Below are 57268 nucleotides of genomic sequence, written 5' to 3'. Positions count from 1 at the left end.
AGTCGGGCGCGTCGGTCAAATATCAGATCGTCGGTGACGACGAAGCGGACATCGACCACGGCCTGATCTCGATCAGCTCGCCGATCGCGCGTGCGCTGATCGGCAAATCGGAAGGCGACGTCGCGTCGGTGCAGGCACCGGGCGGCATTCGTGAATACGAAATCATCGCGGTCAGCTACATCTGAGGATGGCGCCGGTGTCTCTGATGCCGCATCGTTTATTCCGCCTGTTGACGGTGGTGTGGGTCGGTAGCCTGTTGACCATCGGCTACGCGGTTGCGCCCGTGCTGTTCAAGTCGCTCGACCGCATGACGGCGGGTGCCATTGCCGCGCAGCTGTTTCGGATTCAGGGAGTGATTGGCGTCGTGTGCGGTATTTTGCTGCTCGGTCTTGCCAATCTGCTCGTGCGGCGCGGTAGTGGCGTGTATCGCCGCCTGCGCTGGCTGCTCGCCGGTATGCTCGTATGCGTGCTGGTTGGCTATTTCGCGTTGCAGCCGTTCATGAATGCGATGCGCGTCGCGGCGCTCGAGGCGGGCGCAGACGTCGGACATTCCGTTTATGCGACGCGCTTCGGCATCCTGCATGGCGTGTCGAGTCTGTTCTATCTGATCGAGAGCCTGCTAGGTGCTGCACTCGTGTGGCTGCTGCCGGTGCATGTCGGTACCGCGGCCGACGAAGAGGGCGCGCGCGGAGTCGCGGGAAAGGTGGCGGGCTGAGGCTCGCGGGTGGCTGGTGGTGGGACGCGGCGCTATGTCCGCCGGTCGATGCCGAACCGATGCCCGCGATGAACTTCATATTGCGACGAATCGTCGCTATTCCGGCGGCCAGCTACGGTTCATTGGCGCCGTTTCGGGCCTTGCGCCCAAGCCCGCCAACGCGCGATGCGGACCCGGTCCGCACCTTCGCCGCGTGTGCTCTTACTTCGACTGATGCGAACGCTTCGCGCTGGTTTGACGCTTCTTCGCGCGCTTGATGTTGCCGCCCTGCGTCACGCGTTCATTGCCGCGCACCAGCACCGCTTTCGCTCGCGGCTTGCGCATCGGCACGTCGGTCGGCTTCACCACTTTGACGATGCGCGGTGCGCGGCCCTTGGTCGGCCGGGCTTCTTCCGCTGCCGCTTCACGGGCGCTCGGCAACGCGCCGCGCTTCGCTTTTGCCGCCGGCTGTGCCGATTCTGGCTTCCAGATCACGAGCAACTTGCCGATATGCTGAATCGGTGCCGCGTTCAGCGTGTCGCAGATCTCTTCGTAGATGGCGATGCGCTCCTCGCGCTCATCACCGAACACGCGGATTTTGATCAGTTGATGCGCTGCGAGGTGCACCCTGATTTCGGCGAGTACAGCGTCGGTCAAGCCTTCGGCCCCGACGAGCACGACCGGTTTGAGCGCATGTGCCTGGGAGCGCAACTCGGCGCGTTGGTCGGAAGAGACTTTGAGGGCTGGCATGGAAAGTGGAAGACTCGACTAAAATGGCGGTTCCTGCGCTTTCGTCCGATCGCCGAGCGATTCGGGCGGGTTGATTCAGCAGGGTGCGCGTCAGAACAACAGAATCGCGGATGGCCGCCAGTCTGGCGGTGGCCGCGCGAATTAACCGCGTATTATCCCCTAAAGCGCGACTTGACGCAGCAATAGTTCAATCTTTAATGGCAAAAAACAAGTTCAATACCGCGTGGCTGCACGACCACATCAACGATCCGTACGTCAAAATGGCGCAGCGGGAAGGTTATCGTGCCCGCGCGGCCTACAAGCTCAAGGAAATCGACGAACAGGACAAGCTGATCCGCCCCGGACAGGTGATCGTCGATCTCGGTTCCTCGCCGGGCAGCTGGAGCCAGTACGCGCGTAACAAGCTCGCCGGCGGCTCGCAGCGCAACGCGGAACGCGAAGGTGGCATCGACGGCACGATCATCGCTTTGGACATTCTGCCGATGGAGCCGGTAGCCGACGTGCACTTCATCCAGGGGGATTTCCGCGAAGACTCGGTGCTGGTCCAGCTCGAAGAGTTGGTCGGCGCGCGCCAGGTAGACCTTGTAATTTCGGATATGGCACCCAACCTGTCCGGTGTGGCGATCGCGGACGCGGCGCGGATCGAGCATTTATGCGATCTGGCGCTCGAATTCGCACAAAATCACCTGAAGCCCGATGGTGCCCTTTTAGTCAAATGCTTTCACGGCAGCGGATATAGTCAGATTGTCGAAAAGTTCAAGCGCCAATTCAAGGTGGTGGCGGCCCGCAAGCCGAAGGCGTCGCGGGATAAATCGTCAGAAACATTTATTTTGGGTAAGCATTTGAAGCGTCTCGCGTAGGGATGCGGCGAGCCGGTTCCATTTCTGCCAATAACTAGCCCGATGCGTCGGAGACTGGCGTCAAGCTGGCCCGCTACCCTATTTCCGTGGTAGTGAAACGCTATGGCAGGGGTCTGCGGACTGGATTAGAATGCTTTCGTGGTGCCGCAAGGCAAATGTAGGCGCCCGTCTAAGTGAAGGAGTGGTGCTTTGAACAACAATATGTTTTCGAAAGCAGCAGTGTGGCTGGTAATCGCACTGGTGCTGTTTACGGTGTTCAAGCAGTTCGACAAGCCCCGTGTCCAGGAAGGCGTTTCCTATTCGCAGTTCATGGACGACGCGAAGAACGGCAAAGTCAAGAACGTCATTGTCCAGGGGCGGAACCTCACGGTCACTCCAGCAGACGGCCAGAAGTACCAGATCGTGTCGCCCGGCGACATCTGGATGGTCGGCGATCTGATGAAGTATGGCGTACAGGTGAGCGGCAAGGCTGACGACGAACCCAATGCACTGATGTCCGTGCTGTATTACCTCGGGCCGACGATCCTGATCATCGGTTTCTGGTTCTACATGATGCGACAGATGCAGGGGGGCGGCAAAGGCGGGGCCTTCTCGTTTGGCAAGTCGCGCGCGCGGCTGATCGACGAGAACAACAACGCAATCAATTTCACCGACGTTGCCGGTTGCGACGAAGCCAAGGAAGAAGTGTCGGAGCTCGTCGACTTTTTGCGCGATCCGCAGAAATTCCAGAAGCTCGGTGGTCGTATTCCGCGCGGCGTGCTGCTCGTTGGCCCGCCGGGAACCGGTAAGACGCTGCTCGCACGCGCGATCGCCGGCGAGGCGAAGGTGCCGTTCTTCAGCATTTCGGGTTCGGATTTCGTGGAAATGTTCGTCGGCGTCGGCGCGGCTCGCGTGCGCGACATGTTTGAGCAGGCCAAGAAGCACGCGCCGTGTATCGTGTTCATCGACGAAATCGACGCGGTCGGCCGTCATCGCGGCGCCGGCATGGGCGGCGGTAACGACGAGCGCGAACAGACGCTGAACCAGATGCTCGTCGAAATGGACGGCTTCGAGGCGAACTCGGGTGTCATCGTGATCGCCGCGACGAACCGTTCGGACGTACTCGACAAGGCGCTGTTGCGTCCGGGCCGTTTCGACCGCCAGGTGTACGTCGGTCTGCCCGATATCCGCGGCCGCGAGCACATCATGAAGGTGCACCTGCGCAAGGTACCGATTTCGAACGACGTCGATGCGGCAGTGATCGCGCGCGGCACGCCGGGTTTCTCGGGCGCCGATCTCGCGAACCTCGTCAACGAAGCAGCACTGTTCGCGGCGCGCCGCGGCAAGCGCATCGTCGAAATGACCGATTTCGAGGACGCGAAGGACAAGATCTTCATGGGTCCGGAGCGCAAGTCGGCCGTGATCCGCGAAGAATCGAAGCGTGCGACCGCGTATCACGAATCGGGTCACGCGGTGATCGCGAAGCTGTTGCCGAAGGCCGATCCGGTGCACAAGGTCACGATCATTCCGCGCGGCCGTGCGCTGGGCGTCACGTGGCAGTTGCCGGAGCATGATAACGAAACGTACTCGAAGGACTATCTGCTCGACCGTCTTGCCATTCTGTTCGGTGGTCGCGTCGCGGAAGAGCTGTTCCTGAACCTAATCAGCACCGGTGCGTCGGACGACTTCAACAAGGCGACCCAGACGGCTCGCGCGATGGTTGCCCGCTTCGGTATGACGGATGCGCTCGGACCGATGGTCTATGTCGACGACGAAAACGACGCTTCGCCGTTCGGCCGCGGCTTCACGCGGACCATTTCGGAAGCGACGCAGCAGAAGGTCGATGCGGAAATCCGTCGTGTGCTGGACGAGCAGTACAATCTCGCGCGGCGCCTGCTGGAAGAAAACCGCGACAAGGTCGAAGCGATGACCGCCGCATTGATGGAGTGGGAGACGATCGACGCCGATCAGATCAACGACATCATGGCCGGCCGTCCGCCGCGTTCGCCGAAGAGTTCGCCGCCGTCGGCAAGCGACGCCTCGTCGGGCGGCAGCGCGGGCACCGAAGTCAAGCCGGGCAGCGCAACCGCGCCGGCCTGATAGGTAGCCAGTAGAAAGTGCGGGCCGGTGTGCTACACACCGGCCCGTTTTGCATTGATCCGTTCAAAGTGAAGCATTGTTACGTGTCGAAAGTCGATTGTTCTTCCGTACCCCTTCCAGAGCCGCTGCAGTGCGGCCGCTTCAAGCTGACGTTTGAACGCCCGTTGGTCATGGGCATTCTGAACGTCACTCCCGATTCCTTCTCCGATGGCGGCTTGTACGCGATGCGCGGCGATGCGCTGCGCCATGCCGAGCGCATGATGCTCGAGGGCGCGGACATTATCGATATCGGCGGGGAGTCGACGCGTCCTGGCGCGCCGCCGGTGCCGCTCGACGAAGAACTGGAGCGCGTGATACCGCTCGTCGAGCAACTGCGTGGCGCGAATGTGCCGTTGTCGGTCGATACGTACAAGCCGGAAGTGATGCGCGATGCGTTGAACGCGGGCGCCGACCTGATCAACGACGTCTGGGGCTTCCGCATGCCCGGCGCGATCGACGCGGTGCGCGACAGCGACTGCGGCCTTTGTGTAATGCATATGTTAGGTGAGCCGCAGACCATGCAGCGCGGCGAGCCGCACTATGCCGACGTTGTCAGCGAAGTGCGCCAGTTCCTAGAGGAGCGTGTCGCGACTTTGCAGCAGGCGGGGATTGCGCGCGAGCGAATCAGCGTCGATCCGGGCTTCGGCTTCGGCAAGATCGTCGTCGAGCACAACTACGCGTTGCTTGCGCATCTGCGCGACACGGCGCCGCGCGCCGCGTCGCCATATCCGATCCTTGCGGGCATGTCGCGCAAATCGATGGTTGGCGCGGTGACAGGGCGGCCGGCGCCGGAGCGCGTGGCCGGCAGCATCGCCGCAGCGGTGTGCGCGGCCGAGCGGGGCGCCGCGATTCTGCGCGTACACGACGTCGCGCAAACAGTCGATGCATTGAAAGTATGGGCAACCCTGCGCGACGCTGCCAAGCAGAGCCGCGCGCACGGTTGAGCCCGCAGCCAGATACAGGGAGAACAAATATGGCACGTCGTTACTTCGGAACGGACGGCATTCGGGGCAAGGTCGGCGAAGGCCCGATCACGCCGGAATTCGTGTTGCGGCTCGGCTACGCGGCCGGCAAAGTGCTCGCGGGCGCCGATCAGTGGGCGAAGACAGGCGCTCGCCCGACAGTGCTGATCGGCAAGGACACGCGCGTCTCGGGCTACATGCTCGAAGCCGCGCTCGAATCGGGCTTTTCGGCGGCCGGCGTCGACGTGATGCTGGCCGGCCCGATGCCGACTCCCGGCATCGCCTATCTGACGCGCGCGCTGCGGCTTGCCGCGGGCGTCGTGATCAGCGCGTCGCACAACCCGTACTACGACAACGGTATCAAGTTCTTCTCGGCCGACGGCAACAAGCTGCCGGACGACGTCGAGGCGCAGATCGAGGAGCAGCTCGAGCTGCCGCTCGCTTGCGCGGCATCCGAGCAGTTGGGCAAGGCGCGTCGTCTCGACGACGCGGCCGGCCGCTACATCGAGTTCTGCAAGAGCACCTTCCCGGCCGCGTACGACCTGCGCGGCATGAAGCTCGTCGTCGATTGCGCGCATGGCGCCGCGTACGACGTCGCGCCGCACGTGTTTCATGAGCTCGGCGCGGAAGTGATCCCGATCGGCGTCTCGCCGAACGGCTTCAATATCAACGACGGTGTTGGTGCGACCGCGCCGGATGCGCTGGTGCGCGCGGTGCGCGCGAACCACGCGGACCTCGGGATAGCGCTCGATGGCGACGCCGACCGTTTGCAGGTCGTCGACGAGTCCGGCCGGCTGTTCAACGGCGACGAGCTGCTGTACGTGCTGGTCAAGGACCGTATCGCGACCGCCGGCCACGTGGAAGGCGCGGTCGGCACGCTGATGACCAACATGGCCGTGGAGGTCGCGCTGCAGAGAGCCGGCGTCAAGTTCGTGCGCGCCGCGGTCGGCGACCGCTATGTGCTCGAACAGCTTCGCGAACACGGCTGGCAGCTCGGCGCCGAAGGTTCGGGCCACATTCTGTCGCTCGATCGCCATTCGACCGGCGACGGCATCGTGTCCGCTCTGCTCGTGCTGGCGGCGATGCAGCGCAGCGGCAAATCGCTCGCGGATCTGCTCGACGGCGTCACGCTGTTCCCGCAGAAGCTGATCAACGTGCGCATGAAGCCAGGCGCGGACTGGAAGGGCAGCGATACGATTCGTAGCGCGATCAAGGTGGCCGAAGGCGCGCTCGACGGGCGCGGTCGCGTCCTGATCCGCGCGTCGGGCACCGAGCCGGTACTGCGCGTGATGGTAGAGGCGCAGAACGTCGCGGACGCGCTCGAGCATTCGGAAGCGATTGCGCAAGCCGTGCGGGTAGCAACGGCCTGACCTGTTCCCCGACAGGCGGCGGGCGGTGGCGACCGCTTGCTGCCTGACGGTCGCTCCGAGAGCTTCGGCGACCCGCGTGCCATGACCTTCGTCGCCGGCTTCGCGCCAATAAATCCCCACGCTCCAGCCGCCAAAAGGTCGGTGCATCCCGCACCAAAACCTCTCTCCGCATCGAGCGCAAACGTTCGCGCCCCGTCTTTTTCGTCTAACTTGAAGAATGCAATGCAACGAGCATCGCAATCGCGGCAATTTGCCGGCTCCCGAACCTTTCATCGGGTAATGTGACTGTCACATCTGATTCACGATCAGTCACGTTTTTGTCATAAAGAGACCCTAAGCTTCGCGGTGTTCGAGTTTCCCCGCTCACACCACACGCTCACACTCCATTGGAGGTCTCATGAAATTGATGCAAACCGTGTTCGCTGGCGTCGCTGGCGCGCTTTTCGCAATCGCAGCGCAAGCCGCAGACATCACCGGCGCGGGCAGCACGTTCGCGGCACCGATTTACACGAAGTGGGCCGACGCTTATCAGAAGACCGGCGGCGGCAAGGTTAACTACCAAGGCATCGGGTCGTCGGGCGGCATCAAGCAGATCGAGGCGAAGACCGTCGATTTCGCTGGTTCGGACGCTCCGCTGAAGGACGACGAACTCGCAAAGCAAGGCCTGTTCCAATTCCCGACGGTGGTCGGCGGCGTGGTGCCGGCAGTCAACGTGCCGGGCGTGAAGCCGGGCGAACTGGTGCTGTCGGGTGAAGTGCTCGGCGACATCTATCTCGGCAAGATCAAGAAGTGGAATGACCCGGCAATCGTCGCGCTGAACTCGAAAGTCAAGCTGCCGGATCTGGACATCGCCGTGGTGCGCCGCGCCGACGGTTCGGGCACCAGCTTCATCTGGACGAACTACCTGTCGAAGGTCAACCCGGAATGGAAGACGAAGGTCGGTGAAGGTGCGACGGTCAACTGGCCGACCGGCACGGGCGGCAAGGGTAACGACGGCGTCGCGGCATTCGTGCAGCGTCTGCCGGGTTCGATCGGCTACGTCGAATGGGCGTACGCCAAGCAGAACCACATGAACTATGTCGCGATGAAGAACGAAGCTGGCGCAGTGGTTCAGCCGCAGACGGACACGTTCAAGGCAGCGGCTGCTGGCGCTGACTGGTCGAAGTCGTTCTACCAGATCCTGACGAACGAGCCGGGCAAGAACGCATGGCCGATCGTCGGCGCGACGTTCGTGCTGCTGCACACGACGCAGGAAAAGGCACCGCAAGGCGCGGAAACGCTGAAGTTCTTCGACTGGGCGTTCAAGAACGGCGGTCAGGCTGCGAACGATCTGGACTACATCTCGTTGCCGGAATCGGTCGTGTCGGAAATCCGCACGCAGTGGAAGCAGAAGGTCAAGGATTCGGCAGGCAAGACGCTCGCCGAGTAACAGGCGTAAGCTGGCGCGGTATGTCTGAATCGCGCCTGGTAGCACCCCGGCCGTCCTCGTACGAGGACGGCCTGTGACTTTCACGCGGCACGCGCCGCATGCATCACCGCCCGCCCGACAAGTGTCGTCCGGCAATTGGAAACAGGTCCCTCAGGCTCTCATGTCCGATATTCATTTAGCGTCCGGCACGAGCCGGGCCACTCCGCCTGGCAGCGCGTCGCAGCAAAAAGCGCCTGGCCGCTCCGGCGATGTGATCTTCGGCGGCCTCGCACGCCTTTCCGCGATCGTCACGCTGCTGCTGCTCGGCGGCATCATCGTGTCGCTGATCATCGCCTCGATGCCGTCGATTCGCGAGTTCGGTCTCGCGTTCCTGTGGACGGCGGTGTGGGATCCACCCAGCAAGCAATTCGGCGCGCTCGTGCCGATCTACGGCACTCTCGCGACGTCGATCATCGCTCTCATCATCGCGGTGCCCGTCAGCTTCGGCATCGCGCTGTTTCTGACCGAACTGTCGCCCGCGTGGCTGCGTCGGCCGCTCGGCATCGCGATCGAACTGCTCGCCGCGATTCCGTCGATCGTGTACGGCATGTGGGGCCTGCTCGTGTTCGCGCCGATCTTCGCGGTGTGGTTCCAGAAGCCTCTCGGCGCGGTGCTCGGCGGCATTCCGATCGTCGGTGCGCTGTTCTCGGGTCCGCCGATCGGCATCGGCATTCTGTGCGCGGGCGTGATCCTTGCGATCATGATCATCCCGTACATCGCCGCGGTCATGCGCGACGTGTTCGAAGTGACGCCGGTGCTGCTGAAGGAATCGGCCTACGGTATCGGCTGCACGACCTGGGAAGTGATGTGGAAGATCGTACTGCCGTACACCAAGTCCGGTGTGATCGGCGGCATCATGCTCGGCCTCGGCCGCGCGCTGGGTGAGACGATGGCGGTCACCTTCGTGATCGGCAACACCAATCTGCTCGACAATATTTCGCTGTTTTCGCCGGGCAACAGCATCACGTCGGCGCTCGCCAACGAGTTCGCGGAAGCGGACCCGGGCCTGCACACGTCGGCGCTGATGGAGCTCGGCCTGATCCTGTTCGTGATTACATTCATCGTGCTGGCGATTTCGAAAATCATGCTGCTGCGTCTCGAGAAAGGGGAGGGCGCGAAATGAGCGGGCCGTCCCTGAATATGCCGGGTCTGAAGGACCCCGCGACGCTCGAAGCGATGCGCGTGCGTCTGCAAGGGCGCCGTCGGATGACCAACGCGATCGCGCTGACGCTGTCGCTCGCGGCGATGGCGTTCGGCCTGCTGTGGCTCGTGTGGATTCTCTACACGACGCTGCATCTCGGGATCGGCGGTTTGTCGGTCGAGCTCTTCACGCAGTCGACGCCGCCGCCGAACACCGATGGCGGCGGTCTTGCGAATGCGATCGTCGGCAGCCTGTTGCTGGTCGCGCTCGCGACCTTCGTCGGCACGCCGATCGGCATCATGGCGGGCGTCTATCTCGCCGAATACGGCCAGAAGGGCTGGCTTGCGAACCTCACGCGCTTCATCAACGACATCCTGCTGTCGGCGCCGTCGATCGTCATCGGTCTGTTCGTCTACGCGCTCGTCGTCGCGAAGATGGGCCACTTCAGCGGCTGGGCCGGCGTGCTCGCGCTGGCGCTGCTGCAGATTCCGATCGTGATCCGCACGACCGAAAACATGCTGAAGCTCGTGCCGAATGCGATGCGGGAAGCCGCGTTCGCGCTCGGCACGCCGAAGTGGAAGATGGTGCTGTCGATCACGCTGAAGGCGTCGATCGCGGGCATCGTCACCGGTGTGCTGCTCGCGGTCGCGCGGATTGCCGGCGAAACCGCGCCGCTGCTTTTTACCGCGCTGTCGAACCAGTTCTTCTCGGTCGATATGGGCCAGCCGGTCGCGAACCTGCCGGTCACCATCTACAAGTTTGCGATGAGCCCGTTCGCGCAATGGCAATCGCTCGCGTGGGCCGGCGTCTTCCTGATCACGCTCGCGGTGCTGGGACTGAATATCCTCGCGCGCACGATCTTCTCGAACAAGTAAGGGCGGAGTTAATCCGATGAACATGGCAGAAACCCAACTCAATCCGGTCGGGCACGCAACCGCGCCCGCGGGCTCCGACCCCGAACACAGCGCTCACGCGCAAACGCCGTCGCGTCCGAAGATCGAGGTCAAGGATCTCAACTTCTTCTACGGCAAGTACCACGCGCTGAAGAACATCAATCTGCAGATTCCCGAAGGCAAGGTGACCGCGTTCATCGGCCCGTCGGGCTGCGGCAAGTCCACGCTGTTGCGAACCTTCAACAAGATGTACGCGCTGTATCCGGAGCAACGCGCGGAAGGCGAGATCGTGATGGACGGCGAAAACCTGCTGACCACCCGCCAGGACATTTCGCTGCTGCGCGCGCGCATCGGCATGGTGTTCCAGAAGCCGACGCCGTTCCCGATGTCGATCTACGACAACATCGCTTTCGGCGTGAAGATGTTCGAGAAGCTGTCGCGCTCGGAAATGGACGACCGCGTCGAATGGGCGCTGACCAAGGCGGCGCTGTGGAACGAAGTGAAGGACAAGCTCGGCCAGAGCGGCTACGGTCTGTCGGGCGGCCAGCAGCAGCGTCTGTGTATCGCGCGCGGTATCGCGATTCGACCCGAAGTGCTGCTGCTCGACGAGCCGTGCTCGGCGCTCGACCCGATTTCGACGGGCCGTATCGAGGAGCTGATCGCTGAGCTGAAGAGCGACTACACGGTCGTGATCGTCACTCACAACATGCAGCAGGCGGCCCGCTGTTCGGACTACACTGCCTATATGTACCTCGGTGAACTGATCGAATTCGGCGACACAGAAAAAATCTTCATCAAACCGGTCCGCAAGGAAACCGAGGACTACATCACCGGCCGCTTCGGCTGATCCGCCGGGCAATACAACGGAGTACGACATGTCCGATAAACATCTGTCCAGCCAGTTCGACGCCGACCTGAACCTCGTTTCGTCGAAAGTGCTCGAAATGGGCGGCCTCGTCGAATCGCAGATCATCAACGCGATGCAGGCGCTCAACGAATTCGACCTCGGTATGTGCGAGCAGGTCATCGCCGCCGAAGACCGTCTGAACAAGATGGAAGTCGACATCGACGAGGAGTGCAGCAACATCATCGCGCGCCGTCAGCCGGCGGCGCGCGATCTGCGTCTGCTAATCGCGATCTCGAAGACCATCACGAACCTCGAGCGCGCCGGCGACGAAGCCGAAAAGATCGCGAAGCGCACCAGGCGTCTGATGGAAGACGGCGCCTCGCGCACCATCAACATCGCCGAGATCAAGCTGTCCGGCGAGATGGCCGTGTCGATCCTGCGCCGCGCGCTCGACGCGTTCGCGCGTCTGGACACGGTCGCCGCCGCGCAGATCGTGCGCGACGACAAGGCGATCGACGAAGAATTCCGCGCGTTCGTGCGCAAGCTGATTTCGTATATGACCGAAGATCCGCGTTCGATCTCGGTGGGCCTCGACTTCCTGTTCATCGCCAAGGCGATCGAGCGGATCGGCGACCACGCGAAGAACATCGCCGAATTCATCATCTACATCGTCAAGGGTACCGACGTGCGGCACCAGTCGCGCGACGCGCTCGAACGCGAAGCGCTCAGCTAATCCAGAGATAAGGAACAGAGGTGCCGATGCCCAGCAGCATTCTCGTCATTGAAGATGAGCCCGCCATTTCCGAATTGATTTCGGTCAATCTTCAACACGCCGGACACTGCCCGATTCGCGCGTACAACGCGGAGCAGGCGCACAACCTGATCAGCGACGTGCTGCCCGATCTCGTGCTGCTCGACTGGATGTTGCCGGGCAAATCGGGCATTTCGTTCGCGCGCGATCTGCGCAACAACGAGCGCACGAAGCATATCCCGATCATCATGCTGACCGCGCGCGGCGACGAGCAGGACAAGGTGCTCGGTCTCGAGATCGGCGCCGACGACTACGTGACGAAGCCGTTCTCGCCGAAGGAACTGATGGCGCGCATCAAGGCGGTGCTACGCCGCCGCGCGCCGCAGCTGACCGAAGACGTGGTCGCGATCAACGGCCTGAAGCTCGATCCGGCCACGCACCGTGTCGCCGCGCATGCGGAAGGCAGCGAGATCAAGCTCGATCTCGGCCCGACTGAATTCCGTCTGCTGCATTTCTTCATGACTCACCCGGAGCGCGTGCACAGCCGCACGCAACTGCTCGACCAGGTGTGGGGCGATCACGTGTTCGTCGAAGAGCGTACCGTCGACGTGCATATCAAGCGTCTGCGTGCGGCACTCAAGCCGGCCGGGTGCGATGCTATGATTGAAACGGTACGCGGCAGCGGCTACCGGCTGGCGAAGAGCGCCTGATAGCCGTCGTCGGCGGCGCACTGCACTGCGTAGCTGTTGAGCCGCCGCACCTCCTTCCTGCGCTGTATTTTCTCTTCGATCGCTAGACCATGAACATCATCTGGGCGCGCTCCATCGTGTCGGTCGTGCTGCTTGCTGTTCTGTGCGCGGTGGTCGGCGCACTGGTGAACGTCAAGGCAGGGCTCGCTCTCGCCATCGTCATGCTGCTCGCACAGAGCGTCTTCAGTACCTTCCATAAGCAGCGTCTGTGGCGTCTGCTCGATGCGCCGGTGTACGGCGAAGTGCCGAGCGCCCCCGGCATCTGGGGCGAAATCTACTACCGTCTGCACAAGCTCGCGAAGCGCTGGCACGCCCAGGTGCGCCAGGTCGAGCAGCAGCATTCGCGTTTCATCCAGGCGATCCAGGCGTCGCCGAACGGCGTCGCGATGCTCGACGATCACGATCAGATCGAGTGGTGCAACGCGATTTCCGAAAGCCACTTCGGGCTCGATGCGAAACGCGATCTGCGCCAGCACATCACGCATCTGGTGCGCCATCCGGATTTCGTGCGCTATCTGAATTCTCATCGGTACGAGGAAATGCTGATCATGCGCGGCATGGGCGACAAGCGCCAGAACGTGCTGTCGGTGCAGGTGTTTCCGTATGGCGACAATCGCAAACTGGTGCTGTCGCAGGACATCACCGAACTCGAGCGCACCGATGCGATGCGGCGTGACTTCGTCGCCAACGTGTCGCACGAACTGAAAACGCCGCTTACCGTGCTGTCCGGTTTTCTCGAGACGATGCGCGAGCTGCCGTTGGGCGAGGCCGAGCGCGCGCGCTATCTCGACCTGATGGAGCAGCAGGCGTCGCGCATGCGTCATATCGTCAGCGATCTGCTGGTGCTCGCGACGCTCGAAGGTGACAACAAGCCGCCGAGCGATCAGATGATCGACATGCAGGCGGTATTGCGGCATCTGCACGACGACGCGCAGAGCCTGTCCGGCGATCATCACAAGATCGTCTTCGAAGCCGACGAGGCGTTGACGGTAACCGGCGTCGAAACCGAGATTCTCAGCGCGTTCGGCAACCTGGTGACCAACGCGATCCGCTATACGCCCGACGGCGGCTCGATCAAGGTCAACTGGCGTGCGCAGGGTGGCCATGCGGTGTTCTCGGTCACCGATAGCGGCCTCGGCATTCCGGCCGCCGATATTCCACGGCTCACCGAGCGCTTCTATCGCGTCGATCGCAGCCGTTCGCGCGACACGGGCGGCACCGGGCTCGGTCTCGCGATCGTCAAGCACGTATTGCAACGGCACGATGCGCAACTCGAAGTTAAGAGCGAAGAAGGGCGCGGCAGCACGTTCACGGTGCGTTTTCCGGTGTATCGGACCGCGCGCTGCCAAACCGCGCAGGTTTGAGTGCGGCAGTCGTCCGACGGGTCGATCAAGCAAAAAGCCGCCTGAAACAGGCGGTTTTTTTATGCGCGCGGATTATCAGGCGCCCGCCGTCGCGGCGAGCACCCGCGACGCGGGCGACTACGAACAGAACTTGCCGAGCAGGCTCATTTGCGCATTGCGCGACGCCTTGCCCGGCCGGCGCCGGCGATAGTGACCGTCGCTTTGCATCAACCAGGCCGACTGGTTGTCGCCGAGAAACGCCGATAGCCCTTCCGCGATCACGCGCCGTTTCAGCCGCCGGTTGTTGACCGGGAATGCGACTTCGACGCGCCGGAACAGATTGCGATCCATCCAGTCGGCGCTCGACAGATAGACCTGCTCCTTGCCGCCGTCGTAGAAGTAGTAGATGCGATGATGTTCGAGAAAGCGCCCGACGATCGAGCGCACCGTGATGTTCTCGGAGAGTCCTTGCACGCCCGGCTGCAGCGAGCACACGCCGCGCACGATCAGATCGATCTTCACGCCGGCCTGCGCGGCTTCATACAGCTCGGCGATCACCGTCGGCTCGAGCAGCGCGTTCATCTTCGCGACGATGCGGGCCTTCCTGCCCGCCCGTGCGTGCTCGGCTTCCTTGCGGATCGCTTCGACGAGCTTCGGGTGCAGCGTGAACGGCGACTGCCACAATTCGTGCAGCTTCAGCTCGCCGCCGATGCCGGTCAGCTGCTGGAATACATGGTGCACGTCCTCGCAGATCTTCTGATCGGCGGTCATCAGACCGAAGTCGGTATAGAGGCGCGCGGTGCGCGGGTGATAGTTGCCGGTGCCGAGGTGCGCGTAGCGCTTCAGGGTCGACTTGCCGCCCGCCAATACGCGTCGCACGATCAGCATCATTTTCGCGTGGCACTTGTGGCCGACCACGCCGTAGACCACATGCGCGCCGACCGCTTCGAGCTGCGAGGCCCAGTTGATGTTGGTTTCTTCGTCGAAGCGCGCGAGCAGCTCCACGACCACCGTGACTTCCTTGCCGTTGCGCGCGGCCTGCATCAGCGCGTCCATCAGCGGCGAGTCGGTGCCGGTGCGATAGATGGTCTGCTTGATCGCGACCACGTTCGGGTCCTTGGCCGCCTGCAGCAGCAGCTCGAGCACCGGCTGGAAGCTCTCGTACGGGTGATGCAGCAGCACGTCGCCCTGATCGATCACGTCGAACATGCTCGCGCTGTTGGCGATCTGCGTCGGCGTCGACGGAATATGCGGCACGAACTTCAGATCCGGCCGGTCGACCATCTCGGGCAGTTGCATCAGCCGCACCAGATTGACGGGGCCGTTCACGTAGTAGCAGTCCTTGTTCGACAGACCGCTTTCGTCGAGCAGGCGCCGCACCACGTGCGCGGGCGTGTCCGCCGACACTTCGAGCCGCACCGCATTGCCCAGATGCCGCGCCGGCAGTTCGCCCTGCAACGCGACGCGCAGATTGGTGATTTCGTCTTCGTCGACGAACAGTTCGCTATTGCGGGTGATGCGAAACTGATTGCAGCTGCGCACGACGAGGTTCGGAAACAGTTCGCCGACGAAGCGTTGCAACAGCGAGCTCAGCAGCACGAAGCCATGCGGATAGCCCGACAGTTCCTGCGGCATGCGCACGAGCCGCGGCAGCGCGCGCGGCGCCTGCACGATGCCCATCATCGCCTGGCGGCCGAATGCATCCTTGCCTTCGAGTTCGACGACGAAGTTCAAGCTCTTGTTCAGCACGCGCGGAAACGGATGGGCGGGATCGAGACCGATTGGCGTCAGCACCGGCAGCAGTTCGTCGAAGAAGTAGTTGCGCGCCCATTCGGTCTGCGCGTCGCTCCATGCTTCGGTGCCGTGGAAATAAATACCTTCCTCCTCGAGCGCGGTGAGCACCGTGTCGTGCAGCATCGTGTACTGGCGATGCACGAGCTTCTGCGCACGCTCGACGACGAGGTCGTACACGTGCTGCAGCGACATGCCGTCCGGCGACAATGCGCCGGGGTTGTCGCGCATCTGTTCCTGAAGCCCGGCCATGCGGACTTCGAAGAATTCGTCGAGATTGCTACTGGTGATGCAGATAAAGCGGAGACGTTCGAGCAGAGGGACGGCGGGATCGGCGGCTTGCGCCAACACGCGCTCGTTGAAACCCAGAATGCCCAGCTCGCGATTCAATAAGGGATAGCGGACGGACATCGGTGGCGAGATTGGAATGTCTGAAATGGCGACGGAAAGACGCTCGGAAATTCTCACGATTTGATGACGTCCTGATGACATCGGCGGTGTTTTAAACATTTTATGCCGCAATCGTCGGCTGTCGTCAATATGACGCGCTACCTATGCGACGATACCGAACTCCCTGCGCCGCGAGGTGACACCGTGAAGGCTGCTACGCTTAGAATGGCGTCTTTGAACAGTGCGGCCGGCCGCGACACGCATCATGCGTCGAAGGCGCCGGGCAGGCGCGTGGCGCTGCCGGCGTCCGCCGCCACGCCCGCGGCCGCCGCCGCCGCGCTCGCGCGCATGGAGTACGCTTACCCGATGGTCACTATCCCTCATCTCCTCGCCGCCGTGGATCTCGGTTCGAACAGCTTCCGGCTCATCGTGGGCCGGGTCGAGGAAACCGACGCGGGCAGCCAGATCTATCAGGTCGACGCCTTGCGCGAGCCGGTGCGGCTCGCGGCCGGGCTATCGAGCGACAAAATGCTCGATCGCGCCTCGCAGGTGCGTGGCTGGGATGCGCTGAAGCGCTTCGGCGAGCGTCTGCGCGATTTTCACCCCGACCACGTGCGCGCGGTCGCGACCAATACGCTGCGCATCGCGAAGAATGCGGGCGAGTTTCTCGGCGAAGCGCAGGCGGCGCTCGGTTTTCCGATCGAAGTGATCGCGGGGCGCGAGGAAGCGCGCCTGATTTATGCAGGCGCCGCGCACTCGGTGCCGGCGAGCGCGGGCAAGCGGCTCGTCGTCGATATCGGCGGCGGTTCGACGGAATTCATCATCGGCTCGCACTACACGCCGATCAAGATGGAGAGCCTGTATATCGGCTGCGTGAGCCATAGCCGTACGTTTTTTCCGGCCGGCAACGTCGACGAATACACGATGCGCCAGGCCGAGCTCGCCGCGCGCCGCGAAATCCAGATCATTTCCGCCGAATACAAGAAGACCGGCTGGGAGCAGGCGATCGGCTCGTCGGGCACCGCCCGCGCGCTCGCCGAGCTGGTCGAGGCGAACAATTTCAACGATGCCGGCGTCACGCACGGCATTTCGCGCGGCGGCCTCGAGCGGCTCAAGCGCGCGCTGATCAAGGCCGAAAACGTCAACCGGCTGAAACTGATCGCGCTGAAGAGCGACCGCGTGCCGGTGCTCGCGGGCGGCCTGTCGATCATGATCGCGGTGTTCGACGAACTGGGCGTCGACTATGTCGACACCACCGACGGCGCGCTGCGTCTCGGCGTCATGTACGACCTGCTCGGCCGTTCGCAGCACGAGGACATGCGTACGGTGACGGTCGGGGGCTTCATGCGCCGCTATGGCGTCGATCGTGCGCAGGCCGGGCGTATCAGCGATCTGTCGACGAGCCTCTACGACCAGTTCATCGAACCGGACGAAGAACGCCGCGCGGAAAACCGCATGTTCATCAGCTGGGCGGCGTCGCTGCACGAAATCGGGCTGTCGATCTCGCATAGCGCTTATCACAAGCATTCGGCGTATATCGCAAGCAACGCCGACATGCCGGGCTTTTCGCGCACCGATCAGGCGCGCCTCGCCGCGCTCGTGCTCGGCCACGCGGGCAAGCTCGGCAAGCTGTCGCAGACGCGCGACGTCGAATGGCCGCTGCTGTTCTGCCTGCGGCTCGCGGCGTTGCTGTGCCGTCGACGCGCGGACGTCGGCCTGCCGGGTATCACGGTTGCTCAGGCGAACGGCGGTTACGAGGTGCGTTTGCCGAACGAGTGGGTCGCCAACAATCCGTTGACGGACTACAGCCTGATCCAGGAAGCAGCGGAGTGGGAGAAAGTCGGGATTCCGTATCGCGTGGTTTATACGGACGATTGACGCGGCGCCGATCGGCGCACGCTTCGATCCGCGGCGTGTGCGTGCACAAAAAAGCCCTGCAAATGCAGGGCTTTTTCGCTTCCGAGGTGATGCAGCTTAGCGCGGCAACGCATCGCCGAGGAAGTGTCGCGCGTAGCGGGCGTTGATATCGGACAGGCGGAACAGCGTCAGGAAGTCCGCGGTATTGAAGTCGGGGTCCCAGGCCGGTGCGCCGCAAATCTTCGCGCCGAGTCGCAAGTAGCCCTTCACGAGCGGCGGCGGCGCGACGGCGGCGCCGGTCTGCAGGTCGTCGACCGGCAGCGGCGTATGCGGGAACGCGCGATATTCGGGCGCGGTCAGCGCGTTGTCGCGCAGCGAGCAATACAGGTTCGCCGCATAGTGGCCGCCGTCGGCCATCGCGACGCTCGCGCAGCCGAGCATCGTCTCGTAGCCGTTGTGCTTCATGTACGCGCCGAGCCCTGCCCACAGCGACATGATCACCGAGCCGCTGCGGTAGTCGGGATGCACGCACGAGCGGCCGACCTCGACCATCTTTGCGCGCAGATGCGTGAGACGCGACACGTCGAACTCGCTTTCCGCATACAGACGGCCGATGCGCGCGGCCTGATGCGGCGGCAATGCGCGATACGTGCCGACTACTTTCAACGTGTCGAGATCGCGTACCAGCAAATGATCGCAGTACGAATCGAAGGCATCGACGTCGAGGCCGGCGGGGCCGCTCAAGCGCGCGCCCATTTCGTCGGCGAAGACGCGATAGCGTAGACGCTGCGCTTCACGCAGCTCTTCGTCGGTACGCGCCCACGACACTTGCAGGCGATGCTGCGCGGTAACCGTTTCCTCGGCGCGCGGCAGACGGCGCGGTTCGAAAAGCGAGGCGAAGGGCAGGGTGGGCGTCGGCAGTTCTCGCATTGGCTGTCCTGGTCGAAAAGAGGGAGGATTTCTTTTTTCGCCAATGTAGTAACGCGCGGTGACGCTCGCATGGCAAAGCTGTGACGATTGGATGACTGCCCGTAAGCCCTCGCGTGTGTGCCTGTCAAGTCGGACGCGTCGCGCGACGCGTGCGCTCAGATCAGATCGGGACTGATGGCGGCGCGCAACACTGCCTCCTCTTCGCCGTGGCGCTCGCGGCTCTCGATCCACCAGATGCCCGCTTTTTTCAGCGGCCAGCTCGCGCGGCTGTCGCCGAGCAGTTGCGCGGCGACGTGGCCGAGCGTCGGTTGATGGCCGACGATCACCACGGTCTGCGCGATGCCGCCGGGCCAGCCGGCCGCTTCGAGGACATCGTTCGCGCTCGCGTTCGGCGCGAGTTCGCGCACGACGCGATACTGGTCGCTCAACGTCTCGGCGGTCTGGATCGTGCGCACGGCGGGGCTCGCGAGGACGACCGCGTCCTCGGGTAGGCGGGCGCGCAGCCATTTCGCGGCGTTCTGCGCCTGCTTGCGGCCGCGCGTGGTGAGCGCGCGCGAGAGATCGCTCGCGGCGACATCTTCTGCTTCGGCATGACGCCAGAGGATCAGGTCCATGGGAGTCTCCTTTTGAGCGGCTTGAGATGGCGTTGCGGCGGGTTTGCGCGGCTTCGCAACGAGGTACGCGCGCAAGCACTGTCGCATGCACGGATGATGGTTTGCAAGGCGAGTGCCTGATGGATCGGCTGTCGGTGACCCGCACGAACAGGACGCCCGGCAAAGCGCCGCCGCCGGCGCGAAGCGCGAGGCGGTACCTGAGCGAAGGTTCTAAAAGGCACTTTCCAAGACCGAAACGAGCCTGAGCGAACTCGCTCTGTTTCGTCCAACTTGATGATCATCCGGTTATGATCCGTCACCCTCAGGCATTCGCTGTTAAGCGGCGTACGATTCAGATCGTATCGGGTTCAATATCGGGCGGAAACGCGTCCTTCGACACTCCGTTCAGGCTCATGTGCCGGTGGACAACGCTTTTTTCTGTCTCATCGAAAGCTGAAGAGATTTTGGGCGGTCGCCCATGTACGGACTGCCTGTCGCACGGTAATTATCTGAATGCTGCCAACCCCGGCAGCGACTTCAGATAGACCAACGACACACCTATGTCCCTGTCCGTATTTGAGATGCACTCCGTGGAACTGTTCTGCCAGCGGCCACCGGGTGCCTGTTATGTCATCTGCGACGAATGGCGCTATAAGGCGTCCCTCGGCAAGGCCGCAGACCTTCCGAAGGCCAGGGCGGAGACCCGGGAATTTCTTGAGATTGCCGAACTAAATCACAGGAAGTGGGAGCAGGACCGGAAGCTTGTCAGGAATCTCCTTGACAGTCACTGGCTGTTTTTTCATAACGTGCGGGACCGTAACCCCGACACCGAAGGCTGGTGGGTCATCCTTGCTCTTTTCGAAGAGGTTCGCCGGGGTAACCTGCTTGCCATTAAAGGTCCGCGCAATGGCCTGTTTCCGTCAGCCTACAGCAGTACGCCGTTAAGGGCTCCCATAGCGAGGACCGGCAGTCACCCGGACGGCGAACCCATTCTGTCCGTCCAGTATGATCCGGCCACCTGGCAAGCCCGGCTGAACGCTGCGCGCGCAGCCAGAGCGGGCAATAGAGTCGCATCAACGCTGCTTGACGATGCGCGGCCGTTCGACTATCAGCCAGAGGCCCTCAGCGACGATACAGAAGAACTCGCGGCGAGCACGAACAATCCGAACTACGCGGCGAAAATGCTGGGATATGACCGCGACACGTTTGGCGACATGATTCATGCGATGAAATATGATCTCAAGCTGCGAGGCGATGACAATGTCATTTGGCACGATAGTGGGGACGTTGAATCTGGAAAAAACATCATCGGCAATATGCACGACTATGCAAACTGATCTTCATACGATGAACGTACATCAACTCGCACATGCATCATTTTCGATAGCCGGGGATGATTTGGATCCCGATGTTTGGACCAGATATTTCGGCGTTTCGCCGGACACGGCGATAGTCAAGGGGAAGCGGTTTTTGACTCCGTCGGGGCGATTGAGTAGCGTGCCGGGGCGTACCGGCGTATGGGGGGTGAGAAGCAAAGCCGCCGTTCATAGCGACTCGCTGGAACCGCACCTCCTCTACCTTATTGATCGCCTGAATTTGCCGCGAGATGACCTGCGCCAGCTACTCGCAGACAAGGGCGCACAGATGCGCTTCTTCTGTTATTGGGACAACGAGAGGGGCGACCGCGTGCCTGATGTGCCCGACGATATTCGCACCATGATGGAAGCCATGGGCGGCACCGTTGAGATTGATGAATATCGATAGAGCCTCGCTCGAATGCACAAGCCGATCCTCGTATGCAGCAAGGCCGCGCCTTAACGCTGCCCGCGCCGAAAACAACGCGGCTGGCGAAAATGATAGCTTTTGATAGCAGATTTTAGGCGAGGGATCGCGAGAAGGCCGATTCGCGTTGGTCGAATTTGCCTACACAGCGCCTGGACGGACCCAGAAAGCAAAAAGCCCAGCCGGTTAAGGCTGGGCTAAGTGCTTGATTCCAATGGTCGGAGCGAAAGGATTCGAACCTTCGACCCTCTGATCCCAAATCAGATGCGCTACCAGGCTGCGCTACGCTCCGACGAATCCGAGAGTATAGGGGGTACGGACAGGAGCGTCAATGCCTTGGCTTGCGCTGGCTCGGCGGTGAGCTATATACGCCCCATCAACAGCAGAATGATCACGACGATCAGCACGACGCCGACGAGCCCAGTCGGTCGGTAGCCCCAGCCACTGCTATACGGCCAGCTTGGCAATGCGCCGATCAACAGCAGGATGAGCACGATTAGCAGGATGGTTCCGACGGTCATGGCGTTCTCCTTTTCGAAGGGCAGCGAAATCGCTGGCCGCATCGTCACGCTGGTTTGGCGCATGCGCGCCGCGACAATCGACGCGCGTATCGCGCGCCTGTTGTTGGATCGGAACCCGCAAGGCATGTGCCAATCACCGATGAAGATCGATGCGGCGAGGCCTTGGACGAAGGTGCAAAAAGGAGGGAGCGGCGCGCGTAGCGTCACCGTTTGATGTAGGTATGTCCAAGGAACTGACAAGGGATTGCGCACGTGCAGCGGACGACGACGCGCGCGGCGCATGCATGCGCCGCAACGCCGGTCAGCGCATCACCGAGCGGACGCGCAACTGAGGCACTGCGATGTGCCGGTGCCCCGGTTAGAGGGACTCGATCCGAGTTCGAAGATCACCCGCGTCAATGCCGTGGACGCCTCCAATGCGGCATATGCAGATGCTGATGCGTCCAGTGATGCAGCATGCCCTCGCCGTCGTGTTCTCGCCGGTAGGCCCGCGATTCGAAAATCGACAACGCCACCAGCACGATCAGGCCTATGGCGAGCCCGACCAGGCCCGCGATCGATTCACCGTCCATGGCAGTCTCCCGGTAGGTTCAGCCATGAACCCATAGTAGCGCAGGTCTGGCGAAATCTCACGAAATGGAACGACCGCGGCACGAGCCGGCGTGATGGCGTCGCGGAACGCGCTTTGCGGGTAGACTCTCGGCGCGCCGGCGGACGTCCGCCATCCTATTTGTCCCGGAGAAGATTGCAAAATGACCCGCGTTCTGACTGTTGCCTTGCTGTTGTGCGCCGGCGTCGCCGGCTGTGCGGACAATCCGTCCGCGCATCGCGGCAGCCCGCCACATGATCCCGCCGACTACCACGGCGTGCCCACCGACGATCGGCCGCCCGCGATGGTGCCCGCGCCCGTCGCAAAGTGAGCGCTCGTCGAAGCGAAAAAGATCGGGAAAGGGCGGGGTGGGAAAAGCGAAGCGCCGGCGCGGGCACGCCGGCACTTCTGACCCGTGCCGACTGTTCGCGCGGAGAGCACGGGCTGAAAATATTCTAGGACGCGCGCTCGTTATGCGATATGTATGCGCTTGTTTCAAGCCGTAACGTTCCGTCGTCCGCCGAACAGCCAACGGAGCGCGGCCCACCGCGCTACTACGCCGCCGCAATCCCTCGCGACACGCCCGGCAGGTAACGCGCGAGCGTCGCGCCGCGCGTGGCCATGAAGATCAGCAGCGCGATCCACAGCCCGTGATTGCCGTGCCACGCGAGCAGTGCCCACGATGCCGCCACGAACACCACGAGCGACACCACCATCGCCATCATCAGTTCGCGCGTGCGCGTCGCGCCGATGAACACGCCGTCGAGCAGGAAGCCCCACACCGAAATGACCGGCGACAGCGCCGCCCACGGCAGATAGGTTTCGGCTGCGGCGCGCACGGCGGCCTGATCGGTGAGCCGCTCGATGATCCATGCGCCCGCGCCCCAGTACACGAACGAAAAGCCGATCGCGCCGAGCGCCGACCATAGCGCGGTGACCTCGACCGCCTGCGCGAACGCGTGACGATCGCGCGCGCCGATCGCCGCGCCTACCAGCGCCTCGGCCGCATGCGCGAAACCGTCGAGCCCGTACGCCATGAAGGTCTGGAAATTGAGCAGCAATGCGTTCGCGGCGAGCGTCGCGTCGCCTTGCCGCGCGCCGAGATGCGCAAACCAGCCGAACGACGACAGCAGGCACAGCGTGCGCACGAAAATGTCGCGATTCAGCACGACGAGCCGCTTCAGCGCGGCGGCGTCGAACAAGGCGGCGCGATTCAGCGCGGGCAGGCCGCGCGGCCTGCCGTGCCATAGCAGCGCGAGGCCGAGCACGAAGCCGAGCGCGTCGGCAGTCGCGGTAGCCGCGCCGATGCCAGCCACGCCCCAATGAAACGCGTACACGTACAGCAGCACCGCGACGATGTTCACGCTGTTGATGAACACCTGCGACAGCAACGCGAGCCGCACCCGCTGCGTGCCGAGAAGCCAGCCCAGCACCACGTAGTTGCCGAGCGCGAGCGGCGCGGCCCAGATCCGCGCGTGGCAATAAACCTGCGCGTGCCGCTGCACGGCGTCGCTGCCGCCGATCGCTCGCAGCGCGTAGTCGATCAGCGGTTGCTGCACGAGCAGCACCAGCGCGCCGATCGCAGCCGCCATCAGCAGCGCGCGCACGACGCTGTTGCGCAGCTCGTCGCCATGGCCCGCGCCGTGCGCCTGCGCGACGAGGCCGGTGGTGCCCATGCGCAGGAAGCCGAAGCCCCAGAACACGAAGTTAAAGAAGAGGCCGCCGAGCGCGACGCCGCCGAGGTACGAGGCGCTGTCCAGATGACCAGCGACGGCGGTATCGACCGCGCCGAGGATCGGCTGCGTCAGATTCGCGAGGACGATCGGGAACGCGAGCGCGAGCACCCGGCGATGCCAGCGCACCGGCAGGGCAGGCGCGCTGGCCGAATGCCCGGCGGTTTCGGAAGGCTCGGCGGGGGGCATGCCGGCGTCGGGGCTCCCGGCGTCGGGCGTCCCGGGATCGGACGTCCCGGCATCGGACGTCCTCGCGTCGCTCAAGAGCGCTCCTGCACGCACACCCACGGCGAGACGACGACCGCCCACAGCTCGGGGTCGCGCGCGGCGAAATCGGCGGCCGTCTCCGACTGCACGCGCTCGACGAGGCCGGAAGACAACCATTGGGCGACCTGGGTGGTGTCGTCGTTGGCGATCGCTTCGGCGACGCTCACGAGATCAAGGTCGCGCGCGACGTGCAGCAGCATGCCGCGCGCAAAGAAACGTTCGAGTTCGCTCCAGCCGATCTTGGCGGTTTCGCCGAGCAGCTTCGCGTACAGGGGGCTTTGGGGGGCGTCGTTGGAAGTCATCGTAGGCGGGGTCGGACGGGGCCGTCACTATAAACCATTGGCGCAGACCGTCGGGCCTCGTGGCGAGCTTCCACAACGCGCCGAGCGGTCTTTTAATGCATCGCCGGACTGAGTCGGATTCTGAACCTGGATGCCGGCGGATTCAACGACGACGGCGCACGAGCCTTGCCGCCAATCAGCGTCCGATTAATCGTCCGAATATTCAAACTTGAAACGCGAGTTTGAATGCGGTTTCACGATTGTCGGTGGACTTGTTGATGTTAAATCTTTCGCTATTCGCGAATTTGTTGTGAGGAAATATCGGGGATTATTCGAAAGTGTTGGCGCGACCAATCGATGCGTTACGTGCGTTTCCGCACCAAGTTTATATTCGCAAGCGAAAACGGTTTATTGGCGAACGAGTTAGTGTTATTCGGACAGATGTCTTTCCTCTGCTGTTTTGCAGGGATTTTCTTCGATCGGCCAGGAACATTGATTGGTGCGAGCCTCGGGGAATCCAGTTTGAATGACCTGGCGGGTTGCGTATCCCGGCTGCGGCGCATTTAGCCGGTTTCATTCCGACATTTCCGATTCACGGATTGCGTAATCCGTACGCCGTGTAACATTGACCGCAAAATTATTGGATTGCGCTTGTAAATGCAGATTGTTAGATTTCGTTCTGGCGCATGGTGAACCGGTCCTTTGCCGATATGCGCCGAACCCCCGTTAGCCCGGCTTCGTGCCGGGCTTTTTTTTGACCGGATTTACGCGAGTGTTTAACCACTGCGGCGATCTTCACCGCGAATTCACACACATGGCCGATGATGGCCGATTATTTTTTTCGGCGCGGCGCTCATGACCGGGGTGATCACCTTTGTCGGCGCATGGATGATCGCGCTCGCGTTGCTGCTGCGTTTCGCCGCTCGCATCGATCCGCGCTCGGGACGCCGGCGACGCCCCTAAGCGGTGACGCTATCTCGCTGGGCGGCCGCGCGCACCGCACGGTGTGCCTCCTTTACTGCTTGCAGCGAATGACCATCGAACGGTTTTTCACATTCGCGCCGAAAATCCCGCCGATCGTGCCGCCGGACGTCGCGCCGTTGTCGACGTCTTTCGACACCACGTCGTATCCGTAGTTGCCGCAGGTTTCGCCCGCGCGCTTGTAGCACTCGGCCCAGCTCGTGCTCGCGTCGCTGCCGCTGCAGTTGATCGCGAAACCCGTGTCGCCGCTCGGCAGATAGGTCATCGTGGTCGTGGTCGCGCAGCCGCCGAGGCCGCCGAGCGTCAGGAGGCCGAGACTGATCGTTGCGGCCGTCGCGACGCGCGCCAATGGGCTTTTCATTTCAGATTCCTTGCAAATAACGGAAGGGCGTGCCGCGCAGCCACGCCGCTTCGAATTGAGCGTTCAAAGCACGGTGGGTTCCCGCTCTCGTCGCCGCCTAGCGCGGCGGCAGTTCCTTCGACGGATCGATCGAGCGGCCCCGGTAGCGCAGCTCGAAATGCAGCATCACGCGATCGGTATCGGTGTCACCCATTTCGGCGATTTTCTGGCCGCGTTTGACCGATTCGCCTTCCTTCACGAACAGCGCGCGGTTATGCGCGTAAGCGGTCAGATAGTCGGCGTTGTGCTTGAGGATCAAAAGATTGCCGTAGCCGCGCAGACCGTTGCCTGCGTAGACCACGGTGCCGGGCGCCGCCGCGACGATCGGTGTGCCGGCCGCCGCGGAAATATCGATCCCCTTCGAGTTGCCGCCGTCGAAACGGCGGAATACGGTGCCGTCGGCCGGCCAGACCAGCGAAATCGGCGCGGGTGCGGTGGCCGGCGCAGTGTCCGCCGGCGCGGGCCGCGGCGCGGCCGACGCGCTCGCGCTGCCGCTGCTGCTGCCACCACCACCGCCGCCGCCGCTACGGATTGCGCCGCTCGTCGACGCCGTTCCGCTCGGTGGCGCGACACGCAGCACCTGGCCGACCTCGATGTTGTCCGGATTGGTCAGGTTGTTCCAGCGCGCGATGTTTTGCACCGACTGCCGGTTGCCGCGCGCGATTTTCGACAGCGTGTCGCCCCGTTCGACCCGGTAGTAGCCCGGCGCCACTGGCGCCGACCCGCACGCGGCGAGCAGCGCGAACAACGCCGCGCAACCGAGTCGTTTGATTCTTGTCGTTTCCAGCATTGGACCTCGCAAAGCGCTGCCGCGCGCCGATCCCGATCACGCGGCACAGACAGACAAAGCGTTCGATTCTAACGGTTTTGTGTTGCGCCCCCCGGCGAGGGGGCGAGGGGGCGGGCGGCCGCTTCGAGCGGCTCGCCGCCGCCGTCGGCGTATCAGCTGGTCTTCTCGACGCTAATGCGCAGGGTCGCCGTCTCGGTTTGTCCCGGCTCGAGCCAGCGCAAACCGCGGCCGTTATGGATCGCATCCGGCAGCCCGAGCCACGGCTCCACGCAGTAGAAGTCCGACTGCGGCGTTTCAGTCCACGTCGTGACCGAGTACCAGGGCACCGAGCCGGGCCGCTGCAGATCGATGGTAATCACGCGATTGATGCTCGGCGCCTCGACCCGCACCGGTCGATCGGGCGTGCCGCTCAGGCAATGGAAGCGGTCGTAGATGCGGTCTTCGTCGAGCGTGTAGCTCGCTTCGCCAGGCTCGGCGGGGCTGATCGAGCCATCCCCGAGCTGGCGGCAGCGCTCGGTGCGCGGCAGCTCGAGCGTCGTCTGCGCGCGCTGCGTGTGCGGCACCGTGAAGTAGAAGTGATGGCCGGCGTAGTAGGGCAGGCGCGTGTGGCCTGTATTGGTGGTGGTCAGCGTCACGTCGAGCGTGCGCGGATCGATCAGTTCGTAAGCGGCCTCGAAGCGAAAGCCGAACGGATAGACGGCGCGGGTCGCTTTGCTGTCGGTCAGAACCATGCGCAGGCCGGCGCCGTGCACGTCGGCGTGGGGCTCGAACGGCAGGTCGCGCGCGAAACCGTGCATCGGCATCTCGCGCACGGTGCCATGCGCGTCACGCCAATAGCCGATCTTGCCGTCGACGAAGTGACGGCCGAGAAACGGAAACAGCAGCGGATTGCCGCCGCGAATCCGCGCGGGCACCCTCCAGTCGGCGTGCTCGGGCCAGTGGATCACCTCTTCGCCGTCGATCGTCCACGACAGCAGGCGGCCGCCGGCTTGCGGCGAAAAGCGGAGCACGGAGGCGTCTTGGGCGATCTCGAGAATGTCCTGTTCCGGGGAGAGGGGCATGGTCAGTAGTTAGCCAGATAGAGGTTGAGGGTCGTCCAAAGCGGTCGGCTGCGTCGGCCGACGCGATCCGCATTGAAGCGGCGTTTTGCGCCACTCGCCGCGACTGCGTCACCCGTGGTGAAACCGCGATTTTGCGCTGCTTTGCGCTACGGGGAAACCCTTCCCGGGAAATTGCGGGTGTCGGAAAAGGGCGAATCCTATTGATAATCCGTCTGAGCGTCCGGTCTATCCGACTCCCGGGCGAATCGGCTCAGGAGGCATCATGGATCTCGCAATGGCAATGGCCGTTTCTTTGTTCGGCATATTCACGGCTAGCACGTACTACTTCTTCCACTCGCTCAAGCGCTGATCCCGCTCCGTTCATTCCTCTGCGTTCGCAGTACGCGCGCGACGAATCCGCTGCTCGCTACCTTGCCCTCGCGTAACAACCGTGTCGAGTTGTGACGCGGCGCGTCAATATCTATCCGAATGTGGCCTAACCGCTTGGCGCTGACTGTGCAGCCAGGCATAATCGGTGCGCCTTTTGACGCGCCGGCTTTCCTTTTGTGCGGCGCAGTTCCCCGACATTTTCCTTACAAGGACCGCCGCGTGAACCTGTCGTTTCTGATTTTTCTGAGCGTGCTGCAAGGCGTGACCGAACTGTTTCCGGTGAGCAGCCTTGGCCACACGCTGCTCGTGCCCGCCCTGTTCGACATGCACATCGACAAGCATGCGCCGCAGTTGCTGCCGTTCCTCGTCGCTCTGCATCTAGGCACCGCGTTCGCGCTGCTGTGGTACTTCCGCGCGCGCTGGTACGCGCTGGTGCGCGGTTTCTTCGCGTCGCTCGGTGGCCGCCGCAACGACGACGGTCACATGATGTGGGCGCTGATCATCGGTACGATTCCGGCGGGTCTCGTCGGTCTCGTGCTGGAAAAGCGCCTCGAGGCGATTTTTCACGATCTGCGAATCGTCGCGTTTGCGTTGATCGTAAATGGCGTGCTGCTGTGGTTCGGCGATCGCCTGCAACGCGCGCGCGCACATCGGGCGCCGGAAAAGCTGACGTTCCGCCAGGCGTTCTTCGTCGGCCTCGCGCAGATCGGCGCGCTGATTCCGGGCTTCTCGCGCAGCGGCCTGACGATGATCGCCGGCAATGCGGCCGGCCTCACCACCGAGAAAGCCGCCGAGTTTTCGTTTTTGCTCGGCACGCCGATCATTTTCGCGGCTGGCGTACTCGAACTGCCAAAGCTGCTCCACGCGCCGAGCCAGCTCGCCGACGCGGCGCTCGGCGGCGTGCTGACCGCGATCGCCGCGTACCTGAGCGTGCGTTTCCTGATGCGCTACTTCGAGGGCCGCGGGCGTCTCGCGTCGTTCGGTTTGTACTGCGCGATCGCGGGAATCGTGTTCCTCGGCTGGTTCATGCTGCATCCGCAGCCGGTCTGAGGGCGGCGGGCGATCGGTTATAATCCGGGCCCGGTTGCTTGCAGGTCAGTTAAAATTTTAGTTTGTGCGAAATCGGGCGGCTCGCCGCGAGTGCCGGTTTCATGCGAATAGCGATCCATACGGCAGTAGCTCAGCTGGATAGAGCATCGGCCTTCTAAGCCGAGGGTCGGGGGTTCGAGCCCCTCCTGCCGTACCAGAATCATCGAAGGGTTACAGGCCGCGCGCCTGTAACCCTTTTTGTCTTTTTGCTGTCTTTTCGCCCCTCGCGCGGATCATTGAACGCGACGCCGAGCTTGCTTCGGGTGTTTCCCGACTCAGGAAATCGCGCGCGACGCCGTTAGTTCGACAGAACCGTTTGACGCGCCGCGATGGAGGAATCAGCGTGAACCGACTCAGCCTCAACACCAAACTCTGGCTCGCGTTGCTGATCACGTGGCTCGGCCTGCTCGGCCTCGGCGGCTGGGCCGCGTGGCAGTCGCGCGCGACGATGCTGGCCGAGCGCAAGTCGGCGGTGCAGAACGTCGTCGAGAGCGCGTACGGCATCGTCGCCGACTACGCGCAGCGCGCCGACCAACACGAGCTGACGCCCGATGAGGCGCGCCAGCAGGCGCTCGCCCGCCTGTCCGCGATGCGCTACCCTGGCAGCGGCTACATGATCGTGACGACCGCGACGCCGGTCGTGATCATGCATCCAGTGCTCGCCGATCTGCGCAACAAGGACGTGTCGCACTACGCGGACACCGACGGCAAGCTGCTGTTCGTCGAAATGGTCAAGGTTGCGCAGGCGCAGGGGCAGGGCTTCGTCGATTACATGGGACGCCTTGCCGGCCACAACGAGCACGTGCCGAAGATCAGCTTCGTCAAGCGCTTTGCCGCGTGGGACTGGTATCTGATTTCGGGCGTCTACGTGAACGACATCGACGCGGCGTTCCGCGCCGACCTGCTGCGCTATCTGCTGACGATCCTCATGATCGGCAGCGTCAGCACCATCGCGCTCGTGCTGATCATCCGCAACGTCAAGCGCAGTCTCGGCGGCGAGCCCGCCTATGCGGCGCGCGTCGCGGAGACGATCGCCGACGGCGATCTATCGTGCCCCGTCACACTGGCCGGCAACGATCAGGAAAGCATGCTGTTCGCGATGCAGCGCATGCAAAGCCGCCTCGCCGACGCGATCAGGCGTATTCGCGGCGGCACCGAAACGATCACGGTCGCGGCGGAAGAGATCGCCGCGGGCAATCTCGATCTGTCGGCACGCACGGAACAGCAGGCGTCGTCGCTCGGCGAAACGGCCGCGAGCATGGAGCAGCTGACGGCGACCGTCAAGCAGAACGCCGACAACGCGCTGCAGGCCAACCGCATGGCGCACTCCGCGTCGCAGCTCGCGGGCGAGGGCGGCGAAGCCGTGCAGCACGTCGTCGCGAATATGCAGAGCATCGCGGCGAGTTCGGCGCGCGTCGTCGATATCATCGGCGTGATCGAGAGCATCGCGTTTCAGACCAACATCCTCGCGCTGAACGCGGCCGTCGAAGCCGCGCGCGCCGGTGAGGAGGGTCGCGGCTTCGCGGTCGTCGCGGGCGAGGTGCGCAATCTCGCGCGCCGCAGCGCCGACGCGGCCAAGGAGATCAAGACGCTGATCGAGGATTCGGTCGCGCGCGTCGGCAGCGGCAAGGCGCTCGTCGAGAAAGCGGGCGGCACGATGAACTCGCTCGTCGATGCGGTGAAGCGCGTGACCGACATCATCAGCGAGATTTCCGCCGCGTCGGACGAGCAGAGCCGCGGCATCCAGCAGGTCAATCTCGCGATCGCGCAGATGGACGAGACCACGCAGCAGAACGCGGCGATGGTCGAGCAGGCGGCGGCCGCCGCGCAGTCGATGCAGGAGCAGGCGCAGATGCTGCGCGACGTCGTCAGCACGTTCCGCCTGCAGGGGGCGGCCGCCGCGCGTTGATGGCCGCGTCGATGGCGTGCTGCCTGCAGAAGTGCGCATGCTATGCTTTTGAGGTCAGGATCAAAAGCCCAAAAACCGCGTGCGCCCGTGCGCGCCGTGCGCACTTCAAGGAGAGTCCCACATGTCGACGCGAACCCGTGTGCTGTTCCGCCTTGGTGCCGCAGGCCTGCTGCTCGGCGCGGCGATCGGCGCGCAAGGGGCGAACCTGGCCTTTCTGAACGACACGCCGATCACCTACATGAAGCAGCGCGACAACGACTCGATCAAGCACGCGGTCATGAGCGCGCTCAATGACAGAAAGGACGGCGACAGCTTTACGTGGGTCAACGACGGCACCGGCAATAGCGTGAAGATCGACGCGACCATCACGATGGACAGCACCTCGACCGACGGCGGGCGCACTTGCCGCATCCTCGGCGTCGTACTCAATGCGAAAGGGCAATCGATGAACCTGCGTCCGAACTTCTGCAAGGTAGGCGGCGCCTGGCAACTGCAGAAGCGATGAGCCCGCGAATCGTCTCGTGCGGGGTCGTGCTGCTCGATCCCGACGGGCGCGTGCTGCTCGCGCACGCCACCGAAACGACGCACTGGGATATTCCAAAAGGGCAGGGCGAGGACGGCGAGGCGCCGCACGTCACCGCGCTGCGCGAGATGGCCGAGGAGACCGGCATCGCGCTCGAGCCTGGCCGCCTGAAGGATCTCGGCCTGTTCGTCTATCGGCGCGACAAGGACCTGCATCTGTTCGCGGCGCGCGCGAGTGCCGGCGAACTCGATCTGAGCACGTGCACCTGCACGTCGCTATTTCCGCGCCGCTCGGACGGCACGCTGATCCCGGAAATGGACGACTACCGCTGGGCGTCGATCGAAGAAGTCCCGCACTATGCGAGCCGGAGTCTGACGCGGCTCTTCGAGACGACGCTGTCGCTCGCGGAACTGCACCGGTCGCTATAGAGGGCGCGCGCCGCGTTCAATCGAGCGCGTGGTCGTTAGGATGCGCGAACAACGCGCGGTTCTGCTCCGACAGCGGGAAATGGACATTGATGCCGCGCGGCGGAATCGGCTGCGTGAACCACTGCCGGTACAGACGCTCCGCGTCGCCGGACGTCTGCGAGCGCACGATCACGCGATTCACGAGCGCCCGGAACGGCTCGTCGCCCTTGCGGAACATGCACGCATACACCTCGTAGCCGAGCGGCGTGCCCGTCACGATGAAATCGTCGGGATGCGGGTCGGTCGCCTTGAAACCGTAGACGATCGGCTCGTCCATCACGAACGCCACCGCGTGGCCGTTCTTCATCGCGTTGAAGGCTTCCTGATGGTCGCGCACGCTCATGATGCGCATGTTCAGCTGCTTCTCGGTGTTGAGGCTGCGCAGCAGGCGCTCGTCGGACGTGCCCGCGGTCGTCACGACCGGCTTGCCGGCCAGATCGGGGAAGTCGGTGATGCCGCTGTTCTTGCGCGTGATCATGCGCACCGCGTACTGGAACAAGCTGTCCGAAAACGCGGCGACGTTTTCGCGCTCGACCGTGTGCGTGGTCGAGCCGCATTCGAGATCGATCTGATTGTTCAGCAGCATCGGCGTGCGGTTCGACGAAGTCACCGTGATTTCGTGAACCCGCAACTGCGGCATGCCGAGCGTCTTCCTGATTTCATCGACGATCTGCATCGCGATTGCCTGCGAGTAGCCGACCGTGCGCTTGCCGTCGAAGTACGAGAACGGGATCGATGCCTCGCGCACGCCGAGTACGACGACGCCGTCGTCGTGGATCTTTCTCAGCGTGCCGGTCAGTTCATCCGCGCGTGCGGGGCCGGCGAACGCGACCACGCCGCAGGCGGCCAGCGCAAGCAGCACGCGGTGCATGCCGCGCACGAGATGCGGCATGCCTGAGCCGCGCGGGCCCCGTCCGCCCCGAACCATACCTTCAGACCCTTCCCCGCAGCGGCCTGCAACCTTCATCGGGCCTCCCGGACCGGCGCGCCCAGGCGAGCGCGCTGTGATTATCGATCTAACACCCTGCAACCCGGATGGCCCGTCAGCGCCGGGCCGTCGCTGACGCGAGCTCAGGCCGGCTTGCCCCAACTGTCGCGCAGACTGACGATGCGGTTGAATACGGGCTTACCCGGCTTCGAATCGACGCGATCGGCAACGAAGTAGCCGTGGCGCTCGAACTGGTAGCGCTGCTCCGGCAGCGCGTGGCGCGCGCCGGTTTCGAGGTAGGCCTGGACCACGCGCTTCGAGTCCGGATTCAGCGCTTCGAGGAAATCGCGCCCGCCGGCGTCCGGTTGCGCTTCCTTGAAGAGCCGGTCGTAGATGCGCACTTCGGCCGGGCACGCGGCCGCCGCGCTGACCCAGTGGATGTTGCCCTTGACCTTGTAATTGTTCGCGCCTTCGGTGCCCGATTTGCTGTCCGGGAAGTAGTTGCAGTGCACCGCGACGATGTTGCCGTTCTCGTCCTTGTCTGCGTGCGTGCATTCGATCACGTAGCCATAGCGCAGGCGCACCTTGTTGCCCGGGAACAGGCGGAAGTAGCCCTTCGGCGGCGTTTCCGTGAAATCCTCGCGCTCGATCCACAGCTCGCGAGAAATCGGAAACTCGCGCACGCCCTGTTCCGGATGATGCGGATGCACCGGGGCGTGGCACGGCTCGGTGAGGCGTTCGGGGAAGTTGTCGATAATCAGCTTGACCGGATCGAGCACGGCGGCGATGCGCGGCGCCTTCTCGTCGAGATCGTCGCGCAGCGCGCCTTCAAAGACGCTCATGTCGATCCACGAGTCGACCTTGGTCACGCCGATGCGCTCGCAGAACAGCTGGATCGATTCGGGCGTGAAACCGCGCCGGCGCACGCCGACGATGGTCGGCATGCGCGGGTCGTCCCAGCCTTCCACATGGCCTTCGTTGACGAGTTGCAGCAGCTTGCGCTTGCTGGTGATCGCATAGGTCAGGTTCAGGCGCGAAAACTCGATTTGCTGCGGCAACGGACGCTTGAAGATGCCGGCTTCGGCGAGCTCGTTCAGGATCCAGTCGTACAGCGGACGGTGATCTTCGAATTCGAGTGTGCACAGCGAATGCGTGATGTTTTCGAGCGCGTCCGAGATGCAGTGCGTGTAGTCGTACATCGGGTACACGCACCAGGTGTCGCCGGTACGGTAGTGATGCGCGAAGCGGATGCGATAGATGACCGGGTCGCGCATGTTGAAGTTCGGCGACGACATGTCGATCTTCGCGCGCAGCACGTGCTCGCCTTCCTTGAACTCGCCCGCCTTCATGCGGCGGAACAGGTCGAGGTTTTCCTCGACCGAACGCTCGCGGAAACGCGACGGCGTGCCGACTTCGGTGGCCGAGCCGCGGTTCGCGCGCATTTCCTCGGCCGACTGGCTATCCACGTACGCCTTGCCGCGCTGGATCAGCAGCTCGGCGAACTCGTACAGCTTGGCGTAGTAGTCGCTCGCGTAGTACAGATGCTCGGTGCGGTCCTTTTCCCATTCGAAGCCGAGCCAGCGCACCGAGTCGATGATCGACTCGACGTACTCGACGCTTTCCTTCTCCGGATTGGTGTCGTCGAAGCGCAGATGGCACACGCCGCCGTAGCTGCGCGCGACGCCGAAGTTCAGGCAGATGCTCTTCGCGTGACCGATGTGCAGATAGCCGTTCGGCTCCGGCGGGAAGCGCGTTTCGACGCGCTGGCTCCATTTGCCGGTGCGGTTGTCGTCGTCGATGATGTTGCGGATGAAATTGGATGCCGCGGGCGCGTCGTTGCGGTCAGCGTCTTTGCGTTCGGTATTCATGCGAGAAGATGAGAGTCCGTGGGGGCGCGTGATGCGCCCGCTTAGCCGTCAATTCTACCTGACGAGCCCGCTCGCGGCAGGCGCTTGCGGCGTGCAGCCAACGGCGGGGCGGGTCTGGCGCGGATGCCGCAGTCACCGAGGCAGGCGCGCGGGGCTGTAACAGGAGGTAAAACGGGTTGGCGCCGCGCGCCGCGCCGACTTAGGATGCGCTGCTGCGCGCGGCCCGCGCACCCGCGCTGGGCCTTCGCGCGGGGCAGGCTGCGTGAGCTGTCCACGCTGTCCTTCATCGCTTGCACGAGGCTCCTCTGCTCGTGCGCCATGCTCGCCTCGTTGCCGGAGTTCTCTCGGATGTCTATCCCGATGCACGGCGCGTTTCGCGCGCCTTTTGCCCGCGCTTTGGCTGGCGCCCGATCTTCTTGCCGTACTCGTCGCGTGCTCGCTTCGGCCTGGTTTGCCGCGCTGGCCGTGAACGTGGCTGCGCCGCTGTCCGCCGCTGCGAAAACACCGCCGCCGAAGCCGGCGCTCGATGGGGCGGCCGTCGCCGCGCCGGACGGCTACAGCGCCGAAACCGCGCAGCAGATCTTCGCCGAAGGCGGCAACGCGGTCGATGCCGCGGTCGCGATGGCCTTCACGCTCGCCGTCACGCGGCCCGATGCGGGCAACCTCGGCGGCGGCGGTTTCATGACGCTGCTGGTCGACGGCAAGCCGTATTTTCTCGATTATCGCGAGCGCGCGCCGCAGCAGGCGAACCGCGACATGTACCTCGACGACAAGGGCAACGTGGTGCCTGGCATGAGCACGGTCGGTCATCGCGCGGCGGCCGTGCCGGGCACTGTCGATGGTATGTGGCAAGCGCAGCGGCGCTTTGGCAAGCTCAAATGGAAGCAGGTGCTCGCGCCCGCGATCCATTACGCGACCGACGGCTTCCAGGTCAGCCCGCGCCTGCAGCAGCGACGCGACGCGGCCGCGAAAAGTTTCGCCGGCAAGACCAATTTCGACGCCTATTTCGGCAACCTGAAAGCGGGCGCGACGCTGCGCCAGCCGGAACTCGCGCAGACGCTTGGGCGAATCGCGAGCGATGGCGGTCGCGAGCTCTACGAGGGCCGCACCGCTCAAATGATCGCCGCGCAGATGTACGGCCACGGCCTGATCACGAGCCAGGATCTGAGCCAGTACAAGGCACTCTGGCGCGAGCCGCTCGCGGCCGACTGGCACGGCTACCGCGTGATCACCGCGCCACCGCCGAGTTCGGGCGGCATCGGGCTGATCCAGTTGCTGAAAATGCGGGCCGCTCTGCAGCCGGGGTTCGACGGTCTCGCGTTGAATTCGGCGCCGTACATCCATCTGATCGCGCAGATCGAGGATCGGGTATTCGCTGACCGGCAGCGCTATATCGGCGACCCGGACGCATCGCCGGTACCGGTCGCGAAGCTGATCGACGACGCCTACCTCGCGCAGCGCGCGGCCGAAGTCAAAACCGGCGAAGCGCCCGGAGCGGCCCCGGAGAAGCCCGGCGTCGACGGCGCCGCGGCGACGGAGAAGGCGCAAACCACGCATTTCTCGGTGGTCGACAAGTGGGGCAACGCGGTGTCGAACAGCTACACGCTGAACGGCGATTTCGGCTCGGGCGTCGTGGTGGACGGCGGCGGGTTCCTGCTGAACGATGCGATGGACGATTTCCTGATCAAGCCGGCCGGCGCCGGGGCGACAGGCGCGTCGGGCGCGGCCTCGGCATCCGGCGCCGCCGATGCCGATGCCGATGCCGAACCGAACATGATCGCGCCGGGCCGCCGCCCGATTTCGTCGATGACGCCCACGCTGCTGCTGAAGGACGGCAAGATCGCGCTGGCGATCGGCACGCCCGGCGGCTCGCGCATCCTGACGACGATCTTCCAGGTGATGACGAATCTGTCCGACTTCGAGATGTCGCCGACGGACGCGCTCGCCGCAATGCGTTTCCATCATCAGCTGCTGCCGCAAAAGGCGATCTACTTCGAGCCGTACCATCCCGCGCCGGATGAGCTCGCCACGCAATTGAAGGAGCTCGGCTATACGGTCGAGCAGCAGCCGTTCAACGGCGACGTGCAGATGATCCGCGTGAACGGCGCGACGCCCGAGCCAGCGAGCGATCCCCGTGGTGCCGGCGTGGCACGCGTGATACGGTAGACGCCCCGCCGCGCTATCCCGCGAGCGGGCCATAAGCCGAACACGGGAAGCACGATGACCGAACAACAACCAACCAAACTAGTACTGCCGGGCTATCTGGACTCCGGCCCAGGCCACTGGCAAACGCGCTGGCAAGCGCTCGATCCCGCGTTCGTCCGCGTGCGGATGCCGGACTGGGACCACCCTTCGCGCGACGCCTGGTGCCGCACGCTGGCCGCCACGCTCGATTCCTTGGACGCGCCGGTCGTGTTCGCCGCTCACAGTCTCGGCTGTCTGACCACGGCGTTCTGGGCCTCGCAGTACGCGAGCGCGGCGCAACTCGCGAAAGTGGCCGGCGCGCTGCTGGTCGCCGTGCCCGATCCGGCCGAAGCGCAATTCCCGCGGGACGCGACCGGCTTTGCGCCGGTGCCGCTCGAGCGCCTGCCGTTTGCGACGATCGTCGTGGCGAGCAGCGACGATCCGTATGGCGGCGTGCCGTTTTCACAAACCTGCGCGAGCGCGTGGGGCAGCCGCTGGATCGGCATCGGCGCGCGCGGCCACATCAACGCCGATAGCGGCCTCGGCGATTGGGACGAGGGGCGGGGCTGGCTGGCTTCGCTAACGGGTGCGCGCTGAGTCTCGCCGCCTCGTTGGTCAGATCACCGCTTTTCGCTTCAACTCCGCAATCGTCTGCGCGTCGTATCCGAGCAGGTCGCGCAGCACAAGCTCGGTATGCTCGCCGAGCAGCGGCGGATGGCTCAGCGCCTGCGGCGGCGTGCCGGTCATGTTGATCGGATTGCGCACGAGCTTGACCGTGCCGCCCGACGGATGCGGCAGAGCCACCTGAAGACCGCGCGCGACCACCTGCTCGTTGTCGAACACTTCGTCGAGGTTATTGATCGGCCCGCACGGCACGCCGGCCGCTTCGAGCGCCGCGATCCATTGCAGCTTGCCCTGCAGACGGACCATGTCCGCGAGCATCGGCACGAGCAGTTCGCGGTTGCGCACGCGCGCGGGGTTGGTCGCGAAACGATCGTCGTCGGCGAGTTCAGGGCGGCCGCCCACCTCGACGAACTTGCGGAACTGTCCGTCATTGCCGACCGCGACGATGATCCAGCCATCGCTCGTCTGGAAGGTCTGGTAGGGCACGATGTTCGGATGCGCGTTGCCCCAGCGCACCGGCGGCTGGCCGCTCGCGAGGTAGTTCGAGTTCATGTTGGCGAGCATCGCGACCTGCACGTCGAGCAGCGCCATGTCGATGTACTGGCCTTCGCCCGTGCGCTCGCGGTGCGTGAGCGCGGTCAGCACGGCGATCGTCGAGTACATGCCGGTCATCAGGTCGGCGATCGCGACGCCGGCCTTCTGCGGGCCGCCGCCCGGCTGGCCGTCGCGCTCACCGGTAATGCTCATGAAGCCGCCGATGCCCTGCACGATAAAGTCATAACCGGCGCGCTGCGCATACGGCCCGGTTTGCCCGAAGCCCGTGACCGAGCAGTAGATCAGGTCGGGCTTCACCGCTTTGAGCGATTCGTAGTCGAGGCCGTATTTCTTCAACTGGCCGACCTTGTAGTTTTCGAGCACGACGTCGCTTTGCGCTGCCAGTTCGCGCACGATCCTCTGGCCCTCGGGCGACGCGATGTCGAGCGTGACCGAGCGCTTGTTGCGGTTCGCCGCGAGATAGTAGGCGGCTTCGCGCGTGTCCGCCCCGTCCGGCGTCCGCAGATACGGCGGCCCCCAGTGGCGCGTGTCGTCGCCGACCTCGGGGCGTTCGATCTTGATGACGTCGGCGCCGAAATCGGCGAGCGTCTGCGCGCACCACGGACCGGCGAGCACGCGGGTGAGATCCAGCACGCGGATGTGACTGAGAGCGCCCATGTTCCTGAATGTCTCCTGATGGTTGCGGGCCGCGCGGCGAGCCGCCATGCGCCATTTCGCGCGAAGTTTCGTGGAAGTCATCTTAAGCGATTCCCGCTCGCGGGCGCAGTCAGCCGAACGTCATAGCGCGGCTCGGACGATGGGACACGCGAGCGTCGCAGCGGGCGCATGCCGTGCTGGCCGGATGGCCAGCACGGCGGCGCGCAGTGCCGCGCACGCGTGCCGATCCCGTATAATCAGTCGTTTAAAGAAACAGACAGTTGGCGCATCCCATCGACCGCCAGTCTTCGTCAGGAACCGTCAGGACCGTCCCCCGCACGCTATGAAAGCCGCTGAAATCCGCGAGAAATTCCTCAAGTTCTTCGAATCGAAGGGCCATACGATCGTCCGTTCGTCGAGCCTCGTGCCCGGCAACGACCCGACGCTGCTCTTCACCAATTCGGGGATGGTGCAGTTCAAAGATGTGTTCCTCGGCGCGGAATCGCGTCCGTATTCGCGCGCCACGACCGCGCAGCGCAGCGTGCGCGCCGGCGGCAAGCACAACGATCTCGAGAACGTCGGCTACACAGCCCGTCACCACACGTTCTTCGAGATGCTCGGCAACTTCTCGTTCGGCGACTACTTCAAGCGCGACGCGATCCACTACGCGTGGGAACTGCTGACCGAAGTCTACAAGCTGCCGAAAGACAAGCTGTGGGTCACCGTCTACCAGGAAGACGACGAAGCGCACGACATCTGGGCGAAGGAAGTTGGCGTGCCGGTCGAGCGCATCATCCGCATCGGCGACAACAAGGGCGCGCGCTACGCGTCGGATAACTTCTGGCAGATGGCCGACACCGGCCCGTGCGGCCCGTGTTCGGAAATCTTCTACGACCACGGCCCGGACGTGTGGGGTGGCCCGCCGGGATCGCCCGAGGAAGACGGCGACCGCTACATCGAAATCTGGAACCTCGTGTTCATGCAGTTCAATCGCGACGCGCAGGGCAACATGACGCCGCTGCCGAAGCAATGCGTGGACACCGGCATGGGCCTCGAGCGTATCGCCGCAGTGCTGCAGCACGTGCACAGCAACTACGAGATCGACCTGTTCCAGGCGCTCATCCAGGCCGCCGGCCGCGAAACCGGCGTGACCGATCTGACCAACAACTCGCTGAAGGTGATCGCCGATCACATCCGCGCGTGCTCGTTCCTGATCGTCGACGGCGTGATTCCGGGCAACGAAGGCCGCGGCTACGTGCTGCGCCGCATCGTGCGCCGCGCGATCCGCCACGGCTACAAGCTCGGCAAGAAGGGTTCGTTCTTCCATCGCCTCGTGGCCGACCTCGTCGCGCAGATGGGCGAAGCCTATCCGGAACTGGCGCAGGCCGAGAAGCGCGTGACCGACGTGCTGCGTCAGGAAGAAGAGCGCTTCTTCGAGACGATCGAGCACGGCATGTCGATTCTCGAAGCCGCCTTGGCCGATCTCGACGCCAAGGGTGGCAAGACGCTCGACGGCGAACTCGCGTTCAAGCTGCACGACACCTACGGCTTCCCGCTCGACCTGACCGCGGACGTCTGCCGCGAGCGCGAAGTGACGGTCGACGAAGCCGCATTCGACGATGCGATGGCACGTCAGCGCGAGCAGGCGCGCGCGGCGGGCAAGTTCAAGATGGCCCAGGGCCTCGAGTACTCGGGCGCGAAGACCACGTTCCACGGCTACGAGGAAATCGTCTTCGACGACGCGAAGGTCGTCGCGCTGTATGTGGACGGCGCGTCGGTGCAGCAGGTGCAAGCCGGCCAGCCGGCGGTCGTCGTGCTCGATCACACGCCGTTCTACGCGGAGTCGGGCGGCCAGGTCGGCGACCAGGGCGTGCTCGCGAACGCCAGCACGCGCTTTGCCGTTGCCGATACGCTGAAGGTGCAGGCCGACGTGGTCGGCCATCACGGCACGCTCGAGCAGGGCACGCTGAAGGTTGGCGACGTCGTCAAGGCGGAAATCGACGCGGTGCGCCGTGCTCGCACGGCGCGCAACCACTCGGCCACGCACCTGATGCACAAGGCGCTGCGCGAGGTGCTCGGTTCGCACGTGCAGCAAAAGGGCTCGCTCGTCGACGCCGACAAGACCCGCTTCGACTTCGCGCACAACGCGCCGATGACGGACGAACAGATCCGCCGCGTCGAGGAAATCGTCAACGCGGAGGTGCTGGCGAACGCGCCCGGTATCGTGCGTTTGATGTCATACGACGATGCGGTGAAGGGCGGCGCCATGGCACTGTTCGGCGAAAAGTACGGCGACGAAGTGCGCGTGCTCGACCTCGGTTTCTCGCGTGAGTTGTGCGGCGGTACGCACGTGAATCGCTCGGGCGACATCGGCTTCTTCAAGATCGTGATGGAAGGCGGCGTCGCGGCCGGTATCCGTCGCGTCGAAGCGATCACCGGCGACAACGCGCTGCGCTACGTGCAGGAGCTCGAAGCGCGCGTCAACGCGGCAGCGGCCGTGCTGAAGGCGCAACCGGCGGAACTCACGCAGCGCATCGGCCAGGTGCAGGACCAGGTGAAGGCGCTCGAGAAGGAACTGAGCGCGCTGAAGTCGAAGATGGCGTCGAGCCAGGGCGACGAACTCGCCGGCCAGGCGATCGAAGTGGGCGGCGTGCATGTGCTCGCGGCAACGCTCGAAGGCGCGGACGTGAAGACGCTGCGCGAAACGGTCGACAAGCTCAAGGACAAGCTGAAGAGCGCGGCGATCGTGCTCGCGTCGGTCGAAGGCGGCAAGGTCAGCCTGATCGCCGGTGTGACCGCCGACGCTAGCAAGAAGGTCAAGGCGGGCGAACTGGTCAACTTCGTGGCCCAGCAGGTGGGCGGCAAGGGCGGTGGCCGTCCGGACATGGCGCAGGCTGGCGGTACCGAACCGGCCAACCTGCCGGCGGCGCTCGCGGGCGTCAAGAGCTGGGTCGAAGGACAGCTTTGAATCTGATGGTCGGTTGAGTCCGGCTCGACCGAAGTCGAGCCGGGTTCGACAAAGGGGCCACGCGGCGCGCCAGCAGGATCGGCGCGTTGCGTGGCCCCTTCGTTTTTGCCGGAGCCGTTCGGCTTGCGTCGAACCGGCTTGCCGGCGCGGCGGATTCAACGATCAGACTGCATTCGTATCTACGGGCGCCGCCGTATCCGCGTGGGCCGTCCCTTCCTGCGACGCGACCAGCGCGCGCCGCAACGCATTGAGCGCCGACGAAAAATGCCCGCGTCGCCACACCAGCAGCGTGTCGATGATGCCGATATCGGGCAACTCGTGCACCGCGATATTGCTCGTGTCGGGCTGCAGATCGAGCACCGAGCGCGGTGCGACCGCGACGCCCGCGCCAGCCGCCACGCACGCGACGATCGCGTGATACGAGCCGAGCTCCAGCACGCGCTCCGGCCGCACCCCGTGCTCCAGATACCACTTCTCGATATACGCGCGATAAGCGCAGCCGCGCTCGAACGCGATCAGCGTCGATAGCGCGATGTCGCGCACTTCGCGGATCGGTCGATGGCCGCGCGGCGTCAGCATCACGAGTTCCTCGCGGAAGATCGGCACGGTCTCGAACACATCGCCGAGCGTCGCGGGGTCGAGCGGTGTCGCGACCAGCGCCGCATCGACCTCGAATTCGCGCACGCGCTCGATCAGCCTGCCGGTCGTGCCGGTCTCCAGCTCCAGTTCGACGGCCGGCCATTGCTGGTGATATTGCGCGAGCAGGGCCGGCAGACGCGTCGCCGCGACGCTTTCCATCGTGCCGAGGCGCAGACGCCCGCTCGGGCGATCCTCGCGCACCGCGTGACGCGCCTCGTCGGCGAGCGCGAGCAGCCGTTCGGCGTAGGGCAGCAGGGTCTCGCCGGCCGGCGTCAGCACGAGCCGGCGGCCGTCGCGGATGAACAGCTCGGTGCCGAGCTGCTCCTCGAGTTGCTTGATGCGCGTGGTCACGTTCGATTGCACGCGATTGAGCTTCGCCGCGGCGCGTGTCACGCCGTTTTCGCGTACGACCGCGCGAAAAATGGTCAGAGCGGCCAGATCCACGATTCTCTCCCGGCGATGAATGACATCCTAATTATTCATTTTTCGTGATTGAAAGGTCAAGCTAATATGGATCCACCCCATCGCTGCCTGACCGTCCGATCATGAACGACCTTGCTTCCCACGCGTACTCGCGCTTCCACGAACCGCACGCGGCCCGGCGCGCGGCGCTCGCCTGCATGGCCGCGCTGGCCGTCGCGCTCGGGATCGGGCGCTTTGCTTTTACGCCGCTGCTGCCGCTGATGCTGCACGGCGCCGCGCTCGGCCAGCCGCACCTCGATATCCAGCATGGCGGCTGGCTCGCGTCGTTCAATTACGCCGGCTATTTCGTCGGTGCGATGACGTGCGCGGCGCTGCGGGCCGAGCCCGCGCGCATGGTGCGCGTCGGACTCGCCGCGACCGTGCTGCTGACGCTCGCGATGGGCGTCATCGGCCAGTTCTGGGTGTGGGCGCTGGTGCGCTTCGTCGCCGGCGCGGTCAGCGCGTGGACCTTCGTGTTCGCGTCGCAGTGGGGCTTGCGGCGGCTCGCCGAACTCGGCGCAAATGAGTGGAGCGGGGTCATCTACACCGGGCCGGGCGTGGGCATCGTCGGGACCGGCCTGCTGGTCAGCGTCGCGGGCGGCTATGGCGCGGTGGTCGGATGGATCGGCTTTGCGTTGATCGGCGCGGTGCTGACCGTGCTGGTGTGGCCGGTGTTCGGGGAGACGCGGGGCGTGGGGGCGGCGAAGCCTGCCGTTGCGAGCTCCTCGACCGCAAAATCCGCCACCGGATCACGCGCTGGCGCAAACCCGCCGCCCCGTACGGCCGGCGTTCGGACGAGTCATGCCGTCCACCGCAGCGACGCGTTCTGGCTGGTGCTGCTCTACGGTATCCCAGGCTTCGGCTACATCATCACCGCGACCTTTCTGCCGGTCATCGCGCGCCACGCGTTGCCGGGCTCGGCGTGGCCGGATCTCTTCTGGCCGATGTTCGGTGCCGCGCTGATCGTCGGCGCGTTGCTCGCCGCGCGTTTGCCCTTGCATTGGGACAACCGCACGCTGCTCGCGGGCTCGTATGTGCTGCAGGCAATCGGCATCGCGTTGGGCATCGTGTGGCCGACGGCGGGCGGTTTTTCGCTCGGCAGCATCCTGATCGGCCTGCCGTTTACCGCGATCACGCTATTCGCGATGCGCGAGGCGCGGCGGCTGCGCGGCGACGACGCGGCCGGGCTGATGGGTTACGCGACGGCGGCCTACGGCATCGGACAGATCGCGGGTCCGTTGGTGGCCGCGCCGATCGCCGCCCACACGGGATCGTTTTCGCTGGCGCTGTGGTTCGCCGCGGGCGCGTTGCTGGCGGGGGCGGCAGGGCTGATCGCGGTGATGCGCGTACCGCACGGCGCGCGCCGTGGTCGCATGCCGGATTGCGGTTGCAACTAGCACCGAAAACAAATCTCGCACGAGCGCACTAAAATGACCGCTTTCCGTCATTCCCTCGCGCCTGTCGCCGGGCGCGTCGCTCGACCATGCAACATTTCGCGTCCGACAACTATGCCGGCATCTGTCCCGAAGCGCTCGACGCGCTGATCGCCGCCAACAACAGCGGGCACGAACCGGCCTACGGCGACGACTCCTGGACCAACCAGGTCTGCGACCGTCTGCGCGACCTGTTTCAGACCGATTGCGAAGTGTTCTTCGTGTTCAACGGCACGGCGGCCAATTCGCTCGCGCTCGCGTCGTTGTGCCAGTCGTATCACTCGGTGATCTGCCACGACCGTGGCACACATCGAGACCGACGAATGCGGCGGTCCCGAATTCTTTTCAGGCGGCTCGAAACTGCTGACGGCGCCGGGCATCGGCGGCAAGCTCACGCCCGATGCGATCGAGTCCATCGTCACGCGGCGCGCCGATATCCACTATCCGAAGCCGAAGGTCGTCACGCTGACGCAGTCGACCGAGGTCGGCACCGTCTACAGCGTCGAGGAAGTGCGCGCGATCGCCGCGATCGCGAAACGCCGTCATCTGAAGGTGCACATGGACGGCGCGCGTTTCGCGAATGCGGTTGCCGCGCTCGACGTGCATCCGTCGGAAATCACGTGGCGCGCGGGCGTCGACGTGCTGTGCTTCGGCGGCACCAAGAACGGTCTGCCAGTCGGCGAGGCGGTGGTGTTCTTCGACCGCGCGCTCGCCGACGATTTCGCTTATCGGCTCAAGCAGGCGGGGCAGCTCGCATCGAAGATGCGCTTCATCTCCGCGCCGTGGCTCGGCCTGCTCGACCACGACGTATGGTTGCGCAATGCGCGTCACGCGAACGCGATGGCGCGGCTGCTGGAGACGCGGTTGCAGGAAATCCCGGGCGTGAGCATCATGTTTCCGAGCGAATCGAACGCGGTGTTCGCGCAGTTGCCGCCGCATGCCGCGAAGACGATGCGCGCGCGTGGCTGGAAGTTCTACGAGTTCATCGGCGCGGGCGGTTGCCGGCTGATGTGCGCGTGGGACACGCAGCCCGAAACGGTCGAGCGTTTCGCCGCCGACGTGCGCGAACTTTGCGTCGCGTGATCGAAGACGCGTGAAGCTGCCGGAACCCGGGTAACAAATGGCGCCTCGACGCACCACTCGGCACACACGCAAAGCCACTCCACTACGACCCGCCAAAAAACACGAAACAACGAGACGTCCCCCGCCATGACCGAGTACCGATTCTGTCCCCGCTGCGCGAAGCCTCTGACCGAACGCACCGACCCCGAGCATGACGGTGGCCGCGTCCGTCAGATCTGTCCCGACACCGAGTGCGGTTACGTTCATTGGAATAATCCGCTGCCGGTGGTCGCCGCGATCGTCGAGTACGAGGGCAAGATTCTGCTTGCGCGCAATGCCGCATGGCCCGAGGGGAGGTTCGCGCTCATCACCGGCTTCCTCGAAAACGGCGAGACGCCGGAGCAGGGCATCGCGCGTGAAGTGATGGAGGAGACCTCGCTGCACACCGAATCGGTCGAGCTGATCGGCGTGTACGAATTCATCCGCAAGAACGAGCTGATCATCGCGTATCACGTGAAGGCGCATGGGACGATCGCGCTGTCGCCCGAACTGCTCGAATACCGGCTCGTCGAGCCCGCGAAGCTGCGACCTTGGCGCGCGGGCACGGGGCAAGCGCTCGGCGAATGGATGCGGCGGCGCAATTTGCCGTTCGAATTCGTCGAGCGTCCGGGGTTGTGAAGCGCTGCGCCCACTGAGCCGCAACATTAGCCAGCACACAGACAACGCAGAGAACATAGAGACAGCCCACAGCACAGCCATCGACGCATCACCGAATCGTTCATCCACGTCAATCAGCGGTCAACGAGCGCACGCTCAGGGAGAAGCAACGGCATGGCCTACATCTACTACCTGACCCATATTCATCTGGGCTACGACGCACTGTCGCAACTGTCGTCCGAGTGCGCGCGCATCGGCATCAAGCGTCCTCTGGTGATCAGCGACAAGGGCGTCGTCGCGGCCGGCATCGCGCGGCAGGCACTCGACGCGCTGAAGCTCGGCGACGTGCCGCTGTTCGACGACACGCCGTCGAATCCGACCGAGGAAAAGGTGCTCGCGGCCGCCCAGGTGTATCGCGACGAGCGCTGCGACGGGCTGATCGCGGTGGGCGGCGGTTCGTCGATCGATCTCGCGAAGGGCGTCGCGATCGCGGCCACGCATCCGGGGCCGCTCACGCAGTACGCGACGATCGAAGGCGGCAGCGCGAAGATCACCGACGCCGTCGCGCCGCTGATCGCGATTCCGACCACGGCCGGCACCGGCAGCGAAGTTGCACGCGGCGCGATCGTGATCCTGAACGACGGCCGCAAGCTCGGGTTTCATTCGTGGAGTCTGCTGCCGAAATCGGCGCTGTGCGATCCGGGTCTCACGCTCGGCCTGCCGCCGGGGCTCACCGCGGCGACCGGCATGGACGCGATCGCGCATTGCATCGAGACTTTCCTCGCGCCGGCCTTCAATCCGCCCGCCGACGGCATCGCGCTCGACGGCCTCGAACGCGCGTGGCACAGCATCGAGCGCGCGTGTGCGGACGGCAGCGATCGCGAGGCGCGCCTGAACATGATGAGCGCGTCGATGCAGGGCGCGATGGCGTTCCAGAAGGGCCTCGGCTGTGTGCATTCGCTGTCGCATCCGCTGGGCGGTTTGAAGGTGAACGGCCGCACGTCGCTGCATCACGGCACGCTGAACGCGGTCGTACTGCCCGCGGTGCTGCGCTTCAACGAGCGCGCGCCGAGCGTGGTGGCCGAGCGTCGCTATGCGCGCATGCGTCGCGTGATGGGGGTGCCCGAGCATGCGGATCTCGCTCAGGCGCTGTTCGACATGACCGCGCGGCTCGGCCTGCCGACCGGCCTCAGGCAGATGGGCGTCGACGAAAGCATGTTCGACAAGGTCGTGCAGGGCGCGCTGCTCGATCATTGCCATCGTACGAATCCGCGCGAGGCGAGTGCCGACGACTATCGCCGCATGCTGACCGAGTCTTTGTGACCGAGCCCCGCCTCCTCGCATCCACCAACCGCCACGTCCGATGAACAAACCCGCACCCGCCGGCCGCGCCGCGTATCCGCACTTCCTGCCGATCACCACGCGCTGGATGGACAACGACGTCTACGGCCACGTGAACAACGTCGTCTACTACAGCTATTTCGACACCGTCGTGAACGAGTATCTGATCCGCGCGGGCGTGCTCGATTTCGAGCACGGCGCGACGATCGGGCTCGTCGTCGAGACGCAGTGCAACTACTTCGCGCCGCTCGTGTTTCCCGATCGCATCGACGCGGGCTTGCGCGTTGCGCGGCTCGGCGCGTCGAGCGTGCGCTACGAGGTGGGGCTGTTCCGCGACGGCGACGCCGCGCCCGCCGCGCAGGGGCATTTCGTGCACGTCTACGTGGATCGCGCGACGCGCCGGCCGGTGAACCTGCCCGCCGCACTGCGCGCGGCGCTCGAACCTTTGTGCGTCGCCGGGCCGGCGGACTAGACGCGTGCAGTCGTTCATCATCACTCTGCTCAACGGCCTGAGCTACGGGCTGTTGCTGTTCATGCTGTCGGCCGGGCTGACGCTGATCTTCAGCATGCTCGGCGTGCTCAACTTCGCGCATGCGAGCTTCTACATGCTCGGCGCGTACGTCGGCTTTTCGGTGGCGGCGCGCGCCGGCTTCTGGAGCGCGCTGGTAGTCGCGCCGCTCGTCGTCGGTCTGCTCGGCGCGGCGCTCGAGCGCTGGCTGCTGCGGCGCGTGCGCGGGCACGGTCACCTGCCCGAGCTGTTGCTGACGTTCGGCGCCGCGTATCTGCTCGGCGAACTCGTCAAACTCGGCTGGGGACTCGGTCCGTTGTCGGCGAGGATTCCGGCCGTGCTCGACGGTCCGCTGTTCTCGCTGTACGGCGCGGTTTTCACGCGCTATCGCGCGTTCACGATGGCGGTGTCGCTCGCGATGCTCGCCGCGCTCGTCGCCATGCTGCGCGTGTCGAAGACGGGCTTGATCGTGCGCGCCGCGCTCACGCATGCGCAGGCCGTCGAAGCGCTCGGCCACAACGTGCCGCGCGTGTTCACCGGCGTGTTCGCCGCCGGCACCGGGCTCGCCGCGCTGGCCGGCGTGATCGGCGCGCCGCTGTTCGTGATCGAGCCGGCGATGGCGGAGTCGCTCGGCTCGATCGTGTTCGTCGTGGTCGTGATCGGCGGTCTGGGGTCGCTGAGCGGGACACTCGTCGCGTCGCTGCTGGTGGGGTGCGTGCAGACGCTGGCGGTGGCGAGCGATCTGTCGTTGGGCGACATGGTGGCGCTCGCCGGCGCGGTGCTGCCGCCCGAATGGGACGCGCTGACGCTCGCGCAAGTCGCGCCGCTGCTGCCGTACCTGCTGCTCGTCGCGGTGCTGGCGACGAGGCCGCGCGGGCTGTTCGGACGGCGTGACGATCATGCATAGGCGGAGTGGGTCGTCAGATGCGGTGGAAGGAAGGGTGCCGCCTTGCAGGCCCGGCCGCGCGCTCGTGCCTTGGCTCGCGCTCGTCGCCTTTCTGGCCGTGCCGCCTTTCATCTGGCCGCACAGCTGGCTGCTCGCCTACCTTGCGCAAAGCGCGACGATGATCGTGTTCGCGCTGTCGTACAACCTGTTGCTCGGCGAGACCGGGCTGCTGTCGTTCGGACATGCCGCCTATGCGGGGCTCGGCGCGCTGGTCGCCGCGCGCGTGTTCAACGCGACCGGCGTGCCGCTCGTGCTGCTGCCGTTGGTCGGCGGCATCGGCGGCGCGCTGTGCGGTGTGCTGTTCGGCTTTATCGCGACGCGCCGTGCCGGCACCGCGTTCGCGATGATCACGCTCGGTCTCGGCGAACTCGTCGTCGCGGCCGCGTGGACGCTGCCGGGCTGGTTCGGCGGCGAGGCGGGCGTCGCGATCGATCGCGCGAATGGGCCGCCGCTCGGCGGCTGGAACTTCGGTCCGGCGCGCGCGGCCTATGCGCTGATCGCGCTGTGGTGTGTCGTCGCGAGTGTCGCGATGTTTGCGCTGTCGCGCACGCCGTTCATGCGGCTCGCGAACGCGGTGCGCGACAACCCGGCGCGCGCGGCGGCGATCGGCTGCTATCCACGCCGGGTTCGCTATCGCGTGGTCGTGCTGTCGGCGTTTTTCGCGGGCATCGCGGGGACGCTCGGGCTGATCAATATCGAACTCGTGTCGACCGAGAGCGTCGGCATGATGCGCTCGGGCACGGTGCTGATCGCGACCGTGATCGGCGGCACGGCGGCGTTCTTCGGGCCGGTCGCGGGAGCGATCGTGCTGACGTTTTTCAGCGTGGTGGTGGCAAGTGTCACGCGGGCGTGGTTGTTCTATCTCGGGGTGTTCTTTGTCGTCGTCGTGATGGCCGCGCCGGACGGGCTTGCTGGCTTTGCGTCGCGGCAGGTGGCGCGGATTGCGGCCTATGGCTGGCGAGGTTGCCGGCGCGCCTATCTGTGGAGCGCGGCGGCGGGGCTGCTGTGGCTCGCGGCCATCGTGATCGCGGTGCAGTGGGCCTATGCGGCGCAGTTCGGGGCGAACGAAGGCGCGGCGTTTAGCGCATTGTTCGGCGCCGGTGCGGGTACTGATGTCACCGTCGCACCGACGCTGTCGCCGCTTCCTCTGGCGCTGACACTCGTTGCGCTCGCTGCCCTGGCTACGTTGTCCACACGCCATGCGCTGCGCGCGCATGCACGCGTTACCGCCCACGCACGCGCGGCACGATCCACCGGAGCCGCACGATGATCCCCGCACTCGCGCTCTACGGCATCGAAAAGCGCTTCGGCGCGACACCGATCCTGCGCGGCGTTGATCTCGCCATCGAACCCGGCGAGCGGCACGCGCTGATCGGCCCGAACGGCGCGGGCAAATCGACGCTGTTCAACCTGATCGGCGGCGGCGCGCGGCCGAGCGCGGGGCGCATCCATCTGTTCGGCGCGGACATCACGCGGCTCGCGCCGGCAGCGATCGCGCGCCGCGGCCTCGCGCGCAGCTTCCAGAGCACCAGCGTGTTCGCGCGGCTGTCCGTGTTCGACAACCTGCGCTGCGCGGCGCAGCTTGCCGAGCGCGATCGTACGCGCTGGTGGCAGCGTCTGACCGGCGCCGCCGCGGTCGATGCGCGTGCTGCCGACGTGCTCGACGCGGTCGGCCTCGGCCCGCGCCGCGACGTCGCGGCCGGCACGCTCAGCTACGCGGAGCAGCGCGCGCTCGACCTCGGCATCGCGCTCGCGGGCGGCGCGCACACGCTGCTGCTCGACGAACCGACGGCGGGCATGAACCGCGCCGAGGCGGCGCGCGCGATCGAGCTGATCCGCGACACCACCGCGGGCCGCACGCTGCTGATGGTCGAGCACGACATGGACGCGGTGTTCGCGATCGCCGATCGGATTTCGGTGCTGGTGCAGGGGCGCATCATCGCGAGCGGGTCGCCGGCCGCGATTCGCGCGGACGCGGCGGTGCGGGCCGCGTATCTGGGTGAGCGCTTCGATCCGGGCTCAGGCGCTCGGGCCGGTGATGAACCGGACAACGGGGCAAGCCGATGAGCGCGCTGCTCGACATTCGCGACCTGAACGCGTGGTACGGCGCGAGCCAGGCGCTGCACGGCGTCACGCTGAGCATCGAGCCCGGCGAAGTGATCGCGCTGGTCGGCCGCAACGGCTCGGGCCGCTCGACGCTCGCACGCGCGATCATGGGCCTCGTGCGCTGCGAGGGCGAACTGCGCTTCGCGGGGCGCTCGCTCGCGGGTCTGCGCACGTTCGAGATCGCGCGGCTCGGGCTCGGCTACGTGGCCGAGCATCGCGATGTGTTCGCCGCGCTGAGTGTCCATGAAAACCTGCTGCTCGGCATTGCGCCAGTTGCCGCATCGCGTGCGCGCGGCCGCGCGCCGCGCTTCACGCTCGATGACGCGTATGCGCTGTTCCCGGTGCTCGCCGAGCGCAAGCGCACGCGTGCCGGCGCGCTGTCGGGCGGCGAGCAACAGATGCTGGCGCTCGCGCGGGCGCTGCTCGGAGACCCCGATCTGCTGCTGATCGACGAGCCCGGCGAAGGGCTCGCGAGTCTCGTGATGCGGCAGGTCGCGGATTGTCTGCGCGCGCTGCGCGAACGGAGTGTCGCGATCCTGTTGATCGAGCAGCGGCTCGTGATCGCGCAGGACATCGCGAGCCGAGTCGCGGTGATGGGGCATGGGGAGATTGTGTTCGACGGCGCGCTTGCGTCGTTTTTGTCGCGTGACGATGTGATGCGGGAGTGGCTCGGAGTGGGCTGATGCGGGATTTTTGAGCGCTGACCAGCTGATGGCGGAACTTGCATCCGCTTGAATGCGCCCATGATGGGCGCACCAAATAAAAAAGGAGTCTTGCCAGGAACGGCAAGACTCCTTCCACACACTCGCTCAACAACTATTCGACTGACCGGTCTCCTGCTTTTTGCGTTACATGGCTATCAGAACTCGTAGCCAACCTGCGCACGTACACCTGCATCGCCAGTTGCAGTGACCGACATCGCAGCGTTGACGAGCCACTTGTTATTTCTCGAGCGATACGTGGCGCCTACCGCTGCTGCGCTACCACCCTTATAAGTCGCGCCTCCCGCCGCGACGATCGTTTTGCCCGGACCCGACGGCGTCATGTTCGGCATTGCCATTGCCGCTGCGATGCCTGCATAAGCGTTCTTCGCGACGTCGTTGATTGCCTGGTTGGTGGCGTTGATACGCTGATCGGTGTAGTTGTTGGCCTGCTGCACGCCCTGGGCAACCGAGCTGTTCATCTGACCGACATTGACCGCATCCGTGTCCGCCGTACCCGCTGCAACGTTGGTGATCTGACGCTGCTGCGTGGCCGAACCCACCGACACCGAGTTGTCGCGGTCCGTCGACGAACCCTGACCCAACGCCACCGAGTTCGCATTGGCGGCCTGCGAGCCCGTGCCGATCGCCGTCGAGTTGACGCCGCTTGCCGCTGCGTTGGCGCCGACTGCCGTCGCGTTGTCGCCCGAGGCTGCCGCGCCCGCTCCAGCCACCGTGCTGGCCGCACCGCTACCCGGCGCTGCTGCGTTGACCACCGCGTCGTTGCCGCCGCCCGAAGACGAACCATTCGAGGCATCAGAATTCGAGCTGCCCGGCTGGACGTTGGGCAGTTGGCTGCCCAGATTCCACACCTGGGCGTTCAGGTCCGTTACCTGGTTCTGCAACGCGGACAACTGACCGTAGTTCACAGCGTCATACTGGCTGGTGCCGTTGGCCACGTTGGTCAGGATCACCGGACCCGTGCTCTGGCCTCCACCCAGCGTCACGGCACCGAGGTTCACCGAGCCGTCAGCGCGACGGTCGTACTGCACCGCGGCCGACAACTGGGTGCCGACATCGCCCACCTGGGTCTGCAGCTTCGTGATGTCCTCCGTGTTCTGCGTCGTGCGACCGTCGATGTTCGTGACGGCATCGCCCACGCTGTGCACCGTCGTGCCGCCTACGCTGTAGCTCGGTGCGCTGAGCGTACCGTCCGCGTTCACGGTCGAACCGCCGCCCAGTGCCTCGGCCGTGCTCGATGCCGCGCCGTACAGCTGGCTGCCGTTGATCGCGTCAACGCTCGATGCGTTCACGGCGCCATTCGCCACGCCCGTCACCGTGCGGTTACCCGCCGCGCCCGCCACGTTCACCACCGTGCCGTCCATGTCCTTCGCCACCGTGATGTCGCGCGTGTTCGCGTCCTGCTGCACCAGACCCACCGTACCTTCGGACAACTGATTCTGCACGCTCGCGATGTTGGTCGCGTTCTGCGCAATGTCGCCCGCGTTCTGCGTCGTGCGACCGTCGAGGTTCGTCACGGCTTCGGCCACGCTGTACACCGTCGTGCCGCCCACGCTGAACTTCGGCGCGCTGATCGAGCCATCCGCAAGCACGATCGAACCACCACCCAGTGCTTTGGCCGTGCTCCACGCCGTGCCGTACAGCTGGCCACCGTTCACCGCGTCCGCGCTCGCCGCTCTCACCGCGCCGGCGGCCACGCCCGTCACCGTGCGGTTGCCCGCGGTGCCCGCCACGTTCATCACCGTGCCGTCCATGTCCTTCGCCACCGTGATGGCACGGGTGCTCGCATCCTGCTGCACCAGACCGGCCGAGCCATTCAACAGGCTCGTGATCTGCGACGTGTTCTGAGTGGTGCGGCCATCGAGGTTGGTGATCGCATCGCCGACGTTGTCGACCGCCGTACCGCCCACGTTGTAGGCAGGCGCCGCGATGGAACCATCTGCCTTGACCGCTGCACCGCCACCGAGCGCCGTGCTCACGTTCCTGAGCTGCGACACGACGACCGCGTCCGAGTCTTGCGTGCCGGCCGCCACATTCGTGATCTGCCGCATGGCCCCTGCGTTGCCAACCGACACCACATCCGCGCGATCGGCGACCGAGTACGCGCCCAACGCCACGGAATTATCCGCGTTCGCGGCCGCCAACGTGCCGATGGCTGTCGACATGTAATTCGTCGCGTCCGCTTCGTAACCAAGCGCCATGCTCCAGTCGCCAGCGGCGTTCGCGTATTGGCCGATTGCATTGCTGCCACTTCCGGAAGCAATCGAGTGCCAGCCAATAGCATTCGAAGCCTCCCCGGACGCGGTCGCCTGAATGCCAATCGCAGTTGCATTCAGCGCGTCCGCAAGGCTAGCCCCGCCGACCGCTGTTGTCCCCTGCGCCGATGCAGTCGCCCCGGCACCCACCGCGACGGAGTCCGGGGCTGTGGCAGAGGCGGAATCCGTGTCCGTTCCGGAGTAGGTCCCGTTGGTCGCCTCAACCGGCGTGCCGATCACGGCTGATGCGGCGGTACCCGACACTCCTGCAAGCACAACCGCAGTGGCGATCGCTCCGGCCACAGTCCGTGACTTGCTTCGCTTACCGCGCGCCGACATATTCTCGGAAGCTGCTATCCACGAACCGAGCGCTTCATTCCAGATGCTGATGTAGGACTTGTTCATGATGTGATTCCTATCGGAGTTGGATATAACGGTAGGTCTGCGAAGTAATCGAAGATTGTCGTCGCCCTTATTTGGCCTTCTAATATCAGCTATGAATCAGGGGCAATAACGTGCTAGCAGGCTTGAGGCAACAAAAACAATCCGCAATGCCCGGATCAACCTGAAGCGTCTTCCGCGTCTTCTGCTAAATCTCTGAAACTGAGTTCAGTTTAGATTTTTGAGATAGAAACAAAATAAGCCGAGTCTGAGATGGGGGGTTGGTATGTCGGCAGAACTGCTTGTTAATGCGGGGAAGCGCGCGACGTCAGATATTCCGTCGGCACGACGGCCAAAAGGGGCATTGCGGTTGATTGAGCAAAGAATCCCGGCAGACGCTTCAGCCCGCCCGAAGCTCCTCGAATAGCCACTCCTGAAAGCTTTACAGCTTGGGGCAGATCCGCGCGCGATCTGAGCAGGGTTCAGCGTGTAGCCGTTTACCTTCAACCCATCGAGTCCCAACGGCGCGACGAGTGCCCCGGTTTACAGATCGCGTTGAGCGAGCAGCAGGCTCTCAAGACAGAGGCAGCGGGTGGCCGAGATCGCGAAAGCGTTCGGCATGCGGTCGCTGTTCGCCGCCCACAAGGACCGCGACGGACTCGGGCTGCTTGTGCGCTCGCTCGATGATGCGCTGATCAGCGGGATACGCTTCGACGTGCTGTCAGGCGAGCCGCCCGCGGCCGACAATCCATTGATGTGGATCGCGGGGCGGCCGAATGTGATCGTGTCACTGCATTTGGGATGAGGCGCAGCAAAGCCTCGCGGATCAGCTGATGGGCAATATCGAACGCTTCGTGCGCGGTGAACCCGCCAACCAGGCGGTGTGACGGGCAGGGGCCCTGACGGGCCCGCCGCGTCGAGGCCGACCGCGTCGAGTCACGAATGGTCAAGCATCCTTATTGATGATCCATTCGTGCGCCGGATCGTTATGAAAGTGCCAGACCCGCTGGCTACCGGCCATCACGTTCAGATAATACGAGTCGTATCCATACGGCACGATGACCGGGTGATAGCCGCGCGGCACCATCACGACGTCGTGATCCTCGACGGCCATCGATTCGTCGATATCGCGCGAGTCGGTGTACACGCGCTGAAATGCGAAGCCTTGCGGCGGATCGAGCCGGTGGTAATAGGTTTCTTCGAGCGAGCTTTCGTGTGGAATGTTGTCGGTGTCGTGCTTGTGCGGCGGATAGCTCGACGCGTGACCGCCCGGCGTTCTCACTTCGACCACCAGCAACGACTCGGCCGGTTCGGTCTGCGGAAGAATGTCGCACACGTAGCGCGTATTCAGCGACTTGCCCCGCGTCGAGCGTTTCATCGACGCCGGCTCGATCAGCCGCGCCGGATATTCGCCCTTGGCCGGCGCGCTCGCGACACCAATTTCCGCGTCGCGGTTCGCGCGCACCGTCGCGCGCACGTTCGGCGGCAGATACACCGCGTACGGCGCCGCGTCTTCGAACACGCTGTCGCGCGAACCGAGCGAACTCCACGTCGTATCCGGCGTTTCGATATCGACCGCGCCGCTCAACACGACGATGCACGTTTCGCGCGCCGGTTCGAATACATACACCAGTTCGTTCGTGCCGACCCGGTACGCGGCGAATCCCACATAGCGCCAGCAGGCCGACTGCGGCGTGACGCGCGCGATCGTCTGGCCTTCGCGCTCTGCCTTTACCAATAAGCTCATGCTGCCTCCTTGCCGAGCGGCGCATCGACGAGCGCCCGCAAAGTTCCGTACCCCTTCTGCGCATAATCGAACGACGGCGCGACCACTGGGTCCTGCTCCGCCTCGACGACGAGCCAGCCGCAATAACCATGCCGCTTCAGCCGGTCGATCAGCGCCGGAAAATTGACCGCGCCGTCGCCGGGCACCGTGAACGCACCGGCGATCACGGCATCGAGAAAACTCCAGTTGCGATTGCGCGCGAGCTTCATCACGGCGGGGCGCACGTCCTTGCAGTGCACGTGACAAACGCGTGCGATGTGCTTGTCGAGCACGGCCACCGGATCGCCGCCCGCGAACGTGATGTGCCCGGCGTCGAACAGCAGGCCGACCGCGTCGCTGGTGCGCGCCATCAACTGATCGACGTCGGCTGGCGTTTCGACGTACGCGCCCATGTGATGATGATAGGCGAGCCGAACGCCACGGCTCAGCGTATAGCGCGCGAATTCATCGACGCGTGCCGCGTAGTCGGCCCATTGCGCGTCGCTGAAAAAGCGCGGCCGTTGATACAGCGGGCGCGGCGCGCCCTGGATCGAATCGGCGACTTCGCCATACACCATCACGGTCGCGCCGTTTTGCGCGAGCAATTCCAGATGCGGGCCGACCGCGTCGATTTCTTCCGCGACGCTGCGTTTGGCAAGTTGTCCCGAGTACCAGCCGGACACGAGCGCGAGGTCGTATTGCGCGAGCAGCGTTTTCAGCGCTTGCGGCTCGCGGGGAAACTTGTTGCCGAGCTCGAAGCCCTGATAGCCGATCTGGCGACCCTCGGTCAGCGCGACTTCGAGCGGCGTCTCGCCGCCGAGCGACGGCAGGTCGTCGTTCATCCACGATAGCGGATTGATGCCGATGCGTACGTCGAAAGCAGTCATGCCGAAGTCCTCATGGTTCTCAGTCTTGATCGGCGCCCTGTGGCGGCGAAGGCGGTGCGGAGGGCGCCGCGC

General features: G+C 64.6%; 52 protein-coding genes, 2 tRNA genes and 1 pseudogene (2 of these 55 only partly in view). 35 read left to right on the top strand and 20 right to left on the bottom strand.

All coding sequences use genetic code 11. The annotated features are described in order from the left end of the window. A protein-coding gene (gene greA / locus AB3X95_RS05885; RefSeq protein WP_176105537.1) for a transcription elongation factor GreA crosses the window boundary here: on the top strand, positions 1-185 show its 3' end. It extends 292 nt beyond the left edge of the window; the window shows 185 of its 477 coding nt (coding positions 293-477); its start codon lies off the left edge, out of view; the stop codon is at positions 183-185. 20 nt (positions 186-205) lie between these two features. Next, entirely contained in the window at positions 206-715 is a 510-nt protein-coding gene (locus tag AB3X95_RS05880) for a DUF4149 domain-containing protein (protein ID WP_184226567.1), read from the top strand. A 201-nt stretch (positions 716-916) separates the two neighbouring features. Here the strand turns inward: AB3X95_RS05880 and AB3X95_RS05875 are convergent, their stop codons facing one another. Then, on the bottom strand, positions 917-1444 hold the full coding sequence (locus AB3X95_RS05875; RefSeq protein ID WP_176124140.1) for a YhbY family RNA-binding protein: 528 nt from the start codon (positions 1442-1444) through the stop codon (positions 917-919). Between the two features lie 197 nt (positions 1445-1641). Here AB3X95_RS05875 and AB3X95_RS05870 point away from each other — a divergent pair, with 197 nt between their 5' ends. From AB3X95_RS05870 to phoR, 11 genes are all read left to right on the top strand, one after another. Next, positions 1642-2304: an RlmE family RNA methyltransferase gene (locus tag AB3X95_RS05870; protein ID WP_176124230.1), complete on the top strand. Its 663-nt coding sequence runs from the start codon at positions 1642-1644 to the stop codon at positions 2302-2304. Positions 2305-2493: 189 nt separating this feature from the next. Next, on the top strand, positions 2494-4383 hold the full coding sequence (gene ftsH / locus AB3X95_RS05865; RefSeq protein ID WP_013090008.1) for an ATP-dependent zinc metalloprotease FtsH: 1890 nt from the start codon (positions 2494-2496) through the stop codon (positions 4381-4383). 83 nt (positions 4384-4466) lie between these two features. After that, entirely contained in the window at positions 4467-5366 is a 900-nt protein-coding gene (gene folP, locus AB3X95_RS05860) for a dihydropteroate synthase (RefSeq protein WP_309235006.1), read from the top strand. A gap of 29 nt (positions 5367-5395) precedes the next feature. After that, on the top strand, positions 5396-6754 hold the full coding sequence (gene glmM, locus AB3X95_RS05855) for a phosphoglucosamine mutase (RefSeq protein WP_176105540.1): 1359 nt from the start codon (positions 5396-5398) through the stop codon (positions 6752-6754). Positions 6755-7151: 397 nt separating this feature from the next. Next, on the top strand, positions 7152-8183 hold the full coding sequence (gene pstS, locus AB3X95_RS05850) for a phosphate ABC transporter substrate-binding protein PstS (RefSeq protein ID WP_176124139.1): 1032 nt from the start codon (positions 7152-7154) through the stop codon (positions 8181-8183). 160 nt (positions 8184-8343) lie between these two features. Continuing rightward, on the top strand, positions 8344-9345 hold the full coding sequence (gene pstC, locus AB3X95_RS05845; protein WP_176124138.1) for a phosphate ABC transporter permease PstC: 1002 nt from the start codon (positions 8344-8346) through the stop codon (positions 9343-9345). Next, positions 9342-10238, top strand: a complete 897-nt coding sequence (pstA, locus tag AB3X95_RS05840; protein WP_013090003.1) for a phosphate ABC transporter permease PstA — start codon at positions 9342-9344, stop codon at positions 10236-10238. Before pstC ends, pstA begins: the two co-directional genes overlap by 4 nt. A gap of 16 nt (positions 10239-10254) precedes the next feature. Continuing rightward, entirely contained in the window at positions 10255-11103 is an 849-nt protein-coding gene (pstB, locus tag AB3X95_RS05835) for a phosphate ABC transporter ATP-binding protein PstB (RefSeq protein ID WP_018433457.1), read from the top strand. A gap of 28 nt (positions 11104-11131) precedes the next feature. After that, complete coding sequence (gene phoU, locus AB3X95_RS05830; protein ID WP_176124136.1) at positions 11132-11836, top strand: phosphate signaling complex protein PhoU; 705 nt, start codon at positions 11132-11134, stop codon at positions 11834-11836. A gap of 26 nt (positions 11837-11862) precedes the next feature. After that, the gene (gene phoB / locus AB3X95_RS05825) at positions 11863-12564 is read left to right on the top strand and encodes a phosphate regulon transcriptional regulator PhoB (protein WP_008922879.1); all 702 of its coding nucleotides are present in this window, start codon (positions 11863-11865) and stop codon (positions 12562-12564) included. Between the two features lie 89 nt (positions 12565-12653). Further along, positions 12654-13967, top strand: coding sequence for a phosphate regulon sensor histidine kinase PhoR (gene phoR / locus AB3X95_RS05820; protein ID WP_176124135.1), 1314 nt, complete (start codon positions 12654-12656; stop codon positions 13965-13967). 117 nt (positions 13968-14084) lie between these two features. Here the strand turns inward: phoR and ppk1 are convergent, their stop codons facing one another. Beyond that, complete coding sequence (gene ppk1, locus AB3X95_RS05815; protein ID WP_176124229.1) at positions 14085-16148, bottom strand: polyphosphate kinase 1; 2064 nt, start codon at positions 16146-16148, stop codon at positions 14085-14087. A 204-nt stretch (positions 16149-16352) separates the two neighbouring features. Between ppk1 and ppx the strand changes: the two genes are divergently transcribed. Further along, the gene (gene ppx, locus AB3X95_RS05810; protein ID WP_368620882.1) at positions 16353-18005 is read left to right on the top strand and encodes an exopolyphosphatase; all 1653 of its coding nucleotides are present in this window, start codon (positions 16353-16355) and stop codon (positions 18003-18005) included. A gap of 96 nt (positions 18006-18101) precedes the next feature. Here the strand turns inward: ppx and AB3X95_RS05805 are convergent, their stop codons facing one another. Together AB3X95_RS05805 and AB3X95_RS05800 are read right to left on the bottom strand one after the other, a co-directional pair. After that, positions 18102-18914, bottom strand: a complete 813-nt coding sequence (locus AB3X95_RS05805) for a GNAT family N-acetyltransferase (protein WP_013089997.1) — start codon at positions 18912-18914, stop codon at positions 18102-18104. A 155-nt stretch (positions 18915-19069) separates the two neighbouring features. Further along, positions 19070-19528: a histidine phosphatase family protein gene (locus tag AB3X95_RS05800; RefSeq protein ID WP_176124133.1), complete on the bottom strand. Its 459-nt coding sequence runs from the start codon at positions 19526-19528 to the stop codon at positions 19070-19072. Between the two features lie 539 nt (positions 19529-20067). Between AB3X95_RS05800 and AB3X95_RS05795 the strand changes: the two genes are divergently transcribed. Both AB3X95_RS05795 and AB3X95_RS05790 read left to right on the top strand, forming a co-directional pair. After that, positions 20068-20844: a hypothetical protein gene (locus AB3X95_RS05795; protein WP_368620881.1), complete on the top strand. Its 777-nt coding sequence runs from the start codon at positions 20068-20070 to the stop codon at positions 20842-20844. 10 nt (positions 20845-20854) lie between these two features. Next, on the top strand, positions 20855-21271 hold the full coding sequence (locus AB3X95_RS05790) for a DUF4279 domain-containing protein (protein ID WP_368620880.1): 417 nt from the start codon (positions 20855-20857) through the stop codon (positions 21269-21271). Between the two features lie 233 nt (positions 21272-21504). On the opposite strand, the gene AB3X95_RS05785 is transcribed toward AB3X95_RS05790, so the two are convergent. The 3 genes from AB3X95_RS05785 to AB3X95_RS05775 form a co-directional block, all read right to left on the bottom strand. Further along, positions 21505-21581: transfer RNA gene (locus tag AB3X95_RS05785), tRNA-Pro, on the bottom strand. A 70-nt stretch (positions 21582-21651) separates the two neighbouring features. Continuing rightward, complete coding sequence (locus tag AB3X95_RS05780) at positions 21652-21810, bottom strand: DUF3309 family protein (protein ID WP_176105549.1); 159 nt, start codon at positions 21808-21810, stop codon at positions 21652-21654. Between the two features lie 395 nt (positions 21811-22205). Continuing rightward, positions 22206-22382: a hypothetical protein gene (locus AB3X95_RS05775; protein WP_176105550.1), complete on the bottom strand. Its 177-nt coding sequence runs from the start codon at positions 22380-22382 to the stop codon at positions 22206-22208. A 180-nt stretch (positions 22383-22562) separates the two neighbouring features. On the opposite strand from AB3X95_RS05775, the gene AB3X95_RS05770 reads away from it, so the two are divergent. Next, positions 22563-22730 carry a hypothetical protein gene (locus tag AB3X95_RS05770; RefSeq protein ID WP_013089993.1) on the top strand — a complete coding sequence of 56 codons (168 nt, stop codon included), beginning with the start codon at positions 22563-22565 and terminating at the stop codon, positions 22728-22730. Positions 22731-22953: 223 nt separating this feature from the next. Here the strand turns inward: AB3X95_RS05770 and AB3X95_RS05765 are convergent, their stop codons facing one another. The 5 genes from AB3X95_RS05765 to AB3X95_RS05745 all read right to left on the bottom strand — a co-directional run bounded on the left by AB3X95_RS05765 (position 22954) and on the right by AB3X95_RS05745 (position 27912). Then, on the bottom strand, positions 22954-24321 hold the full coding sequence (locus tag AB3X95_RS05765) for an MATE family efflux transporter (RefSeq protein WP_368621099.1): 1368 nt from the start codon (positions 24319-24321) through the stop codon (positions 22954-22956). 71 nt (positions 24322-24392) lie between these two features. Continuing rightward, the gene (locus AB3X95_RS05760) at positions 24393-24701 is read right to left on the bottom strand and encodes a DUF2288 domain-containing protein (protein WP_176366072.1); all 309 of its coding nucleotides are present in this window, start codon (positions 24699-24701) and stop codon (positions 24393-24395) included. Positions 24702-25695: 994 nt separating this feature from the next. Then, positions 25696-26022, bottom strand: coding sequence for a hypothetical protein (locus AB3X95_RS05755; RefSeq protein WP_368620879.1), 327 nt, complete (start codon positions 26020-26022; stop codon positions 25696-25698). Between the two features lie 97 nt (positions 26023-26119). Continuing rightward, the gene (locus tag AB3X95_RS05750; protein ID WP_368620878.1) at positions 26120-26851 is read right to left on the bottom strand and encodes a peptidoglycan DD-metalloendopeptidase family protein; all 732 of its coding nucleotides are present in this window, start codon (positions 26849-26851) and stop codon (positions 26120-26122) included. 152 nt (positions 26852-27003) lie between these two features. Continuing rightward, positions 27004-27912, bottom strand: coding sequence for an aldose epimerase (locus AB3X95_RS05745; protein WP_368620877.1), 909 nt, complete (start codon positions 27910-27912; stop codon positions 27004-27006). 588 nt (positions 27913-28500) lie between these two features. Here AB3X95_RS05745 and AB3X95_RS05740 point away from each other — a divergent pair. From AB3X95_RS05740 to AB3X95_RS05720, 5 genes are all read left to right on the top strand, one after another. Beyond that, complete coding sequence (locus AB3X95_RS05740; protein ID WP_176105554.1) at positions 28501-29331, top strand: undecaprenyl-diphosphate phosphatase; 831 nt, start codon at positions 28501-28503, stop codon at positions 29329-29331. Between the two features lie 119 nt (positions 29332-29450). Next, positions 29451-29527, top strand: a tRNA-Arg gene (locus AB3X95_RS05735). A 186-nt stretch (positions 29528-29713) separates the two neighbouring features. Continuing rightward, positions 29714-31279, top strand: coding sequence for a methyl-accepting chemotaxis protein (locus tag AB3X95_RS05730; protein WP_368620876.1), 1566 nt, complete (start codon positions 29714-29716; stop codon positions 31277-31279). A gap of 121 nt (positions 31280-31400) precedes the next feature. Further along, the gene (locus AB3X95_RS05725; RefSeq protein ID WP_176124129.1) at positions 31401-31784 is read left to right on the top strand and encodes a hypothetical protein; all 384 of its coding nucleotides are present in this window, start codon (positions 31401-31403) and stop codon (positions 31782-31784) included. Continuing rightward, the gene (locus tag AB3X95_RS05720) at positions 31781-32230 is read left to right on the top strand and encodes an NUDIX hydrolase (RefSeq protein ID WP_176124128.1); all 450 of its coding nucleotides are present in this window, start codon (positions 31781-31783) and stop codon (positions 32228-32230) included. Before AB3X95_RS05725 ends, AB3X95_RS05720 begins: the two co-directional genes overlap by 4 nt. A 16-nt stretch (positions 32231-32246) precedes the next feature. Here the strand turns inward: AB3X95_RS05720 and AB3X95_RS05715 are convergent, their stop codons facing one another. Together AB3X95_RS05715 and AB3X95_RS05710 are read right to left on the bottom strand one after the other, a co-directional pair. After that, a complete protein-coding gene (locus tag AB3X95_RS05715; protein WP_176366068.1) occupies positions 32247-33161 on the bottom strand; it encodes a transporter substrate-binding domain-containing protein in 915 nt (304 codons plus the stop codon). Positions 33162-33340: 179 nt separating this feature from the next. Beyond that, positions 33341-35065, bottom strand: coding sequence for a glutamine--tRNA ligase/YqeY domain fusion protein (locus AB3X95_RS05710; protein WP_368620875.1), 1725 nt, complete (start codon positions 35063-35065; stop codon positions 33341-33343). A 348-nt stretch (positions 35066-35413) separates the two neighbouring features. Here AB3X95_RS05710 and ggt point away from each other — a divergent pair, with 348 nt between their 5' ends. Continuing rightward, entirely contained in the window at positions 35414-37231 is a 1818-nt protein-coding gene (gene ggt, locus AB3X95_RS05705) for a gamma-glutamyltransferase (protein ID WP_368620874.1), read from the top strand. A gap of 54 nt (positions 37232-37285) precedes the next feature. Continuing rightward, a complete protein-coding gene (locus AB3X95_RS05700) occupies positions 37286-37846 on the top strand; it encodes an alpha/beta hydrolase (RefSeq protein WP_176366065.1) in 561 nt (186 codons plus the stop codon). Between the two features lie 18 nt (positions 37847-37864). Here the strand turns inward: AB3X95_RS05700 and AB3X95_RS05695 are convergent, their stop codons facing one another. Next, complete coding sequence (locus AB3X95_RS05695; protein WP_176366064.1) at positions 37865-39085, bottom strand: CaiB/BaiF CoA-transferase family protein; 1221 nt, start codon at positions 39083-39085, stop codon at positions 37865-37867. 322 nt (positions 39086-39407) lie between these two features. On the opposite strand from AB3X95_RS05695, the gene alaS reads away from it, so the two are divergent. Beyond that, the gene (gene alaS / locus AB3X95_RS05690) at positions 39408-42032 is read left to right on the top strand and encodes an alanine--tRNA ligase (protein WP_176366063.1); all 2625 of its coding nucleotides are present in this window, start codon (positions 39408-39410) and stop codon (positions 42030-42032) included. Positions 42033-42194: 162 nt separating this feature from the next. Here the strand turns inward: alaS and AB3X95_RS05685 are convergent, their stop codons facing one another. Further along, positions 42195-43115 carry a LysR family transcriptional regulator gene (locus AB3X95_RS05685; RefSeq protein ID WP_368620873.1) on the bottom strand — a complete coding sequence of 307 codons (921 nt, stop codon included), beginning with the start codon at positions 43113-43115 and terminating at the stop codon, positions 42195-42197. Positions 43116-43216: 101 nt separating this feature from the next. On the opposite strand from AB3X95_RS05685, the gene AB3X95_RS05680 reads away from it, so the two are divergent. The 9 genes and pseudogenes from AB3X95_RS05680 to AB3X95_RS05640 all read left to right on the top strand — a co-directional run bounded on the left by AB3X95_RS05680 (position 43217) and on the right by AB3X95_RS05640 (position 51869). Continuing rightward, positions 43217-44530, top strand: a complete 1314-nt coding sequence (locus AB3X95_RS05680) for a YbfB/YjiJ family MFS transporter (RefSeq protein ID WP_368620872.1) — start codon at positions 43217-43219, stop codon at positions 44528-44530. 86 nt (positions 44531-44616) lie between these two features. Beyond that, positions 44617-45649, top strand: a pseudogene (locus AB3X95_RS05675) (low specificity L-threonine aldolase). A 126-nt stretch (positions 45650-45775) separates the two neighbouring features. After that, complete coding sequence (locus AB3X95_RS05670; RefSeq protein ID WP_176107984.1) at positions 45776-46306, top strand: NUDIX domain-containing protein; 531 nt, start codon at positions 45776-45778, stop codon at positions 46304-46306. 153 nt (positions 46307-46459) lie between these two features. Next, a complete protein-coding gene (locus AB3X95_RS05665; protein WP_368590608.1) occupies positions 46460-47608 on the top strand; it encodes an iron-containing alcohol dehydrogenase in 1149 nt (382 codons plus the stop codon). Between the two features lie 40 nt (positions 47609-47648). Continuing rightward, positions 47649-48098: a thioesterase family protein gene (locus AB3X95_RS05660; protein WP_184226581.1), complete on the top strand. Its 450-nt coding sequence runs from the start codon at positions 47649-47651 to the stop codon at positions 48096-48098. Between the two features lie 4 nt (positions 48099-48102). After that, complete coding sequence (locus tag AB3X95_RS05655) at positions 48103-49041, top strand: branched-chain amino acid ABC transporter permease (RefSeq protein WP_368620871.1); 939 nt, start codon at positions 48103-48105, stop codon at positions 49039-49041. 22 nt (positions 49042-49063) lie between these two features. After that, on the top strand, positions 49064-50350 hold the full coding sequence (locus AB3X95_RS05650) for a branched-chain amino acid ABC transporter permease (RefSeq protein WP_176124115.1): 1287 nt from the start codon (positions 49064-49066) through the stop codon (positions 50348-50350). Next, positions 50347-51147, top strand: coding sequence for an ABC transporter ATP-binding protein (locus tag AB3X95_RS05645; protein ID WP_176366056.1), 801 nt, complete (start codon positions 50347-50349; stop codon positions 51145-51147). Before AB3X95_RS05650 ends, AB3X95_RS05645 begins: the two co-directional genes overlap by 4 nt. Next, positions 51144-51869: an ABC transporter ATP-binding protein gene (locus AB3X95_RS05640; RefSeq protein ID WP_176124113.1), complete on the top strand. Its 726-nt coding sequence runs from the start codon at positions 51144-51146 to the stop codon at positions 51867-51869. The genes AB3X95_RS05645 and AB3X95_RS05640 overlap by 4 nt, the downstream gene beginning before the upstream one ends. 176 nt (positions 51870-52045) lie before the next feature. Here the strand turns inward: AB3X95_RS05640 and AB3X95_RS05635 are convergent, their stop codons facing one another. Then, positions 52046-54568 (bottom strand): YadA-like family protein, encoded by a 2523-nt coding sequence (locus tag AB3X95_RS05635; protein WP_368620870.1) that lies wholly within the window; start codon positions 54566-54568, stop codon positions 52046-52048. Between the two features lie 568 nt (positions 54569-55136). On the opposite strand from AB3X95_RS05635, the gene AB3X95_RS05630 reads away from it, so the two are divergent. Continuing rightward, entirely contained in the window at positions 55137-55349 is a 213-nt protein-coding gene (locus AB3X95_RS05630; RefSeq protein ID WP_368620869.1) for a hypothetical protein, read from the top strand. A 141-nt stretch (positions 55350-55490) separates the two neighbouring features. Here AB3X95_RS05630 and iolB read toward each other — a convergent pair whose 3' ends face one another. The 3 genes in view from iolB to iolD are tightly spaced (at most 19 nt apart) and all read right to left on the bottom strand, a layout consistent with a single transcriptional unit that may run on beyond the window. Continuing rightward, positions 55491-56291, bottom strand: a complete 801-nt coding sequence (gene iolB, locus AB3X95_RS05625) for a 5-deoxy-glucuronate isomerase (RefSeq protein WP_176366053.1) — start codon at positions 56289-56291, stop codon at positions 55491-55493. Continuing rightward, positions 56288-57196 (bottom strand): myo-inosose-2 dehydratase, encoded by a 909-nt coding sequence (iolE, locus tag AB3X95_RS05620; protein WP_152851117.1) that lies wholly within the window; start codon positions 57194-57196, stop codon positions 56288-56290. Before iolE ends, iolB begins: the two co-directional genes overlap by 4 nt. Positions 57197-57215: 19 nt before the next feature. Continuing rightward, positions 57216-57268, bottom strand: partial view of a 3D-(3,5/4)-trihydroxycyclohexane-1,2-dione acylhydrolase (decyclizing) gene (gene iolD / locus AB3X95_RS05615; protein ID WP_176366051.1) — the end only. 1921 nt of this gene lie beyond the right edge of the window; 53 of the gene's 1974 nt are visible here — the last part of the coding sequence; the start codon falls outside the window, past its right edge; it ends in the stop codon at positions 57216-57218.

It is taken from the genome of Paraburkholderia sp. BR13444, assembly GCF_040948755.1.
Lineage (GTDB): Bacteria > Pseudomonadota > Gammaproteobacteria > Burkholderiales > Burkholderiaceae > Paraburkholderia > Paraburkholderia youngii.
Note: the sequence above shows the minus strand (reverse complement) of the source record. Positions and strands in the feature narration are given on the sequence as shown.

Coding starts and splice junctions, on each gene's coding strand:
- AB3X95_RS05880 (WP_184226567.1), top strand. CDS start 206: ATGCCGCATCGTTTATTCCGCCTGTTGACGGTGGTGTGGGTCGGTAGC.
- AB3X95_RS05875 (WP_176124140.1), bottom strand. CDS start 1,444: ATGCCAGCCCTCAAAGTCTCTTCCGACCAACGCGCCGAGTTGCGCTCC.
- AB3X95_RS05870 (WP_176124230.1), top strand. CDS start 1,642: ATGGCAAAAAACAAGTTCAATACCGCGTGGCTGCACGACCACATCAAC.
- glmM (WP_176105540.1), top strand. CDS start 5,396: ATGGCACGTCGTTACTTCGGAACGGACGGCATTCGGGGCAAGGTCGGC.
- pstS (WP_176124139.1), top strand. CDS start 7,152: ATGAAATTGATGCAAACCGTGTTCGCTGGCGTCGCTGGCGCGCTTTTC.
- pstC (WP_176124138.1), top strand. CDS start 8,344: ATGTCCGATATTCATTTAGCGTCCGGCACGAGCCGGGCCACTCCGCCT.
- pstA (WP_013090003.1), top strand. CDS start 9,342: ATGAGCGGGCCGTCCCTGAATATGCCGGGTCTGAAGGACCCCGCGACG.
- pstB (WP_018433457.1), top strand. CDS start 10,255: ATGAACATGGCAGAAACCCAACTCAATCCGGTCGGGCACGCAACCGCG.
- phoU (WP_176124136.1), top strand. CDS start 11,132: ATGTCCGATAAACATCTGTCCAGCCAGTTCGACGCCGACCTGAACCTC.
- phoB (WP_008922879.1), top strand. CDS start 11,863: ATGCCCAGCAGCATTCTCGTCATTGAAGATGAGCCCGCCATTTCCGAA.
- phoR (WP_176124135.1), top strand. CDS start 12,654: ATGAACATCATCTGGGCGCGCTCCATCGTGTCGGTCGTGCTGCTTGCT.
- ppk1 (WP_176124229.1), bottom strand. CDS start 16,148: ATGTCCGTCCGCTATCCCTTATTGAATCGCGAGCTGGGCATTCTGGGT.
- ppx (WP_368620882.1), top strand. CDS start 16,353: ATGGCGTCTTTGAACAGTGCGGCCGGCCGCGACACGCATCATGCGTCG.
- AB3X95_RS05805 (WP_013089997.1), bottom strand. CDS start 18,914: ATGCGAGAACTGCCGACGCCCACCCTGCCCTTCGCCTCGCTTTTCGAA.
- AB3X95_RS05800 (WP_176124133.1), bottom strand. CDS start 19,528: ATGGACCTGATCCTCTGGCGTCATGCCGAAGCAGAAGATGTCGCCGCG.
- AB3X95_RS05795 (WP_368620881.1), top strand. CDS start 20,068: ATGTCCCTGTCCGTATTTGAGATGCACTCCGTGGAACTGTTCTGCCAG.
- AB3X95_RS05790 (WP_368620880.1), top strand. CDS start 20,855: ATGAACGTACATCAACTCGCACATGCATCATTTTCGATAGCCGGGGAT.
- AB3X95_RS05780 (WP_176105549.1), bottom strand. CDS start 21,810: ATGACCGTCGGAACCATCCTGCTAATCGTGCTCATCCTGCTGTTGATC.
- AB3X95_RS05775 (WP_176105550.1), bottom strand. CDS start 22,382: ATGGACGGTGAATCGATCGCGGGCCTGGTCGGGCTCGCCATAGGCCTG.
- AB3X95_RS05770 (WP_013089993.1), top strand. CDS start 22,563: ATGACCCGCGTTCTGACTGTTGCCTTGCTGTTGTGCGCCGGCGTCGCC.
- AB3X95_RS05765 (WP_368621099.1), bottom strand. CDS start 24,321: ATGCCCCCCGCCGAGCCTTCCGAAACCGCCGGGCATTCGGCCAGCGCG.
- AB3X95_RS05760 (WP_176366072.1), bottom strand. CDS start 24,701: ATGACTTCCAACGACGCCCCCCAAAGCCCCCTGTACGCGAAGCTGCTC.
- AB3X95_RS05755 (WP_368620879.1), bottom strand. CDS start 26,022: ATGAAAAGCCCATTGGCGCGCGTCGCGACGGCCGCAACGATCAGTCTC.
- AB3X95_RS05750 (WP_368620878.1), bottom strand. CDS start 26,851: ATGCTGGAAACGACAAGAATCAAACGACTCGGTTGCGCGGCGTTGTTC.
- AB3X95_RS05745 (WP_368620877.1), bottom strand. CDS start 27,912: ATGCCCCTCTCCCCGGAACAGGACATTCTCGAGATCGCCCAAGACGCC.
- AB3X95_RS05725 (WP_176124129.1), top strand. CDS start 31,401: ATGTCGACGCGAACCCGTGTGCTGTTCCGCCTTGGTGCCGCAGGCCTG.
- AB3X95_RS05720 (WP_176124128.1), top strand. CDS start 31,781: ATGAGCCCGCGAATCGTCTCGTGCGGGGTCGTGCTGCTCGATCCCGAC.
- AB3X95_RS05715 (WP_176366068.1), bottom strand. CDS start 33,161: ATGCCGCATCTCGTGCGCGGCATGCACCGCGTGCTGCTTGCGCTGGCC.
- AB3X95_RS05710 (WP_368620875.1), bottom strand. CDS start 35,065: ATGAATACCGAACGCAAAGACGCTGACCGCAACGACGCGCCCGCGGCA.
- ggt (WP_368620874.1), top strand. CDS start 35,414: ATGTCTATCCCGATGCACGGCGCGTTTCGCGCGCCTTTTGCCCGCGCT.
- AB3X95_RS05700 (WP_176366065.1), top strand. CDS start 37,286: ATGACCGAACAACAACCAACCAAACTAGTACTGCCGGGCTATCTGGAC.
- AB3X95_RS05695 (WP_176366064.1), bottom strand. CDS start 39,085: ATGGGCGCTCTCAGTCACATCCGCGTGCTGGATCTCACCCGCGTGCTC.
- alaS (WP_176366063.1), top strand. CDS start 39,408: ATGAAAGCCGCTGAAATCCGCGAGAAATTCCTCAAGTTCTTCGAATCG.
- AB3X95_RS05680 (WP_368620872.1), top strand. CDS start 43,217: ATGAACGACCTTGCTTCCCACGCGTACTCGCGCTTCCACGAACCGCAC.
- AB3X95_RS05670 (WP_176107984.1), top strand. CDS start 45,776: ATGACCGAGTACCGATTCTGTCCCCGCTGCGCGAAGCCTCTGACCGAA.
- AB3X95_RS05665 (WP_368590608.1), top strand. CDS start 46,460: ATGGCCTACATCTACTACCTGACCCATATTCATCTGGGCTACGACGCA.
- AB3X95_RS05660 (WP_184226581.1), top strand. CDS start 47,649: ATGAACAAACCCGCACCCGCCGGCCGCGCCGCGTATCCGCACTTCCTG.
- AB3X95_RS05645 (WP_176366056.1), top strand. CDS start 50,347: ATGATCCCCGCACTCGCGCTCTACGGCATCGAAAAGCGCTTCGGCGCG.
- AB3X95_RS05640 (WP_176124113.1), top strand. CDS start 51,144: ATGAGCGCGCTGCTCGACATTCGCGACCTGAACGCGTGGTACGGCGCG.
- AB3X95_RS05635 (WP_368620870.1), bottom strand. CDS start 54,568: ATGAACAAGTCCTACATCAGCATCTGGAATGAAGCGCTCGGTTCGTGG.
- iolB (WP_176366053.1), bottom strand. CDS start 56,291: ATGAGCTTATTGGTAAAGGCAGAGCGCGAAGGCCAGACGATCGCGCGC.
- iolE (WP_152851117.1), bottom strand. CDS start 57,196: ATGACTGCTTTCGACGTACGCATCGGCATCAATCCGCTATCGTGGATG.